General features: G+C 54.7%; 52 protein-coding genes, 1 pseudogene and 1 riboswitch (2 of these 54 cut by a window edge). Of the genes and pseudogenes, 33 read left to right on the top strand and 20 right to left on the bottom strand.

Annotation, left to right across the window (positions count from 1 at the left end; all coding sequences use genetic code 11):
- The 4 genes from thiQ to sgrR all read right to left on the bottom strand — a co-directional run.
- Window positions 1-561 carry the 5' portion of a thiamine ABC transporter ATP-binding protein ThiQ gene (thiQ, locus tag INT84_RS17600; RefSeq protein ID WP_194207835.1) on the bottom strand. It extends 150 nt beyond the left edge of the window, so only the first 561 of its 711 coding nucleotides appear in the window; the start codon lies at window positions 559-561; its stop codon lies beyond the left edge, outside the window.
- A complete protein-coding gene (gene thiP / locus INT84_RS17595) occupies window positions 545-2,155 on the bottom strand; it encodes a thiamine/thiamine pyrophosphate ABC transporter permease ThiP (protein WP_194207834.1) in 1,611 nt (536 codons plus the stop codon). Before thiP ends, thiQ begins: the two co-directional genes overlap by 17 nt.
- A complete protein-coding gene (gene thiB / locus INT84_RS17590) occupies window positions 2,131-3,114 on the bottom strand; it encodes a thiamine ABC transporter substrate binding subunit (protein WP_194207833.1) in 984 nt (327 codons plus the stop codon). The genes thiP and thiB overlap by 25 nt, the downstream gene beginning before the upstream one ends.
- 32 nt (window positions 3,115-3,146) lie before the next feature.
- Window positions 3,147-3,239, bottom strand: a riboswitch (TPP riboswitch).
- A gap of 36 nt (window positions 3,240-3,275) precedes the next feature.
- Window positions 3,276-4,931: an HTH-type transcriptional regulator SgrR gene (gene sgrR / locus INT84_RS17585; RefSeq protein ID WP_194207832.1), complete on the bottom strand. Its 1,656-nt coding sequence runs from the start codon at window positions 4,929-4,931 to the stop codon at window positions 3,276-3,278.
- An 88-nt stretch (window positions 4,932-5,019) separates the two neighbouring features.
- On the opposite strand from sgrR, the gene sgrT reads away from it, so the two are divergent.
- The 3 genes from sgrT to INT84_RS17570 all read left to right on the top strand — a co-directional run bounded on the left by sgrT (window position 5,020) and on the right by INT84_RS17570 (window position 6,893).
- Entirely contained in the window at window positions 5,020-5,202 is a 183-nt protein-coding gene (gene sgrT, locus INT84_RS17580; protein WP_194208079.1) for a glucose uptake inhibitor SgrT, read from the top strand.
- A gap of 125 nt (window positions 5,203-5,327) precedes the next feature.
- Entirely contained in the window at window positions 5,328-6,506 is a 1,179-nt protein-coding gene (locus tag INT84_RS17575) for a sugar efflux transporter (RefSeq protein WP_194207831.1), read from the top strand.
- Window positions 6,507-6,740: 234 nt separating this feature from the next.
- The gene (locus INT84_RS17570) at window positions 6,741-6,893 is read left to right on the top strand and encodes a Hok/Gef family protein (protein WP_194207830.1); all 153 of its coding nucleotides are present in this window, start codon (window positions 6,741-6,743) and stop codon (window positions 6,891-6,893) included.
- Between the two features lie 63 nt (window positions 6,894-6,956).
- On the opposite strand, the gene aroD is transcribed toward INT84_RS17570, so the two are convergent.
- Window positions 6,957-7,712 carry a type I 3-dehydroquinate dehydratase gene (gene aroD, locus INT84_RS17565; protein ID WP_194207829.1) on the bottom strand — a complete coding sequence of 252 codons (756 nt, stop codon included), beginning with the start codon at window positions 7,710-7,712 and terminating at the stop codon, window positions 6,957-6,959.
- Between the two features lie 306 nt (window positions 7,713-8,018).
- On the opposite strand from aroD, the gene INT84_RS17560 reads away from it, so the two are divergent.
- Complete coding sequence (locus INT84_RS17560; RefSeq protein ID WP_176918317.1) at window positions 8,019-8,171, top strand: Hok/Gef family protein; 153 nt, start codon at window positions 8,019-8,021, stop codon at window positions 8,169-8,171.
- Between the two features lie 62 nt (window positions 8,172-8,233).
- On the opposite strand, the gene leuD is transcribed toward INT84_RS17560, so the two are convergent.
- The 5 genes from leuD to leuL all read right to left on the bottom strand — a co-directional run bounded on the left by leuD (window position 8,234) and on the right by leuL (window position 13,093).
- Window positions 8,234-8,839: a 3-isopropylmalate dehydratase small subunit gene (leuD, locus tag INT84_RS17555; RefSeq protein WP_176918316.1), complete on the bottom strand. Its 606-nt coding sequence runs from the start codon at window positions 8,837-8,839 to the stop codon at window positions 8,234-8,236.
- 10 nt (window positions 8,840-8,849) lie between these two features.
- Window positions 8,850-10,250 carry a 3-isopropylmalate dehydratase large subunit gene (gene leuC / locus INT84_RS17550; protein WP_194207828.1) on the bottom strand — a complete coding sequence of 467 codons (1,401 nt, stop codon included), beginning with the start codon at window positions 10,248-10,250 and terminating at the stop codon, window positions 8,850-8,852.
- A gap of 2 nt (window positions 10,251-10,252) precedes the next feature.
- Window positions 10,253-11,344, bottom strand: a complete 1,092-nt coding sequence (gene leuB, locus INT84_RS17545; protein ID WP_176918314.1) for a 3-isopropylmalate dehydrogenase — start codon at window positions 11,342-11,344, stop codon at window positions 10,253-10,255.
- Window positions 11,344-12,915, bottom strand: a complete 1,572-nt coding sequence (gene leuA / locus INT84_RS17540) for a 2-isopropylmalate synthase (protein WP_194207827.1) — start codon at window positions 12,913-12,915, stop codon at window positions 11,344-11,346. The genes leuB and leuA overlap by 1 nt, the downstream gene beginning before the upstream one ends.
- A gap of 91 nt (window positions 12,916-13,006) precedes the next feature.
- On the bottom strand, window positions 13,007-13,093 hold the full coding sequence (leuL, locus tag INT84_RS24450; protein ID WP_194208078.1) for a leu operon leader peptide: 87 nt from the start codon (window positions 13,091-13,093) through the stop codon (window positions 13,007-13,009).
- 619 nt (window positions 13,094-13,712) lie between these two features.
- Between leuL and leuO the strand changes: the two genes are divergently transcribed.
- The 23 genes from leuO (at window position 13,713) to mutT (ending at window position 40,868) form a co-directional block, all read left to right on the top strand.
- Entirely contained in the window at window positions 13,713-14,657 is a 945-nt protein-coding gene (leuO, locus tag INT84_RS17530; protein WP_176918027.1) for a transcriptional regulator LeuO, read from the top strand.
- A 370-nt stretch (window positions 14,658-15,027) separates the two neighbouring features.
- Window positions 15,028-16,752 carry an acetolactate synthase 3 large subunit gene (gene ilvI, locus INT84_RS17525; RefSeq protein ID WP_194207826.1) on the top strand — a complete coding sequence of 575 codons (1,725 nt, stop codon included), beginning with the start codon at window positions 15,028-15,030 and terminating at the stop codon, window positions 16,750-16,752.
- Window positions 16,753-16,754: 2 nt separating this feature from the next.
- The gene (gene ilvN / locus INT84_RS17520) at window positions 16,755-17,246 is read left to right on the top strand and encodes an acetolactate synthase small subunit (protein ID WP_176917961.1); all 492 of its coding nucleotides are present in this window, start codon (window positions 16,755-16,757) and stop codon (window positions 17,244-17,246) included.
- 173 nt (window positions 17,247-17,419) lie between these two features.
- Window positions 17,420-18,424 (top strand): catabolite repressor/activator, encoded by a 1,005-nt coding sequence (gene cra / locus INT84_RS17515; protein WP_176917962.1) that lies wholly within the window; start codon window positions 17,420-17,422, stop codon window positions 18,422-18,424.
- A gap of 627 nt (window positions 18,425-19,051) precedes the next feature.
- On the top strand, window positions 19,052-19,510 hold the full coding sequence (gene mraZ, locus INT84_RS17510; protein ID WP_194207825.1) for a division/cell wall cluster transcriptional repressor MraZ: 459 nt from the start codon (window positions 19,052-19,054) through the stop codon (window positions 19,508-19,510).
- A 2-nt stretch (window positions 19,511-19,512) separates the two neighbouring features.
- Entirely contained in the window at window positions 19,513-20,454 is a 942-nt protein-coding gene (gene rsmH / locus INT84_RS17505; RefSeq protein ID WP_194207824.1) for a 16S rRNA (cytosine(1402)-N(4))-methyltransferase RsmH, read from the top strand.
- The gene (gene ftsL, locus INT84_RS17500) at window positions 20,451-20,816 is read left to right on the top strand and encodes a cell division protein FtsL (RefSeq protein ID WP_176917965.1); all 366 of its coding nucleotides are present in this window, start codon (window positions 20,451-20,453) and stop codon (window positions 20,814-20,816) included. Before rsmH ends, ftsL begins: the two co-directional genes overlap by 4 nt.
- A 14-nt stretch (window positions 20,817-20,830) precedes the next feature.
- On the top strand, window positions 20,831-22,597 hold the full coding sequence (locus INT84_RS17495; protein ID WP_194207823.1) for a peptidoglycan glycosyltransferase FtsI: 1,767 nt from the start codon (window positions 20,831-20,833) through the stop codon (window positions 22,595-22,597).
- The gene (murE, locus tag INT84_RS17490; RefSeq protein ID WP_194207822.1) at window positions 22,584-24,071 is read left to right on the top strand and encodes a UDP-N-acetylmuramoyl-L-alanyl-D-glutamate--2,6-diaminopimelate ligase; all 1,488 of its coding nucleotides are present in this window, start codon (window positions 22,584-22,586) and stop codon (window positions 24,069-24,071) included. The genes INT84_RS17495 and murE overlap by 14 nt, the downstream gene beginning before the upstream one ends.
- On the top strand, window positions 24,068-25,426 hold the full coding sequence (gene murF, locus INT84_RS17485) for a UDP-N-acetylmuramoyl-tripeptide--D-alanyl-D-alanine ligase (protein WP_194207821.1): 1,359 nt from the start codon (window positions 24,068-24,070) through the stop codon (window positions 25,424-25,426). Before murE ends, murF begins: the two co-directional genes overlap by 4 nt.
- Window positions 25,420-26,502: a phospho-N-acetylmuramoyl-pentapeptide-transferase gene (mraY, locus tag INT84_RS17480; protein WP_176917969.1), complete on the top strand. Its 1,083-nt coding sequence runs from the start codon at window positions 25,420-25,422 to the stop codon at window positions 26,500-26,502. Before murF ends, mraY begins: the two co-directional genes overlap by 7 nt.
- 2 nt (window positions 26,503-26,504) lie before the next feature.
- On the top strand, window positions 26,505-27,821 hold the full coding sequence (gene murD, locus INT84_RS17475) for a UDP-N-acetylmuramoyl-L-alanine--D-glutamate ligase (protein ID WP_194207820.1): 1,317 nt from the start codon (window positions 26,505-26,507) through the stop codon (window positions 27,819-27,821).
- Window positions 27,821-29,065 (top strand): cell division protein FtsW, encoded by a 1,245-nt coding sequence (gene ftsW, locus INT84_RS17470; RefSeq protein WP_176917971.1) that lies wholly within the window; start codon window positions 27,821-27,823, stop codon window positions 29,063-29,065. Before murD ends, ftsW begins: the two co-directional genes overlap by 1 nt.
- Window positions 29,062-30,129, top strand: coding sequence for an undecaprenyldiphospho-muramoylpentapeptide beta-N-acetylglucosaminyltransferase (gene murG / locus INT84_RS17465; protein WP_194207819.1), 1,068 nt, complete (start codon window positions 29,062-29,064; stop codon window positions 30,127-30,129). The genes ftsW and murG overlap by 4 nt, the downstream gene beginning before the upstream one ends.
- A gap of 53 nt (window positions 30,130-30,182) precedes the next feature.
- Window positions 30,183-31,658, top strand: a complete 1,476-nt coding sequence (murC, locus tag INT84_RS17460; protein ID WP_194207818.1) for a UDP-N-acetylmuramate--L-alanine ligase — start codon at window positions 30,183-30,185, stop codon at window positions 31,656-31,658.
- A complete protein-coding gene (locus INT84_RS17455) occupies window positions 31,651-32,571 on the top strand; it encodes a D-alanine--D-alanine ligase (protein WP_194207817.1) in 921 nt (306 codons plus the stop codon). The genes murC and INT84_RS17455 overlap by 8 nt, the downstream gene beginning before the upstream one ends.
- Before the next feature lies 1 nt (window position 32,572).
- Window positions 32,573-33,403, top strand: coding sequence for a cell division protein FtsQ (gene ftsQ / locus INT84_RS17450; protein ID WP_176917975.1), 831 nt, complete (start codon window positions 32,573-32,575; stop codon window positions 33,401-33,403).
- Window positions 33,403-34,665, top strand: a complete 1,263-nt coding sequence (ftsA, locus tag INT84_RS17445) for a cell division protein FtsA (RefSeq protein ID WP_176917976.1) — start codon at window positions 33,403-33,405, stop codon at window positions 34,663-34,665. Before ftsQ ends, ftsA begins: the two co-directional genes overlap by 1 nt.
- A 63-nt stretch (window positions 34,666-34,728) precedes the next feature.
- Entirely contained in the window at window positions 34,729-35,877 is a 1,149-nt protein-coding gene (gene ftsZ / locus INT84_RS17440; protein ID WP_176917977.1) for a cell division protein FtsZ, read from the top strand.
- A 100-nt stretch (window positions 35,878-35,977) separates the two neighbouring features.
- Window positions 35,978-36,895 (top strand): UDP-3-O-acyl-N-acetylglucosamine deacetylase, encoded by a 918-nt coding sequence (lpxC, locus tag INT84_RS17435; RefSeq protein WP_176917978.1) that lies wholly within the window; start codon window positions 35,978-35,980, stop codon window positions 36,893-36,895.
- Between the two features lie 257 nt (window positions 36,896-37,152).
- Window positions 37,153-37,653, top strand: coding sequence for a secA translation cis-regulator SecM (gene secM / locus INT84_RS17430; protein WP_194207816.1), 501 nt, complete (start codon window positions 37,153-37,155; stop codon window positions 37,651-37,653).
- 58 nt (window positions 37,654-37,711) lie between these two features.
- Window positions 37,712-40,417 (top strand): preprotein translocase subunit SecA, encoded by a 2,706-nt coding sequence (secA, locus tag INT84_RS17425; RefSeq protein WP_194207815.1) that lies wholly within the window; start codon window positions 37,712-37,714, stop codon window positions 40,415-40,417.
- Between the two features lie 58 nt (window positions 40,418-40,475).
- Complete coding sequence (gene mutT, locus INT84_RS17420; RefSeq protein ID WP_194207814.1) at window positions 40,476-40,868, top strand: 8-oxo-dGTP diphosphatase MutT; 393 nt, start codon at window positions 40,476-40,478, stop codon at window positions 40,866-40,868.
- 114 nt (window positions 40,869-40,982) lie between these two features.
- Here the strand turns inward: mutT and yacG are convergent, their stop codons facing one another.
- From yacG to coaE, 3 genes are read right to left on the bottom strand one after another with little or no spacing between them, the layout of a single operon-like run.
- Window positions 40,983-41,177, bottom strand: coding sequence for a DNA gyrase inhibitor YacG (yacG, locus tag INT84_RS17415; protein ID WP_176917982.1), 195 nt, complete (start codon window positions 41,175-41,177; stop codon window positions 40,983-40,985).
- A 9-nt stretch (window positions 41,178-41,186) separates the two neighbouring features.
- Complete coding sequence (gene zapD, locus INT84_RS17410) at window positions 41,187-41,933, bottom strand: cell division protein ZapD (protein WP_194207813.1); 747 nt, start codon at window positions 41,931-41,933, stop codon at window positions 41,187-41,189.
- Entirely contained in the window at window positions 41,933-42,553 is a 621-nt protein-coding gene (gene coaE, locus INT84_RS17405) for a dephospho-CoA kinase (protein ID WP_194207812.1), read from the bottom strand. Before coaE ends, zapD begins: the two co-directional genes overlap by 1 nt.
- A 223-nt stretch (window positions 42,554-42,776) precedes the next feature.
- On the opposite strand from coaE, the gene INT84_RS17400 reads away from it, so the two are divergent.
- Entirely contained in the window at window positions 42,777-43,820 is a 1,044-nt protein-coding gene (locus tag INT84_RS17400) for a GMP reductase (protein WP_194207811.1), read from the top strand.
- 29 nt (window positions 43,821-43,849) lie between these two features.
- Here the strand turns inward: INT84_RS17400 and hofC are convergent, their stop codons facing one another.
- From hofC to nadC, 4 genes are all read right to left on the bottom strand, one after another.
- Complete coding sequence (gene hofC, locus INT84_RS17395) at window positions 43,850-45,052, bottom strand: protein transport protein HofC (RefSeq protein ID WP_194207810.1); 1,203 nt, start codon at window positions 45,050-45,052, stop codon at window positions 43,850-43,852.
- Complete coding sequence (gene gspE, locus INT84_RS17390) at window positions 45,042-46,427, bottom strand: type II secretion system protein GspE (protein ID WP_194207809.1); 1,386 nt, start codon at window positions 46,425-46,427, stop codon at window positions 45,042-45,044. The genes hofC and gspE overlap by 11 nt, the downstream gene beginning before the upstream one ends.
- Window positions 46,428-46,439: 12 nt before the next feature.
- Window positions 46,440-46,877, bottom strand: a complete 438-nt coding sequence (gene ppdD, locus INT84_RS17385; RefSeq protein ID WP_194207808.1) for a prepilin peptidase-dependent pilin — start codon at window positions 46,875-46,877, stop codon at window positions 46,440-46,442.
- Window positions 46,878-47,162: 285 nt separating this feature from the next.
- Window positions 47,163-48,056: a carboxylating nicotinate-nucleotide diphosphorylase gene (gene nadC, locus INT84_RS17380; protein WP_194207807.1), complete on the bottom strand. Its 894-nt coding sequence runs from the start codon at window positions 48,054-48,056 to the stop codon at window positions 47,163-47,165.
- Window positions 48,057-48,143: 87 nt separating this feature from the next.
- On the opposite strand from nadC, the gene ampD reads away from it, so the two are divergent.
- Window positions 48,144-48,707: a 1,6-anhydro-N-acetylmuramyl-L-alanine amidase AmpD gene (gene ampD, locus INT84_RS17375; RefSeq protein ID WP_194207806.1), complete on the top strand. Its 564-nt coding sequence runs from the start codon at window positions 48,144-48,146 to the stop codon at window positions 48,705-48,707.
- Entirely contained in the window at window positions 48,704-49,558 is an 855-nt protein-coding gene (gene ampE, locus INT84_RS17370; RefSeq protein ID WP_194207805.1) for a beta-lactamase regulator AmpE, read from the top strand. The genes ampD and ampE overlap by 4 nt, the downstream gene beginning before the upstream one ends.
- Before the next feature lie 18 nt (window positions 49,559-49,576).
- Here the strand turns inward: ampE and INT84_RS17365 are convergent, their stop codons facing one another.
- The 3 genes from INT84_RS17365 to aroP form a co-directional block, all read right to left on the bottom strand.
- Window positions 49,577-50,527: a family 43 glycosylhydrolase gene (locus tag INT84_RS17365; protein WP_194207804.1), complete on the bottom strand. Its 951-nt coding sequence runs from the start codon at window positions 50,525-50,527 to the stop codon at window positions 49,577-49,579.
- A complete protein-coding gene (locus INT84_RS17360) occupies window positions 50,527-51,933 on the bottom strand; it encodes a glycoside-pentoside-hexuronide (GPH):cation symporter (protein WP_370529682.1) in 1,407 nt (468 codons plus the stop codon). Before INT84_RS17360 ends, INT84_RS17365 begins: the two co-directional genes overlap by 1 nt.
- Window positions 51,934-52,088: 155 nt before the next feature.
- Window positions 52,089-53,459 carry an aromatic amino acid transporter AroP gene (aroP, locus tag INT84_RS17355; protein ID WP_194207803.1) on the bottom strand — a complete coding sequence of 457 codons (1,371 nt, stop codon included), beginning with the start codon at window positions 53,457-53,459 and terminating at the stop codon, window positions 52,089-52,091.
- Between the two features lie 522 nt (window positions 53,460-53,981).
- Between aroP and tssD the strand changes: the two are divergent.
- From tssD to aceE, 3 genes and pseudogenes are all read left to right on the top strand, one after another.
- Window positions 53,982-55,123, top strand: a pseudogene (tssD, locus tag INT84_RS17350) (type VI secretion system tube protein TssD); the annotation flags it as partial.
- Between the two features lie 317 nt (window positions 55,124-55,440).
- On the top strand, window positions 55,441-56,205 hold the full coding sequence (gene pdhR / locus INT84_RS17345) for a pyruvate dehydrogenase complex transcriptional repressor PdhR (RefSeq protein ID WP_103677988.1): 765 nt from the start codon (window positions 55,441-55,443) through the stop codon (window positions 56,203-56,205).
- Between the two features lie 164 nt (window positions 56,206-56,369).
- Window positions 56,370-57,545 carry the 5' end (the start) of a pyruvate dehydrogenase (acetyl-transferring), homodimeric type gene (aceE, locus tag INT84_RS17340; RefSeq protein WP_194207802.1) on the top strand. It continues 1,488 nt past the right edge of the window, so the window shows 1,176 of its 2,664 coding nt (coding positions 1-1,176); its start codon is at window positions 56,370-56,372; its stop codon lies off the right edge, out of view.

Raw genomic sequence — 57,545 nt, 5'->3', positions numbered from 1 at the left:
CGACACCATCAATAGCGTCAGATGTTGGCGGCGACAGACATCATTGACCAGGCTGAGCATCTCCTGACGCAGCGCCGGGTCAAGCGCGGAAAACGGCTCATCCAGCAGCAGTATCGGCTGTTCACGCACCAAACAGCGCGCCAGCGCGGCCCGCTGGCGCTGCCCGCCAGAGAGTTCCGATGGCAGGCGATCCAGCAGCGATTCAATGCCCATTTGACTGGCAATCAGTTGCAGTTTCTGCCGCTGCGCGTCGTTCAGTTTCAGACCCGGATGCAGCCCGAGTCCAATGTTTTGCCGCACGGTGAGATGGCTGAAAAGATTATTTTCCTGAAACAGCATCGATACCGGACGGCGCGCGGGCGGCGTGTGGGTATGGACCTGGTTTTCAATCAGAATGGTGCCGCTTTGCGGGCTGAGAAAACCGGCGATCAGATTGAGCAGCGTACTTTTCCCCGCGCCGCTCGGCCCCAGCACCGCGACCTGCTCGCCCTGTTTAATAGAGACGGTAAAGCGCATCGGCAGATGCTGATAAAGCCAGATCACATCAGTAAGTTTCAGCATGGCGTCCCGGAAGTTTTTCGATAACGGTAAAAAGCGCAAAGCAAAGCAAGAGCAGCAGTAGAGCGGTCACCGCCCCTTCCTGGCTGCGATAAGAGCCGATTTGCTGATAAAGATAGAAGGGCAGCGTGCGGAAGTCATCATTGCCAAACAGGGCGACAACGCCAAAATCGCCAATCGACAGCACGCAGGCAAACGCCAGCGCCTGTGCCAGCGGACGCTTCAGCGCGCGCAGTTCCAGAACTTTCAGGCGGGTAAAACCCTCCATGCCCAGCGACTGACACAGCATCGTATAGCGGGCGGTGAGATCGCGCATTGGATTTTCCAGCACCTTCAGCGCATAGGGGATCGCCATCAGCGCGTTGGTAAAAATCACGATGCCATCCGCCGATTGCGGCAGTCCCACGCTGTTATTGAGCAACAAAAAGAATCCCGTCGCCAGCACAATACCCGGCATGGCGAGAATTAACATACCGGAAAGCTCCATCGCCTGACCAGCCAGCGGACGCGCCCGGGCGCGAAGTTCGCGGCTGCTCCACAGCAGCATCATGGTCAATATCACGCACAGTACGCCCGCCGCGAGGGCGATACGCAGCGAAGTCCATAGCGCCTGCCACATGGCGGGCTGTTGCAGAACCTCGGGGAGATCGCGGTTAATGCCTTCAACGATCACCGCCAGCAGCGGTGGCAGCAGAAGCAGCAGAGCACAGCCGATCAGCAGTATATCGGCGATCCGGCTGACGCGGCGGTCGTCCGGATCGCGCCAGCCCTTAAGCTGGGTATTGCCCACCGCAATCGCCTTGCTCAGGCGCTGGCTTAAGAGTACCAGACCGAGACAGCAGATCATCTGGATCAGCGCCAGCATCGCCGCGCGGCCGGGATCGTAATCAAAATTAAGCGCCTGGTAGATCGCCAGTTCAATCGTTGTCGCCTGCGGACCGCCGCCGAGCGACAGTACCGTGGCGAAGCTGGCGAAGCAGAGCATAAAAATCAGCGCGGCGACGGGCGGGATCTGCCGACGCAGCCACGGCCACTCCACAAAGCGGAAGAAATCATAGCCGCGCATCCCCAGTTGCGCCGCCAGCTGCCGCTGTTCGCCGGGGATCTGCTCCAGCACCTGAAGCAGCAGGCGCGTCGCCATCGGCAGATTAAAAAAGATATGCGCCAGCAGGATGCCTTGCAGGCCATACGGGGAAAAGGTCCACTCCAGGCCGCAGAGCTGCGCCAGCGACGCCAGCCACCCCTGACGTCCATAGACGCTCAGAATGCCGAATACGCCCACCAGTACCGGCAGGATCAACGTCATCGCGCACAGGCGCAGCAGCATCAACCTGCCCGGAAAGCGGCGGCGGTAGAGTGAACGGGCAAGAAAAATGGCCGGCCCTACCGACAGCAGCGCCGACAAAAACGCCTGCCAGAAGGAGAAGCGCACCACATGCCATAGATAGCTGTCCTCAAGCAGCGTACGCCATGCCGCCTGCGGCGCGCTGGTCCATAGTGCCAGAAATGCGGCCATCGCCACCGCTACCATAAGCGTGGCGGCGGCGAGGCCCGGTATCATCCAGCCGGGAATTAACGGCTGACGGCGCGTTGCCATTCGCTAATCCACTGCGCGCGCTGCTGCGCGACGTCATGCGAGGAAAACTGTAGCGTGGTTTTCGGTTTTGCCAGATCGGCAAACCCTGCCGGCAGCGTAACGTCAGTTACCGGATACATCCAGTTGCCGGTTGGAATGGCATTCTGGAACGCCGGGGAAACCATAAAGGCGAGGAATTTCTTCGCCAGCTCCGGCTGCTTACTGGCCGCCGTGCGGGCCGCGACTTCAACCTGGAGATAGTGACCTTCGGCAAAATCCGCCGCCGCGTACTGCGACTTTTTCTCTTCAATAATGTGGTAGGCCGGGGAGGTGGTATAACTCAGCACCAGATCGCTTTCCCCTTTTAAGAACAGCCCGTAGGCTTCGCTCCAGCCTTTCGTCACGGTAACGGTTTTTGCCGCCAGCTTCTGCCAGGCTTCTGATGTTTTATCGCCGTAGACTTTTTGCATCCACAGCAGCAGACCCAGACCCGGCGTGCTGGTGCGCGGATCTTCATAAATCACTTTCCATTTCTGGTCGCTTTCCACCAGCTCCTTCAGGCTTTTCGGCGGATTTTTCAGCTTGTTTTTGTCATAGACAAACGCGAAGTAGCCGTAGTCGAACGGCACGAAGGTATCATTGTCCCAGCCGCCCGGCACCTTAACCGCGTTGGCTGGCACGTCGCTTTTCGCAAACAGCTTAGTTTGCGTGGCGGCTTCCAGCAGGTTGTTGTCCAGCCCCAGCACCACGTCGGCTTTGCTGTTTTTGCCCTCCATACGCAGGCGGTTGAGCAGCGACACGCCATCTTCCAGCGCCACGAATTTCAGCTCGCAGCCGCAGTCGGCTTCAAAGGCTTTTTTGACCACCGGCCCCGGTCCCCAGTCGGCGGAGAACGAGTCATAGGTGTAGACGGTGAGTACCGGTTTGGCGAAGACAGGCGCGGCGACCAGCGCCAGCAACGGCAGATATTTTTTTAACACTTTGCACCTCAGTAGATGGGTGGCAAAGGATTTTGAGCGGTAGCCTCAAATCCCTTCGCCGGCATTATCCGGATCAGGTTCGACGGGTATTTTCTCAGCTTTCATCAGCACCCCGTTGAGCACGTTGACAGTGTAATAATTTTGTCAGTTTTCGGAAAGCATTATGGCTCCGGCGGCGCAAACCAGGCGGATTTAAAGTCAAACCAGCCGAGGGTATTCATCCGCAGGCCGCGCATACTGCGCTGTCCCTGAAGTACCAGCCAGTGATGGATCAGCGGCACTATATTCTGATTCACCTGGAGCTGCTGGCTCCAGGTTGCCGGGTTTAACTCGCCCCTGCGCCAGCGGCTGGCATCTTCTTCCCAGTCAATCGGAATGCAGTGGCGGATCAGCGGCACGTCATAGAGATAGGCAAACAAGGAGAAATCGAGGGGGAGGGTAAAGTTGGCGCTGTTTAACCAGACGTCGCTGAACGCCTCGCCGCGATGCCACTCTTCATACTCCAGCTCCTGAATTTCCAGCTTTACCTGATGCTCCGCCAGCAGGGCCTTCATAATGCCGCCCATCATCCGGTGTTCAACGTGATCCTGATAATACGTCAGGGTGACGGTTTCCAGACCGGCGGGTTTTTCACAGACGCGGCTCTGCGAGTGATGCCAGCGCGGCAGCAAACCATAGGCCGGGAACCAGGTGCTCTGGTAATGTTCTCCCGCGTGATAGAGCATATTTGCCGGCTGAAAGAGGTGGCTCAGCCACTGGCGCACGGCCGGATTGCTGCCGCGCGGGCTGCGGGCATCAAATAGCAGGTAATAACACCCCTCCTCAAGACGGCTTTCTACCGCTTTTTCACTCTGCGTGGTGCCCTGGAGCGTCAGGCCGCCATTAGGCTCCTCGCCGATTTCCGGGAGCACCCAGACGTTAACTTCATCAATAAGCGCCCGAAAACCAAAATAGTCGTCGAAGGCGTGGATCTTAAGCTGATTCTGGTTGTTACGCCCGACAGCATACGGGCCGGTACCGACAGGCAGGCTCGAGAAATGGCTCATCGTTTCCCATTCCCGCGGCAGGATCATTGCGGAAGTATGCCCCAGAAGCCAGGGCAGCCAGTCATCGGGCTGGGTAAGGTGAATATCTAACGTCCAGGCGGTAGGAGAATGGATGTTGACGATGTGCGAAAAGAGGGGCAGAGGATTAATTCGTTGCAGGGAGGTAATAATATCCTCCATCTCCAGCTCGCGACCGTGATGAAAATGGATCCCGGGGCGCACAAAAAAACGCCAGTGCAGCGGCGTAATTCGCTGCCAGTGGTGGGCAATATCGGCTTCCAGTTCCCCATTTTCCTCATTTACCCGGGTTAAGGCATTAAAGATCTGCCTCGCCATATGGATTTCCGAGCGGCGCAGGGCGGTACCGGGCAGCAGACTTTTCATCGGGCGGTAATAGAGCACGCGCAAAATATGCCGTCCCTGGCGAAAGCTGCGGCCTAAATGGGAGACCAGCATCTGACGTACCGTGGCTTTATCGCCCACCAGTTGCACCAGCTGATCGATCCGATCCTGCTCCAGCAAATCCTCCGCGCGCTGCTGCTGGAGCGCCAGCCCGGTGTAGAGAAACGTCAGGCGTGACCGCTTACCACGCCCGGCTTCCGCCTCCCACGTCAGCCAGCCGCGCGCCTGCATGGTGTTCAGTAGCGTACGCATATGACGACGAGAGCAGCTCAGCAATTCCGCCAGTTCGTTTAGCGTGGTCTCCTGCGACTTCCCGTCACAGCATTGCCACAGGCGGATGAATTGTTGTTGCAGACGGCCAGAAGACATAAAAGGGGAACTCCTGATGAAAACCCAGCAATTTATTTATCCCTATATTAAGCCAATAATCATCAGCGATGAAGCAAGGAGGTGGAATATGCAGAGGTCATTCACCCGTCAGTTTTACCTGCGCTATTTTATTGCAACACAGGGAGTGTCCTGGCTGGCCCGTCAGAGCGCACGGCAGCGACTGAAGTTGCTTGAAGAACTGATGCAGTGGGACGTTACAAATCCTGTCTCTGATTCTGTTCATCCTCAGGAGATAACATTGCCTGAATGATGAACGCATCGCTGACTTGCAGACATCATGTGTGACTGAGTATTGGTGTAATATCACCCGCCAGCAGATTATTTCTGCTGGCTTTTTTCGTTTTCATTTTTGCTTGTGCGCGTAAGGGATATTTCATGCTCTGGGTAATGACGATGGCACGGCGGCTTAATGGTGTGTATGCCGCATTTATGATCGTAGCGTTTATGATGGGCATCGCGGGAGCGTTACAGGCACCCACGCTGAGCCTGTTTTTGAGCCGTGAAGTCGGGGCAGAACCGTTCTGGGTTGGGCTATTTTATACCGTCAACGCCATCGCCGGGATCCTGATCAGTCTGCTGCTGGCAAAGCGTTCCGACAGCCGGGGCGACAGGCGTAAATTAATCATGTTTTGCTGCCTGATGGCGGTGGGCAACGCGCTGCTATTCGCTTTTAACCGCCACTATCTGACGCTGATCACCTGCGGTGTATTGCTCGCCTCGCTGGCGAATACTGCCATGCCGCAGCTTTTCGCGCTGGCACGGGAATATGCCGATAACTCGGCGCGCGAAGTGGTGATGTTCAGCTCGGTCATGCGTGCGCAGCTCTCGCTGGCATGGGTCATCGGCCCGCCGCTGGCCTTTATGCTGGCGCTGAATTATGGCTTTACTACCATGTTCACTGTCGCCGCCGGGATTTTTATCATCAGCCTGGCGCTGATCGCGCTAATGCTGCCTTCCGTCGCAAGGATCGAACAGCCCGCCGATGTGGCGATAACGCAGGTCAGCGGCGGGCAGAATAAGAACGTCCGCATGTTATTTATCGCCTCAACGCTGATGTGGACCTGTAACACCATGTATATTATCGATATGCCGCTGTGGATCAGTCAGGATTTGGGCCTGCCCGATAAGCTGGCGGGTATATTGATGGGCACCGCTGCCGGTCTTGAGATCCCGGCGATGATTATTGCAGGCTATTACGTTAAGCGCTTTGGCAAGCGCAAAATGATGCTCGTCGCCACCGCCGCTGGCGTGCTCTTCTATAGTGGATTGCTCTTCTTCCATAGCCGCGAGGCATTACTCTTTTTGCAGCTTTTCAACGCCGTTTTTATCGGCATCGTGGCGGGTATCGGCATGCTGTGGTTTCAGGATCTGATGCCGGGTCGGGCAGGAGCGGCAACGACGCTCTTTACGAACAGCATTTCGACCGGCGTGATCCTGGCGGGCATGATTCAGGGCGCGCTGGCGCAAAGTTTTGGTCATACGTCAGTCTACTGGGCGATTGCGGCGATCTCGCTACTCACGACAGGCATTACCAGCCGGGTGAAAGAGGGATAAAGGGCGGATATATTTTCTGGAAGGCAACTCGTAAAAACGACACGGCAGGGGTTACAGCAGGCCCCGGCAGGAATAGAGTCAGCGGCGGGTGCTTGAGGCTGTATGCCTTAGGCGCTGGCCGAATGGCATGCAGAGAAAAGCCCCACCCGACTATAAATCGAATGAGGCCACTTTCATGCCTAGACAACATGAGAATAGCCTCTTAACTGCCGGAAGGCAACGACGGAGGCCGGAATGCCGAAACGTAATCTGCTGTATGGATTAATGGTGATTTGCTTCACCGTTCTGATATTTACCTGGATGGTGCGCGACACGCTATGTGAGCTGCACCTGAAACGGGGAAATACAGAGTTCGCGGCGATTTTGGCCTGTGAAGTGAAACGTTAAGAGCTCAGGCGGGGAGCAATCCCCGCCGATTGTGATGTTAAGGCAGCCTCAACGCACCCGTTTTCACGCGAGAATCGACATCATTTCACGCAGCTTGCCGATTTCAATCTGCCCAGGCGCAGAGACCTGACCTGTCGTACCAAAGGTCATCGCAGAGCCAAAGAGGCCACCAGCTACCCGGCTGATACCGCCCATTTTACCCATCGACATGGTGATGACAGGACGCGTGGCATGCTGTTGGTTCATGGTTAATGTCGCCTCCAGCAGTCGCAGTACGTCTTCAGCACACTGCGGCATAACGGCGATTTTAGGCAGGTCGGCACCTAAATCCTGCATCCGGCACAGGCGGTGGATAATCTCTTCTTTGGCCGGGGTTTTCACAAAGTCATGGCTGCTCATAATGACTTTAACCCCTGTCGCATGCGCCGCATCAACGGCCTTCCGAATACGCGTCTCGTCATTAAACAGTTCGATATCAATAATATCGACCAGGCCGCTGCTCGCTGCCAGGTGGTTCAGGGCAAAGTAGGCCTCATCGGACAGTTCGCTTTCTCCGCCCTCTTTTTTACTGCGAAAAGTAAAGATGAGCGGTATCGGGGCTAATGTCTGATGAATAGTCTGTAGCGCCTGCATCACCTTTTCCGGGCTGGCAACATCGGTATAGTGATCGACGCGCCATTCAATAATATCGGCACTCGCCTCGGTCAGGTCCTGCGCTCGCTGCTGTAGTTCTTCCAGAGATTTGCCCACCAGGGGGACGCAAATACGCGTTTCTCCTTCGCGAAAGGTAATATTTTTAACGCTAACCGATTTATCCATTTTATTCTCTGCCATCATCAATCGCCTCTCTGATGCTGACGATAGCCGAAGTCACGTTCAAGCACAAAAACTTAAAAGCAGAAAAATTCTGGAAGGCAACTCGTGAAAACGACACGGCAGGGGTTACAGCGGGCGAGGACAGGGATAGAGTCAGCGGCGGGTGCTTGAGGCTGTATGCCTGAAGCGCTGGCTGAACGGCATGCAGAGAAAAGCCCCACCCGACTATAAATCGAATGAGGCCAGTTTCATGCCCAAACAACATGAGAATAGCCTCTTAACTGCTGTAAAGCAACGACGGAGGCCGGAATGCCGAAACGTAATCTGCTGTATGGATTAATGGTGATGTGCTTCACCATGCTGATATTCACCTGGATAGTGCGAGACACGCTATGTGAGCTGCACCTGAAACGGGGAAATACAGAGTTCACGGCGATTTTGGCCTACGAAGTTAAACGTTAAGAGCTCAGGCGGGGAGTAATCCCCGCCGATTGTGATGTTAAGGCAGCCTCAACGCACCCCTTTTACCCCATAAACGCAGGCTGCTTATTTTCATAGGCGGCAATTGCGTCATCGTGCTGGAGCGTCAGGCCGATGCTGTCCAGACCATTTAACATGCAGTGGCGACGGAATGCATCGAGAGTAAAGCCGTAGGTTTTATCTCCCGCCTTCACTACCTGCGCTTCCAGGTCAACCTCGAAGGTTATCCCCGGATTCGCCTGCACCAGCGTAAACAGTTCGTCGACCTGTTCATCACTCAGCGTGACCGGCAGCAGCTGGTTGTTGAAACTATTGCCATAAAAAATGTCGGCAAAGCTCGGGGCGATCACCACTTTAAAGCCGTAATCGGTCAGCGCCCAGGGGGCGTGCTCGCGCGACGAGCCGCAGCCGAAGTTTTCCCGCGCCAGCAGAATCGAAGCGCCTTTATATTCCGGGAAGTTCAGCACAAATTCAGGGTTGGGCTGTTGACCATTTTCGTCCAGAAAACGCCAGTCGTTAAACAGATGTGCGCCAAAACCGGTGCGGGTGACCTTCTGCAAAAACTGTTTTGGGATAATCGCGTCGGTATCGACGTTTGCGGCATCCAGCGGAACTACCAGGCCAGTATGCTGCGTAAATTTTTCTGCCATGATGTTTTCCTTATTTGATGCTGCGAATATCGGCAAAATGACCGGAAATTGCCGCGGCGGCGGCCATTGCCGGGCTGACCAGATGAGTGCGTCCGCCGCGACCCTGACGTCCTTCGAAGTTACGGTTGCTGGTAGAAGCGCAGCGCTCGCCGGGATTCAGGCGATCATTATTCATTGCCAGGCACATTGAGCAGCCCGGCAGACGCCATTCAAAACCAGCGTCGATAAAAATCTTATCCAGACCTTCCGCTTCCGCCTGTGCTTTCACCGGACCAGAACCCGGCACTACCAGCGCCTGCACGCCAGGAGCGACCTTACGACCGCGGGCGATTTCCGCCGCCGCGCGCAGATCTTCAATACGCGAGTTGGTGCAGGAGCCAATAAACACTTTATCGATCGCCACGTCAGTCAACGGAATGCCCGGCTTCAGTCCCATATAAGCCAGTGCTTTTTCGGCGCTGGCGCGTTCAACCGGATCGTTAAAGGAGGCGGGGTCGGGAATGATCTCGTTGACGGAGATCACCTGGCCGGGGTTGGTGCCCCAGGTCACCTGCGGCGCGATCTCTTCTGCCTGCAACGTAACAACGCTGTCAAAATGCGCGCCGTCATCGGTGTTCAGGGTTTTCCAGTACGCTACCGCGTCGTCAAAATCCTTACCCTTCGGCGCGTGCAGACGGCCTTTGACATAATTAAAGGTGGTCTCATCCGGCGCAACCAGGCCCGCTTTGGCCCCCATCTCAATCGCCATATTGCACAGGGTCATGCGACCTTCCATGCTCAGGGCGCGAATAGCATCGCCACAGAATTCGACAACGTGACCGGTGCCACCCGCGCTGCCAGTTTTGCCAATGATCGCCAGCACGATGTCCTTGGCGGTAATACCCGGTGCGGCGGTGCCCTGAACCTCAATTTTCATGGTTTTTGCGCGGCCCTGTTTCAGGGTCTGCGTTGCCAGAACGTGCTCCACTTCTGACGTGCCGATGCCAAAGGCCAGTGCGCCAAATGCGCCGTGAGTGGCGGTATGGGAATCGCCACAAACGATAGTCATACCTGGCAGCGTTACGCCTTGTTCCGGCCCCATCACGTGAACAATGCCCTGATAAGGATGGTTCAAATCGTACAGTTCAACGCCAAATTCGTTGCAGTTTTTGATCAGTTCCTGCATCTGAATACGGGCCATTTCGCCCGAGGCGTTGATATCTTTGGTTTGCGTCGAGACGTTGTGGTCCATCGTCGCAAAGGTTTTACCTGGCTGACGCACCGGACGACCATGAGCACGCAGGCCATCAAATGCCTGCGGCGAGGTCACTTCATGCACCAGATGACGGTCAATGTACAGCAGCGGGGTTTCGTCTGGCGCTTCATACACCACATGGGCGTCAAACAATTTTTCATACAGCGTCTTAGCCATGATCACACCCCTTCAGCCACATAGCGGGCGATGACGTCACCCATTTCATCAGTACCCACAGCCGCCGCGCCGTGGGCTAAATCCCCGGTACGGATGCCTTCTTCCAGCGCGCGATTGATCGCCGCCTCAATAGCGCTTGCCGCATCGTCGGCGTCCAGGCTGTAGCGCAGCAGCAGCGCCAGCGACAGGATCTGCGCGATAGGGTTGGCGATATTTTTCCCGGCAATGTCCGGCGCGGAGCCGCCAGCCGGTTCATACAGGCCAAAGCCTTCTTCATTCAGACTGGCGGAGGGCAGCATTCCCATCGAGCCAGTGATCATCGCGCATTCGTCAGAGAGAATGTCGCCAAACAGGTTGGAGCACAGCAGCACGTCAAACTGGGACGGATCTTTAATCAGCTGCATGGTCGCATTGTCGATGTACATGTGCGCCAGTTCAACGTCCGGATAGTCGCCGGCGATTTCATTAACGATTTCGCGCCACAGGATAGATGACTGCAATACGTTGGCTTTATCGATTGACGTGACTTTATGGCGGCGCTTGCGGGCAGACTCAAAAGCGATCCGCGCAATGCGTTCGATTTCGAAGCGGTGATAAACCTCGGTATCAAATGCTTTTTCATGCTGACCGCTGCCTTCGCGGCCTTTCGGCTGACCGAAGTAAATGCCGCCGGTCAGTTCGCGCACGCACAGAATATCAAAGCCGTTGGCGGCGATGTCTGCGCGCAGCGGACAAAACGCTTCCAGTCCCTGATACAGCTTAGCCGGGCGCAGGTTGCTGAACAGTTTGAAATGCTTACGCAGCGGCAGCAGTGCGCCGCGCTCCGGCTGCTGTGCAGGCGGTAAATGTTCCCATTGCGGGCCGCCAACGGAGCCGAATAACACCGCGTCGGCCTGCTCGCAGCCGGCGACGGTGGCCTGCGGCAGCGGGTTGCCGTGACGGTCAATCGCAATACCGCCGACATCATAGTGGCTGGTGGTAATGCGCAGGTCAAAACGGTTGCGGATCGCATCCAGTACTTTCAGGGCTTGCGCCATCACTTCCGGGCCAATGCCATCACCCGGCAAAACGGCAATATGGTAGTTCTTCGACATTACACGGTTTCCTTGTTGTTCTCTTTATTTTGCGCTTTACGCTGTAACTCTTTTTCCACTTCGGCGGCACGCCAGATATTGTTCAGGACGTGTACCATCGCTTTTGCCGACGATTCAATGATGTCGGTGGTCAGGCCGACGCCGTGGAAGCGGCGACCGTTATAGTTAGCCACGATATCCACCTGACCCAGCGCGTCTTTGCCGTGGCCTTTTGCGGTCAGGCTATATTTCACCAGTTCGATGTCATAGCCGGTAATGCGGTTAATCGCCTGATAGACAGCATCTACCGGGCCATTGCCGTTGGCCGCTTCCGCTTTGACTTCGTCACCGCAGCCTAATTTCACGGCGGCGGTGGCAATATCCGCAGAGCCGGACTGCACGCTAAAGAAGTCCAGACGGAAGTGCTCAGGCTCTTCCTGCTGTTTGTTAATGAAGGCCAGCGCTTCCAGATCGTAGTCGAACACCTGACCTTTTTTATCCGCCAGCTTCAGGAAGGCGTCGTACAGGTTATCCAGGTTGTAATCGCTTTCCTGATAGCCCATCTCATCCATCCGATGTTTAACGGCGGCACGTCCCGAGCGGGAGGTCAGGTTCAGTTGCACCTGGTTCAGGCCGATGGATTCCGGGGTCATGATTTCGTAGTTAGAACGGTTCTTCAGCACGCCGTCCTGGTGAATACCGGAGGAGTGGGCGAAGGCACCGGTGCCGACAATCGCTTTGTTTGCCGGGATCGGCATATTGCAGATTTGGCTAACCATCTGGCTGGTGCGCCAGATTTCCTGGTGATTGATGCGCGTCTGTACGTTCAGAATGTCCTGGCGAACTTTAATCGCCATGATCACTTCTTCCAGTGAGCAGTTGCCCGCGCGCTCGCCGATGCCGTTCATTGCGCCTTCAACCTGACGTGCACCGGCATGTACCGCCGCCAGCGCATTGCCGACGCCCAGACCCAGATCGTCATGGGTATGGACGGAGATGATCGCTTTATCGATATTCGGCACACGCTCGTACAGACCCTGAATAATGCCGCCAAATTCAAACGGCATGGTGTAGCCAACGGTATCGGGAATATTGATAGTCTTCGCGCCAGCGTCGATCGCCGCTTCCACGACGCGGGCCAGATCGGCAATCGGCGTGCGGCCGGCATCTTCACAGGAGAATTCGACATCGTCGGTGTAATTGCGTGCGCGCTTCACCATATACACCGCGCGTTCAATCACCTCGTCCAGGGTGCTGCGCAGCTTGGTGGCGATATGCATTGGCGAGGTGGCAATAAAAGTATGGATCCGGAATGCTTCAGCGACCTTCAGCGACTCAGCCGCCACGTCAATGTCCTTCTCCACACAACGTGCCAGCGCACAAACGCGGCTATTTTTCACCTGGCGTGCGATGGTTTGCACCGATTCAAAATCGCCAGGCGAGGAGACCGGGAAGCCCACTTCCATTACGTCAACGCCCATACGCTCAAGGGCCAGCGCAATCTGTAACTTCTCTTTCACACTCAGACTTGCCTGTAACGCCTGTTCACCGTCGCGTAAGGTGGTATCGAAAATAATGACTTGCTGGCTCATGGTTTAGGTCCTTGTTGTCTGTCCGGGGCGCTTTGCTACGAGCATAAAAAAACCCGCGCAATGGCGCGGGTTCTTATCTTACTGAAGAGGCTTAATGTTGATTGCCGCCCGCCAGTCTACCGCGCAGATGAGTTGCGTTTAGTAGTAGTAGACCGGTGAAGCGAGTAGTGAAAATCATTTAAGCCATGCTCCAGATGAATACGATATACCTTTAGTGGTACTGGATAGCCAGGACGATGTCAACCCTTATGGCCGAAAATGGACATCATTCCGCGTTATCGCTAATGCATTCTTTAGCTAATTGTGCTGGAAAAAGGGTGTCCTGAGAGATAACCAGGCTGCCGCTGGCCGCCAATAAAATCGCAGATGCAACATTGATAACAATATTTGCAATTTGATAATTTTTGATATTTTTTTATTTTCTTGATTTTGCTGTGATTTGCTAATGCTGATGGGTTTTTTTAACGAATCAGGGACTTTTTTGATAATGTAATGTGAAATAAAAGTATGAAAATATCGAACACGTAAGTATAACTTAAAATGTAATTAACCAGATGGCTGATTGTGTATTGATGGTATTTATGATTAAACTATATTCATCAAGTAATGGTTATGCTTTGGATAAATATTTAGCGTTTCTGGCCTGATTTTTATCTCCATTTCCATCATGCAAACCTTTATATATTCCTAAAAATCAATATTTCTCTTTTGCTAATTCTATATGCATGGTAAATCATATTAACAGGATTTATCGCTGCGTAATGGCAAAGGGAACTAGTGTGACAGTGGAGTTAAATATGCAGGCTGAAAAAATGGAACATCCTCAAACCCGCGAAGAGATTAAGCCACAGCTTCGTATGGTCGATCTCAACCTTCTCACTGTATTTGATGCAGTTATGCAGGAGCAAAATATCACGCGGGCTGCACATACATTGGGTATGTCCCAGCCGGCGGTCAGTAATGCGGTGGCGCGCCTTAAAGTGATGTTTAATGATGAGCTTTTTGTGCGTTACGGGCGTGGTATTCAGCCAACCGCAAGAGCTTTCCAGCTTTTTGGGTCCGTGCGTCAGGCACTGCAACTGGTGCAAAATGAGCTGCCTGGCTCCGGTTTTGAACCTGTTAGCAGTGAGCGAGTTTTCAATCTTTGCGTTTGTAGCCCGCTCGATAACTATCTGACATCAATCATTTACAATAAAGTTGAAGAGATCGCACCAAACATTCATTTAGTCTTTAAATCTTCACTGAATCAAAATACCGAGCATCAGCTGCGTTATCAGGAAACGGAATTTGTTATCGGTTATGAAGATTTCCGCCGTCCGGAGTTTTCCTGCGTCCCCTTATTTAAAGATGAAATGGTGCTGGTGGCCAGTAAAGCGCATCCGCGTTTGAAAGGACCGCTGCTGGAAAGCGATATTTATCGTGAAGAACATGCGGTGGTTGCCCTGGACCGTTTTGCCTCTTTTAGTGCGCCGTGGTATGACACGCCGGAAAAACAGTCCTCTATTGCGTATCAGGGAATGGCGTTAATTAGCGTGCTGAACGTTATTTCTAAAACGGACCTCGTTTGTATTGCCCCGCGCTGGCTGGCAGAAGAGTTTGCCGGCAAGCTGGAGCTGCAAATACAGCCGCTGCCTCTGAAACTGAACAGCCGCACCTGCTACCTCTCATGGCATGAAGCCGCAGGCCGCGATAAAGGCCATCAGTGGATGGAAGAGCTGTTAATTTCCGTCTGCCGCCGTTAATCCCCACGCCTGAAATAAACCGGACGCACATGTCCGGTTTATTCTTTTTATCGTAGTTTTTTTAGAATATTACTCTGTTAGCACATGTTGCACTGCGCTGACCGAAGGCAAAAAATGGAGGATTTCCTGTATTTTTGTTGATCCGCCGAGTAAAGCACATTCCCTTTTCTCATTATCCGAGCTTTACACCGTTTTTCCCCTGATTCGTGTTATTTCCTCTTTTCATACCTCATATTGCCACCTGCTAATTCATTGCCTGCCTCATATCAAGCGGTTATGTTAGAGAAACGTAAAAGTACTGAGTGAGCACTGGCGTTCTCAGGGAAATGAATTCCGCCATTGATTAAAAACAAAAGCCTGGAGGCAAACCATGGAGATGTTGTCAGGAGCCGAGATGGTCGTCCGATCGCTTATCGATCAGGGCGTAAAGCAGGTATTCGGCTATCCCGGAGGCGCGGTCCTCGATATCTATGATGCCCTGCATACGGTGGGGGGTATCGATCATGTTCTGGTACGCCACGAACAGGCGGCGGTGCATATGGCTGACGGCCTGGCCCGCGCGACCGGAGAGGTGGGGGTTGTGCTGGTGACTTCAGGTCCTGGCGCGACCAATGCGATTACCGGCATTGCCACCGCCTACATGGACTCCATTCCGCTGGTGATCCTCTCCGGACAGGTAGCCTCGTCGCTGATTGGCTACGATGCTTTCCAGGAGTGTGACATGGTGGGGATCTCCCGCCCGGTGGTGAAGCACAGCTTTCTGGTCAAGCACACGGAAGATATTCCGGGCGTGCTGAAAAAAGCGTTCTGGCTGGCGGCAAGCGGTCGTCCCGGCCCGGTAGTGGTTGACCTGCCGAAAGATATCCTGAATGTCGCCAATAAACTGCCTTATGTCTGGCCGGAGTCGGTCAGCATGCGCTCCTACAACCCCACGACGTCCGGACATAAAGGGCAGATCAAGCGCGCGCTGCAAACCCTGATCGCCGCGAAAAAACCGGTGGTCTACGTGGGTGGCGGGGCGATCAATGCCGAATGCCATGATCAGCTGCGCATGTTGATTGAGAAACTCAATCTGCCGGTGGTCTCTTCGCTGATGGGGCTGGGCGCGTTTCCTGCCACGCATCGTCAGGCGCTGGGCATGCTGGGCATGCACGGCACCTACGAAGCCAATATGACAATGCATCATTCGGACGTGATTTTCGCCGTCGGGGTTCGCTTCGATGACCGGACGACCAATAATCTGGCGAAATACTGCCCTGACGCTACCGTGTTGCATATTGATATCGATCCGACCTCTATTTCAAAAACCGTGGCGGCCGATGTGCCCATTGTCGGCGATGCCCGCCGGGTGCTGGAACAGATGCTCGAACTGCTGGATCAGGAGAACGCCGCTCAGCCGCTGGATGAAATCCGCGACTGGTGGCAGCACATTGAGCAGTGGCGCGCCCGTCAGTGCCTGAAATACGACACGCAGAGCGAGAACATTAAACCGCAGGCGGTGATCGAGACAATCTGGCGTCTGACAAAAGGGGAAGCGTATGTCACCTCCGATGTCGGTCAGCACCAGATGTTCGCCGCGCTCTATTATCCATTCGATAAACCGCGCCGCTGGATCAACTCCGGCGGCCTCGGCACCATGGGCTTTGGCCTGCCAGCGGCGCTCGGCGTGAAAATGGCGCTGCCGGATGAAACGGTGGTCTGCGTGACCGGCGACGGCAGCATCCAGATGAACATTCAGGAGCTTTCAACCGCGCTGCAATACGATCTGCCGGTGCTGGTGCTCAACCTCAACAACCGTTACCTCGGCATGGTGAAGCAGTGGCAGGACATGATCTATTCGGGTCGCCACTCGCACTCTTATATGCAGTCGCTGCCGGATTTCGTCCGCCTGGCAGAAGCCTATGGACACGTCGGTATTCAGATTAACCATCCGCATGAGCTGGAAGCGAAGCTTGCGGAGGCGCTGGAACAGGTGCGCAATCAACGGCTGGTGTTCGTCGACGTGACCGTTGATGGCAGTGAGCACGTTTACCCGATGCAGATCCGCGGCGGGGGAATGGACGAGATGTGGCTGAGCAAAACGGAGAGGACCTGATTATGCGCCGGATATTATCGGTTTTACTGGAAAATGAGTCTGGCGCACTGTCGCGCGTAATTGGTCTCTTTTCGCAGCGCGGCTATAACATTGAAAGCTTAACCGTGGCTCCCACAGACGATCCCACCCTTTCGCGCATGACCATCCAGACCGTTGGCGATGAAAAGGTCATTGAGCAGATCGAGAAACAGCTGCACAAGCTGGTGGACGTGCTGCGCGTCAATGAACTGGGGCAGGGGCCGCACGTAGAGCGGGAAATTATGCTGGTGAAAGTGCAGGCCAGCGGCTACGGTCGTGAAGAGGTCAAACGCAATACGGAAATCTTCCGTGGGCAGATCATTGACGTTACGCCCTCGATCTACACGGTTCAACTGGCCGGAACCAGTGATAAACTGGACGCCTTTCTGGCGACGTTGCGCGATGTCGCCAGAATTGTCGAAGTGGCGCGCTCCGGGATTGTCGGGTTGTCTCGCGGCGATAAAATCATGCGTTAATGTAAAAAAATGACCTGTCAAGAAGCCCGACATGCGCTGGTCGGGCTTTTTTTTGCGAAAACCGGGACGAGCGCATAGAAAAGCGGTTGCCCATGTGATTATTCTGCGCATAGCATGTTAAGGAATTTAACCTTAAAAAGGTTATGGAGTATCTTTTCTCTTAAGGGGCAATTGTGAAACTGGATGAAATCGCCCGGCTTGCCGGCGTCTCACGAACTACCGCCAGCTATGTGATCAACGGTAAAGCGAAACAGTACCGGGTTAGCGACAAAACCGTCGAAAAAGTCATGGCCGTTGTTCGCGAGCACAACTACCACCCAAATGCGGTGGCGGCAGGGCTACGCGCAGGACGCACGCGCTCCATTGGTCTGGTGATCCCGGATCTGGAAAATACCAGCTACACTCGCATCGCTAATTACCTTGAACGTCAGGCCCGCCAGCGCGGCTACCAGTTATTGATTGCCTGCTCGGAAGATCAGCCCGATAACGAAATGCGCTGTATCGAACATCTGTTGCAGCGTCAGGTTGACGCTATTATTGTTTCCACCTCTTTACCGCCCGAACATCCGTTCTATCAGCGCTGGGCGAACGATACTTTCCCGATTGTCGCCCTCGATCGCGCGCTGGATCGCGAACATTTCACCAGCGTGGTGGGTGCCGATCAGGATGATGCGGAAATGCTGGCTGCGGAACTTCGCACCTTTCCGGCTGAGAACGTGCTGTATTTAGGCGCACTGCCAGAGCTTTCCGTCAGCTTCCTGCGGGAACAGGGCTTCCGTACCGCCTGGAAGGACGATCCGCGCGAAGTGCATTATTTATATGCTAATAGCTATGAGCGGGAAGCGGCGGCGCAGCTTTTTGAAAAATGGCTGGAAACGCACCCGATGCCGCAGGCGTTGTTCACGACCTCTTTCGCGCTCCTGCAAGGCGTGATGGATGTGACCCTGCGACGCGACGGAAAATTGCCGTCCGATCTGGCGATTGCGACCTTCGGCGATAACGAACTGCTCGATTTTCTGCAATGCCCCGTGCTGGCCGTGGCCCAGCGACATCGCGATGTCGCGGAACGGGTGCTGGAAATCGTGCTGGCAAGCCTTGATGAGCCGCGTAAACCGAAGCCGGGGTTGAGCCGCATCCGCCGTAACCTCTACCGCCGTGGCGTCTTAAGTCGACACTAAGCCTGTGAAGGTCCGGCGGTGAATGCCGTCGGGCCGTATGAAGGGGCATTTCTTGCTCATGCCCTGCGACATTTAAACCCCATTATGGCTTTTCGGATAAATCCTTATTTTTGCTCCCGCTTTTTATTCAATTTTTAATCGGGCCATTAAATGCGCCGGATTCTCTCTTTATAGGTAAAATTCTATTTCGATTGTATTAATTTGTTACATTGCTCATCGGCGGCAATGCCCCCGAACCCGCCTTAACCCATCAACCGTATGAATAGTGCGCAGCAGAAGCCAGCCCGGTAGCCTGAATTACCAGGATGTGCTGTTAACAAAAGCAAGAATGTCCTAAAATGCCGCTCGCGTCGCAAACTGACACTTTATATTTTCGCCTGATAAGATCGAACTCTTCCACTCCGAAAGGAAAGATGTCGCTTTTTTCTTACAAATATTCATAGCGTTAATTTGCCTCACGTATTGCTCGATATTTAATCAAAGCCATTATTAACTGCCAGGATGGCGTTTTTTACTCGCCCTGGGGTTTTTGCTGGCTTGACAAGCTTTTCCTCCGCTCCGTAAACTCCCTCTGGTGGGAATTTGTGGGAATTTGTGGGATAAAGTGGTGATAAGGGGTGAGCGGGCATGTTCCGTGGAGCGGCACTGGTCAATCTTGACAGCAAAGGGCGGTTATCCGTACCTACCCGGTATCGGGATACGCTGATTGAAAGCGCCTCCGGTCAAATGGTATGCACCATTGACCTGCATCATCCTTGTCTGCTGCTTTACCCGTTGCCCGAGTGGGAAATTATCGAGCGTAAATTGTCTCGCTTGTCGGGCATGAATCCCCTTGAGCGCCGCGTGCAGCGTTTGCTTTTGGGACATGCCAGCGAATGTCAGATGGACAACGCTGGCCGTTTATTGATAGCGCCGGTTTTACGGCAACACGCCGGACTGACTAAAGAAGTGATGCTGGTTGGACAGTTCAACAAGTTTGAATTGTGGGACGAAACGGCCTGGTATCAACGTGTCAGGGAAGATATCGACGCTGAGCAATCCGCGATCGGAGAGTTATCGGAGCGATTGCAGGACTTATCCTTATAAAAATGATGGAAAATTTTAAACATACAACGGTACTGCTGGACGAGGCCGTTAACGGCCTGAACATTCGTCCGGAGGGTATCTATATTGATGGTACCTTTGGGCGCGGCGGGCACTCACGTCTGATCCTCGGCCAGCTTGGGCCGGAGGGACGCCTGCTGGCGATCGATCGCGATCCCGAGGCGATTGCCGTGGCGCAAGCCATCAACGATCCGCGCTTTTCCATTATTCATGGCCCTTTCTCTGCACTGGCAGACTATGTGCAAGAACGCGATCTTATTGGCAAGATCGACGGTATCCTGCTCGATCTTGGCGTCTCATCACCGCAGCTTGATGATGCTGAGCGCGGCTTCTCATTTATGCGTGACGGTCCGCTGGACATGCGCATGGATCCTACCCGCGGACAATCTGCTGCCGAGTGGCTATTAAAAGCGGAAGAAGCCGACATCACCTGGGTACTGAAAACCTTTGGCGAAGAACGCTTTGCCAAACGTATCGCCCGCGCCATCGTCGAGCGTAACCGCGTGGAGCCCATGACCCGCACTAAAGAGCTGGCGGAGGTTGTTGCCGCCGCGACGCCGGTGAAAGACAAATTCAAACATCCCGCGACCCGTACCTTCCAGGCGGTGCGCATTTGGGTGAACAGCGAACTGGAAGAAATTGAGCAGGCGCTGAAAAGCTCAATTGACGTGCTGGCCCCGGGCGGACGTCTTTCCATCATCAGTTTTCACTCGCTGGAAGACCGTATTGTAAAACGCTTTATGCGTGAGCAAAGCCGTGGGCCACAGGTTCCGGCGGGGTTGCCGATGACCGAAGCACAGCTCAGCAAGCTGGGCGGCCGACAGTTACGGGCGTTAGGTAAGTTAATGCCGGGCGAAGACGAAGTGGCAGAGAATCCACGCGCCCGTAGTTCAGTGCTGCGTATCGCAGAAAGGACGAATGCATGATCGCCAGAGTGACAGAAGCCTTAGGCAAAGTGAAGGGATCGTTAGCAGGCAACGAGCGCCATGCCTTGCCTGGCGTGATCGGCAACGATCTCCTGCGCTTCGGCAAACTGCCACTCTGTCTGTTTGTTTGCATCATTATCACGGCGGTTACGGTGGTCACCACGGCACACCATACGCGCTTACTCACCGCGCAGCGCGAGCAGCTGGTTGTAGAGCGGGATGCGCTGGACATCGAATGGCGTAACCTGATCCTTGAAGAAAATGCGCTCGGCGATCACAGCCGGGTTGAGCGGATCGCAACGGATAAGCTGCAAATGCAGCATGTTGATCCTTCGCAAGAAAATATCGTGGTACAGAAATAGGACGAGTGTAACGCATGAAAGCAGCGGCTAAGACGCTTAAGTTAAAACGCCAGGACGAACCAGCCAACTTTATCAGTTGGCGTTTTGCGTTGTTGTGCGGCTGCATTCTGGTGGCGCTGGGCTTTCTGCTCGGACGCGTCGCCTGGTTACAGATTATCGCGCCGGATATGCTGGTGCGTCAGGGCGATTTGCGCTCGTTGCGCGTGCAGGAAGTCTCTACTTCACGCGGCATGATCACCGATCGTTCCGGTCGACCGCTGGCGGTCAGCGTGCCGGTAAAAGCGATCTGGGCCGATCCTAAAGAGCTGCATGACGCGGGCGGCATCACCCTTGATGGCCGCTGGAAAGCGCTGTCGGATGCGCTGAAAATGCCGCTCGATCAGCTTTCTGCCCGGGTGAATGCCAATCCGAAGGGTCGCTTTATCTATCTGGCGCGTCAGGTGAACCCGGACCTGGGCGATTACATCAAAAAACTCAAATTGCCGGGTATTCATCTGCGGGAAGAGTCGCGTCGATATTATCCATCCGGCGAAGTGACCGCTCACCTCATTGGTTTTACCAACATTGACGGCCAGGGTATCGAAGGCGTTGAAAACAGCTTTGATAAATGGCTTACCGGCCAGCCGGGCGAGCGTATTGTGCGTAAAGACCGCTACGGACGCGTTATTGAAGATATCTCCTCAACTGACAGCCAGGCCGCACATAACCTGGCGCTGAGCATTGATGAACGTTTGCAGGCGCTGGTTTATCGTGAGCTGAACAATGCCGTGGCCTTCAACAAAGCGGAATCAGGCAGCGCGGTGCTGGTGGATGTGAACACTGGCGAAGTGTTGGCCATGGCCAATAGTCCCTCTTACAACCCAAACAACCTGAGCGGAACGGCGAAAGAGGTGATGCGTAACCGCACCATCACCGACGTCTTCGAGCCAGGCTCCACCGTGAAGCCGATGGTGGTCATGACCGCGCTACAGCGCGGCGTGGTGCGTGAAAACAGCGTCCTGAATACCGTTCCCTATCGCGTCAATGGTCATGAAATTAAAGACGTGGCGCGCTATAGCGAACTTACCCTTACCGGGGTATTACAGAAGTCGAGTAACGTCGGTGTTTCTAAGCTGGCGTTAGCGATGCCGTCCTCAGCGTTAGTAGATACTTACTCACGTTTTGGGCTGGGAAAAGCGACCAATTTGGGGTTGGTCGGAGAACGCAGTGGCTTATATCCTCAAAAACAACGGTGGTCTGACATAGAGAGGGCCACCTTCTCTTTCGGCTACGGGCTAATGGTAACGCCGTTACAGTTAGCGCGAGTCTACGCAACGATTGGCAGTTACGGCGTGTATCGTCCGCTGTCGATCACCAAAGTTGACCCGCCGGTTCCCGGCGAGCGTATTTTCCCGGAGTCTATCGTGCGCACCGTTGTGCACATGATGGAGAGCGTGGCGCTGCCCGGCGGCGGTGGGGTCAAGGCGGCCATCAAAGGCTACCGTATCGCGATCAAAACCGGTACGGCGAAAAAAGTCGGGCCGGATGGTCGTTATATCAACAAATACATTGCTTACACCGCGGGCGTCGCGCCAGCCAGCCAGCCGCGTTTTGCGCTGGTGGTGGTCATTAATGACCCGCAGGCAGGTAAATATTACGGCGGTGCCGTTTCCGCGCCGGTGTTTGGTGCCATCATGGGCGGCGTATTGCGCACCATGAACATCGAACCGGATGCGCTGGCAACGGGCGAAAAAAGTGAATTTGTAACTAATCAAGGCGAGGGTACAGGTGGCAGATCGTAATTTGCGCGACCTTCTTGCTCCGTGGGTAGCTGGGCTGCCTGCGCGGGCGCTGCGTGAGATGACGCTCGACAGCCGCACGGCGGCGTCGGGCGATCTTTTTGTCGCGGTATTGGGTCATCAGGCGGACGGGCGTCGATATATCCCGCAGGCGATAGCGCAAGGTGTGGCTGCCATTATTGCTGAAGCAAAAGATGAGGCAACCGACGGTGAGATCCGTGAAATGCACGGTGTACCGGTTATCTATCTCAGCCAGCTTAACGAACGTCTCTCTGCGCTGGCAGGGCGTTTTTACCATCAGCCATCTGAACAACTGCGTCTGGTCGGCGTCACCGGCACGAACGGCAAAACCACCACCACGCAACTGCTGGCGCAGTGGAGTCAGCTACTGGGCGAAACCAGCGCGGTAATGGGGACGGTCGGCAACGGTTTGTTGGGTAAGGTGAGCCCGACTGAAAACACTACCGGTTCAGCGGTTGACGTTCAGCAGGTGCTGGCCGGTCTGGTCGAGCAGGGGGCAACCTTTGCCGGAATGGAAGTGTCTTCTCACGGGCTGGTGCAGCACCGTGTGGCAGCGCTTAAATTTGCCGCCTCGGTCTTTACTAATTTAAGCCGCGATCATCTTGATTATCACGGCGATATGGATCACTACGAAGCGGCGAAATGGCTGCTGTATTCGACCCACCATTTCGGTCAGGCCATCGTAAATGCCGATGACGAAACAGGACGCCGCTGGCTGGCGAAACTGCCAGATGCGGTTGCGGTAGCGATGGGCGATCATATCAACCCGAACTGTCATGGCCGCTGGCTGAAAGCGGTGGATGTGGACTACCACGACAGTGGCGCAACTATCCGCTTCGACTCAAGCTGGGGCGAGGGTGAAATTGCAAGCCGCCTGATGGGCGAATTTAACGTCAGCAATCTGCTGCTGGCGCTGGCCACGCTGCTGGCGCTGGGCTACCCGCTGAGCGATCTGCTGAACACCGCCGGGCGCTTACAGCCCGTCTGCGGACGAATGGAAGTGTTCAGCGCGCCGGGTAAACCGACGGTGGTGGTTGACTACGCACATACCCCGGACGCGCTGGAAAAAGCGCTGGCGGCGGCGCGTCTGCACTGTACCGGTAAGCTGTGGTGTGTATTTGGCTGCGGCGGCGATCGCGATAAAGGCAAACGGCCGCTGATGGGCGCGATTGCCGAACAGTTTGCCGATATTCCGGTGGTCACAGACGATAATCCGCGTACCGAAGAGCCGCGCGCGATCATCAACGATATTCTGGCCGGGATGCTTGACGCAGGCCGGGCGAAAGTCATGGAAGGCCGCGCTGAAGCGGTAACTCACGCCATCATGCAGGCTAAAGAGAATGACGTCGTGCTGCTGGCCGGGAAAGGTCACGAAGATTATCAAATCGTTGGCGCTCGCCGTCTGGACTATTCCGATCGTGTCACCGCAGCGCGCCTGCTGGGAGCCATCGCATGATTAGCGTAACGCTGAGCCAGCTTGCCTCCGTTCTGAAGGGCACGTTACAGGGCCGCGATGTCACGATTGATGCCGTCACTACCGATACCCGTAAGATCGCGCCAGGCTCTCTGTTTGTCGCGCTGAAAGGCGAGCGTTTTGACGCGCACGATTTTGCGGATAAAGCCAAAGCGAGTGGGGCAGGGGCGTTGCTGGTCAGTCGCCAGCTGGAGATCGACCTGCCGCAGTTGATCGTTAACGATACCCGCCGGGCCTTTGGTGAATTAGCGGCCTGGGTACGTCAGCAGGTGCCAACACGCGTTGTCGCGCTGACTGGCTCCTCCGGTAAAACCTCGGTTAAAGAGATGACCGCCTCTATTCTCAGCGAGTGCGGCAATACGCTGTATACCGCCGGAAATCTTAACAATGACATCGGCGTGCCGATGACGCTGCTGCGCCTGACACCGGAGCACCAGTACGCGGTCATTGAACTGGGTGCCAATCACCAGGGCGAAATCGCCTGGACCGTAGGGCTGACACAGCCGGAAGCGGCGCTGGTCAACAACCTGGCCGCCGCGCACCTGGAAGGTTTCGGGTCGCTGGCGGGCGTGGCAAAAGCGAAAGGCGAAATTTACAGCGGTCTGCCGGTTGACGGTATCGCCATCATGAATGCCGATAATAATGACTGGCTGAACTGGCAAACCATCATCGGCGATCGCAAAGTCTGGCGCTTCTCGCCTAATGCGGCCAACAGCGATTTTACCGCCACGAATATCCATGTGACCTCGCACGGCACTGCATTTACCCTGCAAACCCCCACCGGCAGTATTGACGTGCTATTGCCGCTGCCTGGACATCACAACATTGCCAACGCGCTGGCCGCAACGGCGCTCTCAATGGCGGTCGGTGCGGATTTACCCGCGGTCAAAAAAGGGCTGGCAACGTTACAGGCCGTGCCGGGCCGTCTGTTCCCGGTGCAACTGGCCGAAAATCAGCTCCTGCTGGATGACACCTACAATGCGAACGTCGGTTCGATGACCGCCGCCGTGCAGGTGCTGGCCGAAATGCCCGGCTACCGCGTGATGGTGGTCGGCGATATGGCCGAACTGGGCGATGAAAGCGAAGCCTGTCACGTACAGGTGGGTGAAGCGGCGAAAGCGGCCGGAATCGATCGGGTCATTAGCGTCGGGAAGCAAAGCCAGGCTATCAGCCAGGCCAGCGGCGTCGGCGAGCATTTCACCGACAAGCGCGCGCTGATCGCGCGCCTGAAAGAACTGATCGCAGAACAGCAGATTATTACCCTTTTAGTGAAGGGTTCACGTAGCGCCGCCATGGAAGAGGTGGTCCTTGCACTACAGGAGAATGGGACATGTTAGTTTGGCTGGCCGAGCATTTGGTCAAATATTATTCCGGCTTTAACGTCTTTTCCTATCTGACGTTTCGCGCCATTGTCAGCCTGCTGACCGCGCTGTTCATCTCATTGTGGATGGGCCCGCGCATGATCGCCCGCCTGCAACAGCTCTCTTTTGGTCAGGTTGTCCGTAACGACGGTCCGGAATCCCACTTCAGCAAACGCGGCACGCCGACGATGGGCGGGATCATGATCCTCACCTCCATCGTGATTTCCGTGCTGCTGTGGGCCTATCCGTCTAACCCTTACGTCTGGTGCGTCCTGGTGGTGCTGGTGGGTTACGGCATTATCGGCTTTGTCGATGATTACCGCAAAGTGGTGCGTAAAGATACTAAGGGCCTGATTGCTCGCTGGAAATATTTCTGGATGTCGGTAATCGCGCTGGGCGTGGCGTTCGCGCTCTACCTGGTGGGTAATGACACGCCAGCCACGCAGCTGGTGGTGCCATTCTTTAAAGATGTCATGCCGCAGTTGGGCATTCTCTATATTCTGCTGGCCTATTTCGTCATCGTCGGTACCGGCAACGCCGTTAACCTGACCGATGGTCTGGATGGGCTGGCGATTATGCCGACCGTTTTTGTTGCCGGTGGCTTTGCGCTGGTCGCCTGGGCGACGGGGAACATGAACTTCGCTAACTACCTGCATATTCCCTATCTGCGGCACGCGGGTGAGCTGGTCATCGTCTGTACCGCCATTGTCGGCGCGGGATTAGGTTTCCTGTGGTTTAACACCTATCCGGCCCAGGTGTTTATGGGCGATGTCGGCTCGCTGGCGCTGGGTGGCGCGCTGGGGATTATCGCCGTACTGCTGCGTCAGGAATTTTTGCTGGTCATTATGGGCGGCGTTTTCGTGGTGGAAACCCTGTCGGTGATCCTACAGGTTGGCTCGTTCAAACTGCGCGGCCAGCGCATTTTCCGTATGGCACCTATCCACCACCACTATGAACTGAAAGGCTGGCCGGAACCGCGTGTGATTGTGCGCTTCTGGATTATTTCGCTGATGCTGGTGCTGATTGGCCTGGCAACGCTGAAGGTACGTTAATCATGGCAGATTACCAGGATAAAAAAGTGGTCATCATCGGTCTGGGGCTGACCGGACTGTCGTGCGTGGACTTCTTCATGGCGCGTGGCGTGACGCCGCGCGTGATGGACACCCGCGCCGCGCCGTCCGGGCTGGATAAGCTACCGGAGGGCGTTGAAAGCCATGTGGGCAGCCTGAATGACGACTGGCTGCTGGCCGCCGATCTGATTGTTGCCAGCCCTGGTATTGCGCTCGCGCATCCTTCGCTCAGCGCGGCCGCTGAGGCGGGTGTTGAGATTGTCGGTGACATTGAGCTGTTTTGCCGTGAAGCGCAGGCTCCGGTTATTGCGATCACCGGCTCGAACGGTAAAAGCACCGTCACGACGCTGGTCGGCGAAATGGCAAAAGCGGCAGGCGTGAATGTTGGCGTCGGCGGCAATATTGGTCTGCCCGCGCTGATGCTGCTGGATCCGGCGCGTGAACTCTATGTGCTGGAACTGTCCAGTTTCCAGCTGGAGACCACGGCCAGTCTTAAGGCGGCAGCGGCGACGATCCTCAACGTCACGGAAGATCATATGGATCGCTATCCGTTTGGCCTACAACAGTATCGTGCGGCGAAGCTTAAGGTTTATGAAAACGCCACCGTCTGCGTGGTAAATGCTGATGATGCGCTGACCATGCCGGTGCGTGGTGCCGATGCGCGCTGCGTCAGCTTTGGTGTCGATGTGGGCGATTACCATCTTAACCGCCAGCAGGGCGAAACCTGGCTGCGCGCAAAAGGTGAGAAGGTGCTGAATGTGGCCGAAATGCAACTCACCGGACAGCATAACTATACCAACGCGCTGGCGGCGCTGGCGCTGGCGGATGCGGTGAATCTGCCGCGCGCCAGCAGTCTGAAAGCGCTGACCACCTTTAGCGGTCTGGCGCATCGTTTTCAGACCGCGCTGGTGCATAACGGTGTGCGCTGGATCAACGACTCGAAAGCCACCAACGTCGGCAGCACGGAAGCCGCGCTTAACGGCTTACAGGTCGACGGCACGCTGCACCTGCTGCTGGGCGGCGACGGAAAATCCGCAGACTTTTCATCCCTGAAGCGCTATCTCGGCGGCGACAATATCCGCCTGTGGTGCTTTGGCCGCGACGGCGCGGAGCTGGCGGAATTACGTCCGGAAATCGCTGAGCAGACAGAAACGATGGAAGAGGCGATGCGCCTGATTGCCACGCGTGTCCAGCCCGGCGACATGGTGCTGCTGTCGCCCGCCTGTGCCAGTCTGGATCAGTTTAAGAATTTTGAGCAACGGGGCGAACTCTTTACCCGTCTGGCGAAGGAGCTTGGTTGATGCGTTTATCCCTCCCACGCCCGAGAATGCCGCGCCTGCCCGGATTTAGCGTCCTGGCATGGCTATTCACGGCGATGAAAGGCTGGGTAATGGCGTCGCGTCAGAAAGATGCGGACAGCCTGATTATGTACGACCGCACGCTGGTCTGGCTGACATTCGGCCTCGCGGCGATCGGTTTTATTATGGTGACGTCGGCGTCAATGCCCATCGGGCAACGGCTGACGAACGATCCTTTCTTTTTTGCTAAACGCGATGGTGCCTATCTGGTGATGGCATTTTTGCTGGCGCTGGTCACGCTACGTCTGCCGATGGAATTCTGGCAGCGCTACAGCACGGCGATGCTGCTGGGATCGATCATTCTGTTGATGATCGTACTGGTGGTAGGGAGTTCCGTAAAAGGGGCATCGCGCTGGATCGATCTTGGTCTGCTGCGCGTACAGCCTGCGGAACTGACCAAGCTGTCGCTGTTTTGCTATATCGCCAACTATCTGGTGCGCAAAGGGGATGAGGTCCGCAATAACTTACGCGGCTTCTTGAAACCGATGGGCGTCATCTTTGTGCTGGCGATCCTGCTGCTGGCGCAGCCGGACCTCGGTACGGTGGTGGTGCTGTTCGTCACCACGCTGGCAATGCTGTTTCTGGCCGGGGCGAAGTTATGGCAGTTCATCGCCATCATCGGCATGGGGATTTCGGCGGTAGTGCTGCTGATCCTGGCAGAGCCGTATCGTATCCGCCGCGTGACGGCATTCTGGGATCCGTGGGCAGACCCGTTTGGCAGCGGCTATCAGTTAACCCAATCGTTGATGGCATTTGGTCGCGGCGAGCTATGGGGGCAGGGGCTCGGCAACTCGGTGCAAAAGCTGGAATACCTGCCGGAAGCCCACACCGACTTTATTTTCGCCATTATTGGCGAGGAACTGGGTTATATCGGTGTGGCGCTGGCGCTGTTGATGGTATTCTTCGTCGCTTTTCGCGCCATGTCGATTGGCCGCAAGGCGCTGGAGCTCAATCAACGCTTTTCCGGCTTTCTGGCCTGTTCAATCGGCGTCTGGTTTAGCTTTCAGGCACTGGTCAACGTCGGCGCGGCAGCCGGCATGCTGCCGACCAAAGGGTTGACGTTGCCCTTAATCAGTTACGGCGGGTCGAGTCTGTTAATTATGTCGACAGCCATCATGATGTTATTGCGCATAGATTATGAAACGCGTCTGGAAAAAGCCCAGGCGTTTACACGAGGTCAACGATGAGCGGTCAGAGTAAGCGGTTGATGGTGATGGCAGGCGGTACCGGTGGACACGTGTTCCCGGGGCTGGCGGTCGCCCATCATCTGATGGAGCAGGGCTGGCAGGTGCGCTGGCTGGGAACCGCCGATCGTATGGAAGCAGACCTGGTACCAAAAAATGGTATTGAGATTGATTTTATTCAGATCTCGGGGCTGCGCGGTAAAGGTATTAAAGCGCAATTGCTGGCTCCGCTGCGCATTTATCACGCCTGGCGTCAGGCGCGGGCGATTATGAAACGTTTTCAGCCGAACGTGGTGCTGGGGATGGGCGGTTATGTCTCCGGACCGGGCGGGCTGGCGGCATGGTCGCTGGGTATCCCGGTGGTACTGCATGAACAAAACGGCATTGCGGGCCTGACCAATAAATGGCTGGCGAAAATCGCTAAAAAAGTGATGCAGGCGTTCCCTGGCGCATTCCCCCATGCGGATGTCGTCGGCAATCCGGTCAGAACTGATGTGCTGGCGCTACCGCTGCCGCAGACGCGGCTGGCCGGACGTGAAGGCCCGGTGCGGCTGCTGGTTATCGGCGGATCGCAGGGCGCACGGGTGTTAAATCAGACGCTGCCGGAAGTGGCGGCGAAACTGGGTGAAAAAGTCACTATCTGGCACCAGAGCGGAAAAGGCGGGCAGCAAACCGTGGAGCAGGCGTATGCCGCAGCGGGCCAGCCGCAGCATAAAGTGACTGAGTTTATTGATGACATGGCCGCCGCTTACGCCTGGGCGGACGTGGTGGTATGCCGCTCCGGCGCATTGACGGTGAGTGAAATCGCTGCCGCTGGTTTACCAGCGCTATTCGTCCCATTTCAGCATAAAGATCGCCAGCAGTACTGGAATGCGCTGCCGCTGGAAAAAGCGGGCGCGGCAAAAATTCTTGAGCAGCCACAATTCACCGTGGAAGCCATCGTTGCAACGCTGGCAGGTTGGGACAGGGAAACCCTGTTAAAAATGGCAGAACGCGCGCGCGCGGCCTCCATTCCTGATGCGACGGAACGTGTCGCAAATGAAGTGAGCCTGGCAGCCCGGGCTTAACTGTGGTGGTGCCGTTTGCACCGCATGAATATTTGAAGTTATGGCGTTAAAGAATGAATACACAACAACTGGCTAAACTGCGTTCAATTGTGCCCGAGATGCGTCGCGTCCGGCACATTCACTTTGTCGGCATCGGTGGTGCTGGCATGGGTGGTATTGCCGAAGTTCTGGCCAATGAAGGCTACCAGATTAGCGGCTCTGACCTGGCACCAAACCCGGTCACGCAGCAGTTGGCGTCGCTTGGGGCGACAATCTATTTCAACCATCGCCCGGAAAATGTGCTTGATGCGAGCGTGGTGGTGGTCTCTACCGCCATTTCTGCCGATAACCCGGAAATCGTTGCCGCGCATGAAGCGCGTATCCCGGTGATCCGCCGTGCGGAAATGCTGGCCGAACTAATGCGTTTTCGCCACGGCATCGCCATTGCCGGTACGCACGGTAAAACGACGACCACAGCAATGGTCGCCAGTATTTATGCTGAAGCCGGCCTGGACCCAACGTTTGTGAACGGTGGCCTGGTAAAAGCCGCAGGTGTACATGCTCGTCTGGGCCACAGCCGTTATCTGATCGCCGAAGCCGATGAGAGCGACGCGTCGTTCCTGCATTTGCAGCCGATGGTTTCTATCGTGACTAACATCGAAGCTGACCATATGGATACTTACCAGGGCGACTTCGAAAATCTGAAGCAGACGTTTATTAACTTCCTGCACAACCTGCCGTTCTATGGCCGTGCGGTAATGTGCGTCGACGATCCGGTGATCCGCGAATTGCTGCCGCGCGTAGGTCGCCAGACGACGACCTACGGCTTTAGTGACGATGCTGACGTGCGCATTGAGAATTACGAACAAAACGGTCCGCAGGGCCACTTCACCTTGCTACGCCAGGACAAACCTGAGCTGCACGTGACCCTGAACGCACCAGGCCGTCATAACGCCCTGAATGCGGCGGCGGCGGTAGCGGTAGCCACAGAAGAAGGCATTGAAGACGAGGCGATCCTGCGCGCGCTGGAAAATTTCCAGGGCACCGGACGCCGCTTTGATTTCCTTGGTGAATATCCGCTGGAAGAGGTCAACGGCAAGCAGGGCACCGCCATGCTCATTGATGACTACGGCCATCATCCGACTGAGGTCGACGCGACGATCAAAGCCGCACGGGCAGGTTGGCCGGACAAAAATCTGGTCATGCTGTTCCAGCCGCACCGTTTCACGCGTACCCGCGATCTTTACGATGATTTCGCCAGGGTATTGACACAGGTCGACACGCTGTTGATGCTGGAGGTCTATCCGGCCGGAGAAGCCCCGATTCCTGGCGCGGACAGCCGCTCTCTATGTCGTACTATCCGTGGACGTGGCAAGGTCGATCCGATTCTGGTTTCCGATCCGGCGCAGATCGCCGAGATGTTAGCGCCGGTACTCACCGGCAACGATCTGATTCTGGTTCAGGGCGCGGGAAACATAGGCAAAATCGCGCGTAAATTATCGGAAATCAAACTGAAGCCGCAAACCCAGGAGGAAGAGCGCCATGGCTGATAAGATAGCAGTCCTGCTCGGCGGTACCTCCGCAGAGCGTGACGTTTCACTCAATTCCGGCGCTGCGGTGCTGGCAGGGTTACGCGAAGCTGGCGTTGATGCCTGGCCCGTTGACCCGCGTGAAACGGACATCACCCATCTCAAAGATATGGGGTTTCAGAAAGTATTTATAGCCTTGCACGGACGTGGGGGTGAGGATGGAACTTTACAGGGACTACTGGAACTTTCAGATCTGCCCTATACCGGTAGTGGCGTAATGGCGTCTGCTATCTCCATGGATAAACTGCGTAGCAAACTGCTCTGGCAGGGTGCCGGTTTACCTGTGGCTCCCTGGGTGGCATTAACGCGGAAAACGTTTACTGACGGGCTTTCTTCAGACGTGCAACAGCGCATTGCTGACCTTGGTCTTCCGCTGATTGTTAAGCCCAGCCGGGAAGGCTCCAGCGTCGGCATGTCAAAGGTAACAGAAGCTGACACTTTACATGCTGCGTTAACGCTGGCTTTTCAGCATGATGAAGAAGTTTTAATCGAAAAATGGCTCAGCGGGCCAGAATTTACCGTCGCGATGCTCGGTGAAGAAATTTTACCGTCAATTCGTATTCAACCTGCTGGAACCTTCTATGATTATGAGGCGAAGTATCTCTCTGATGAGACAAAGTATTTTTGCCCAAGCGGTCTGGAAGCAGAGCGTGAGACACAATTACAGTCTCTGGTAGTGAATGCATGGAATGTTCTCGGCTGTCGCGGCTGGGGAAGAATCGACGTTATGCTGGACAGCGATGGCCAGTTTTATCTGCTGGAAGCGAATACCTCTCCGGGTATGACCAACCACAGCCTGGTGCCGATGGCGGCGCGTCAGGCCGGGATGAGCTTCTCGCAGTTGGTAGTAAGAATTTTGGACCTGGCGGGTTGATATGTCGCAGGCTGCGCTGAACACGCGAAACCGCGAAGAGGAAGTGGCTTCTTCTTCCCGGCGAAATAATGGAACGCGTCTGGCGGGAATTATTTTCCTGCTGGCGGTGTTATGTACCGTGTTAATGAGCGGCTGGATGATATTGGGCTGGATGGATGACGCGCAGCGTTTACCGCTCTCGAAACTGGTGGTAACCGGCGATCGTCACTACACCCGTAATGATGATATTCGGCAATCTATTCTGGCACTTGGCGCACCGGGCACGTTTATGACTCAGGATGTCAATATTATCCAGAGCCAAATTGAACGTCTTCCGTGGATTAAACAGGCGAGCGTCAGAAAGCAATGGCCGGACGAATTAAAGATTCATCTGGTTGAATATGTGCCGATAGCACGATGGAATGATCAGCATATGGTCGATGCTGATGGTAACTCTTTCAGCGTACCTTCAGATCGCACCAGCAACGTAAATTTGCCGATGTTGTCAGGTCCTGAAGGAAGCGAAAACGAAGTACTGCAAGGCTATCGCGATATGGGTAAGGTGCTGGCAAAGGACAAGTTCACGTTAAAAATGGCGGCGATGACCGCGCGCCGCTCCTGGCAATTAACCCTTGATAATGATATCAGGCTTAATTTGGGACGCGGTGATACGATGAAACGTCTGGAGCGCTTTATAGAACTGTATCCAGTTTTACAACAGCAAGCGCAGACCGAAGGCAAACGGATTAGCTACGTTGATTTGCGCTATGACTCGGGTGCGGCAGTCGGTTGGGTACCGGCACCGGCTGAGGAACCTAATCAACAACAGAATCAGGCACAGGCAGAGCAATAATGATCAAGGCGACGGACAGAAAACTGGTAGTTGGACTGGAGATTGGCACCGCAAAGGTAGCTGCTTTAGTAGGGGAGGTTCTGCCCGACGGTATGGTCAATATCATTGGCGTGGGCAGTTGCCCGTCGCGTGGTATGGATAAAGGTGGGGTAAACGACCTCGAATCGGTAGTAAAATGCGTACAACGCGCTATCGATCAGGCTGAATTAATGGCTGACTGCCAAATATCCTCGGTTTATCTGGCGCTTTCAGGTAAACATATTAGTTGTCAGAATGAAATTGGCATGGTGCCCATTTCAGAAGAAGAAGTGACGCAGGAAGACGTGGAAAACGTCGTGCATACGGCGAAATCGGTTCGCGTGCGAGATGAACACCGCGTACTGCATGTTATTCCTCAGGAATATGCCATTGATTACCAGGAAGGTATTAAGAACCCTGTGGGTTTATCCGGCGTGCGCATGCAGGCAAAAGTGCACTTGATCACCTGTCACAACGACATGGCGAAAAATATTGTCAAAGCCGTGGAACGTTGTGGTTTAAAAGTTGACCAACTGATTTTTGCCGGGCTGGCGTCCAGTTATTCCGTATTAACTGAAGACGAACGTGAGCTGGGTGTCTGTGTGGTTGACATCGGTGGTGGTACAATGGACATCGCCGTCTATACAGGCGGAGCGCTGCGTCACACGAAAGTGATCCCTTATGCGGGGAATGTGGTGACCAGCGATATCGCTTATGCCTTCGGTACGCCACCGAGCGATGCCGAAGCCATTAAAGTTCGTCACGGCTGTGCGTTTGGCTCCATCGTCGGTAAAGACGAGAGCGTGGAAGTCCCAAGCGTAGGTGGACGCCCGCCGCGTAGCCTGCAACGCCAGACGTTAGCAGAGGTTATCGAACCGCGTTATACCGAACTGCTAAACCTGGTGAATGAAGAGATTTTGCAATTGCAGGAAATGCTGCGTGAAAAAGGGGTGAAACACCATCTGGCAGCAGGCATTGTATTAACCGGTGGCGCGGCGCAAATTGAAGGCCTGGCGGCCTGTGCGCAACGCGTATTTCACACGCAGGTGCGGATTGGCGCACCGCTGAATATTACCGGCTTAACGGATTATGCCCAGGAGCCGTACTATTCCACGGCGGTGGGACTGCTGCACTACGGGAAAGAATCCCATTTAAGCGGTGAAGCGGAAGTTGAAAAACGGGTGACGGCATCCGTCAGCTCGTGGATTAAACGGCTGAATAGTTGGCTACGAAAAGAGTTTTGATTTTTTTAAGAGAACGCAGAAAATTAGCGATCTCAGGCGACAGGCACAACGGAGAGAGAAATTATGTTTGAACCTATGGAACTGACCAACGACGCGGTGATTAAAGTCATCGGCGTCGGTGGCGGCGGCGGCAATGCCGTTGAACACATGGTGCGTGAGCGCATCGAAGGTGTTGAATTCTTCGCGGTTAATACCGACGCTCAGGCGCTGCGTAAAACGGCGGTTGGCCAGACGATTCAGATCGGTGGTGGCATCACCAAAGGTCTGGGCGCTGGGGCTAACCCGGAAGTGGGGCGCAACGCAGCTGACGAAGATCGTGAAGCCTTGCGTGCAGCGCTTGACGGGGCAGACATGGTCTTTATCGCCGCCGGTATGGGTGGTGGTACAGGTACCGGTGCTGCGCCTGTGGTAGCAGAAGTGGCAAAAGATCTGGGTATCCTGACGGTCGCTGTTGTGACCAAGCCTTTCAACTTCGAAGGCAAGAAGCGCATGGCATTTGCCGAGCAGGGGATTACCGAGCTGTCCAAGCACGTTGACTCATTGATCACCATCCCGAACGACAAGCTGCTCAAAGTGCTGGGTCGCGGTATTTCGCTTCTCGATGCGTTTGGTGCGGCAAATGACGTACTGAAAGGGGCGGTGCAGGGTATCGCCGAACTGATCACCCGTCCTGGCCTGATGAACGTCGACTTTGCGGACGTGCGTACGGTGATGTCCGAAATGGGCTATGCGATGATGGGTTCCGGCGTTGCCAGCGGTGAAGACCGTGCGGAAGAAGCGGCTGAAATGGCTATCTCTTCTCCGCTGCTGGAAGATATCGATCTGTCCGGCGCGCGTGGCGTTCTGGTCAACATTACGGCGGGCTTCGACCTGCGTCTGGATGAGTTTGAAACCGTTGGTAACACCATTCGTGCGTTTGCTTCAGACAATGCGACCGTGGTTATCGGTACGTCTCTGGATCCGGACATGAACGACGAACTGCGCGTTACTGTGGTTGCGACCGGTATTGGCATGGACAAACGTCCTGAAATTACCCTGGTGACTAACAAACAGACGCAACAGCCGGTACTGGATCGCTATCAGCAGCACGGTATGGCACCGCTGACGCAGGAGCAGAAGCCTGCGGCGAAGGTGGTTAACGACAATACGTCTCAGGCAAAAGAGCCGGATTATTTGGATATTCCTGCCTTTTTGCGTAAGCAGGCCGACTAAGAATTGGCTGGAAGTTGGGCATCTTAGCTCTTTGTGCTAAACTGCTCGCCCGAATGTATAGTACACTTCGGTTGGATAGGTAATTTGGCGAGATAATACGATGATCAAACAAAGGACATTAAAACGTATCGTTCAGGCGACTGGCGTCGGTTTACATACCGGCAAGAAAGTCACGCTGACGCTGCGCCCTGCGCCGGCAAATACCGGGGTCATCTATCGTCGCACCGACTTGAATCCACCGGTAGATTTTCCGGCCGATGCCAAATCTGTGCGTGATACCATGCTCTGTACTTGCCTGGTCAATGAGCATGACGTGCGGATTTCAACGGTAGAGCACCTGAACGCCGCCCTGGCGGGCCTGGGTATCGACAACATTGTTATTGAAGTCGATGCGCCTGAAGTGCCGATTATGGATGGCAGTGCTGCGCCGTTCGTTTACCTGCTGTTAGACGCAGGCATCGACGAACTTAACTGCGCGAAGAAATTCGTTCGCATTAAAGAGACCGTTCGCGTCGAAGATGGCGATAAATGGGCTGAATTCAAACCGTTTAATGGTTTTTCGCTGGACTTTACCATCGACTTTAACCATCCGGCGATTGATTCCAGCAACCAGCGCTACGCGATGAACTTCTCTGCGGACGCCTTTATGCGTCAGATTAGCCGTGCACGTACTTTCGGTTTTATGCGCGATATCGAATATTTACAGTCCCGCGGCTTGTGCCTGGGCGGTAGCTTCGATTGTGCCATCGTTGTTGACGATTATCGTGTATTGAACGATGACGGCCTGCGTTTTGAAGACGAATTCGTACGTCACAAAATGCTGGATGCTATCGGCGACTTGTTCATGTGTGGCCACAATATTATTGGCGCGTTTACTGCCTATAAATCGGGTCATGCGCTGAACAACAAACTGCTACAGGCGGTCCTGGCAAAACAGGAAGCCTGGGAATATGTCACCTTCGAAGACGACGCCGAACTGCCGCTGGCATTCAAAGCGCCTTCCCTGGTTCTGGCATAACGCCCTAAAATTCGACTGGTTAACCTGGCACCCTCTCCGTCCAGGGAAACCAGTCGTTTTTCATTTCTGTTCTCCGCCATATTCCCTTTACTCGCCTTTCTGCTTTATCCGCCGTCTGATTGCCGTTTTCTTAATCTGTTTATCTCTTTTCCAGGCTTTATTACTACTGCCGGGTCAAAGCATTAATGGTAATATCATTACAGGATATAAATTGCAGAGCGTCAGGCTCTTGTAGATTTGACAGAGTGGTGAATTGAGTGAGTGGGTTGCTGACGCGCTGGCGACAGTTAGGCAGACGGTATTTCTGGCCGCATCTCCTGTTGGGGATGGTCGCGGCTGGTTTTGGCCTGCCCGCTCTCTGTAATACCGAGCCTGCCGTCCCGGCAAAAGCTGCGGCCAGCAGTCACGATCGTCCTTCAGGCGTTAACTTTACTCATCTGGCGCTGCTCGAGGCGAACCGTCGCCCCTCTTTCACCGTGGACTACTGGCATCAACACGCCATCCGCACGGTGATCCGCCACCTTTCCTTTGCCATGGCTCCGCAGGTATTGCCGGTAGCCGAGGAACCGCTAACGCTTGAAGCGGACCACATTGCGTTGCTGAATACCCTTAGCGCAATGCTGACGCAGGAGAGCAAACCGCCGGTCATTGTCCGCCAGGTTGCCATTGCATTCTTCGTACCCAAATCCGCTTTTAGCGTCTCTGCCTGGATAAGCCAGGCGCAGGGCATCCGCGCCGGACCTCAACGCCTTAGCTGAATCATTCTTCCTTCAACTAATTTTTGACTCCGCACAGCGGGGCGTTTGAGATTTTATTATGCTAATCAAATTATTAACTAAAGTTTTCGGTAGTCGTAACGATCGTACCCTGCGCCGTATGCGCAAAGCGGTCAACCTGATTAACAGTATGGAACCGGCAATGGAAAAGCTCTCTGATGAAGAGCTGAAAGCCAAAACCGCAGAGTTCCGCGCGCGCCTGGCAAAAGGCGACACCGTTGAAAGCCTGATCCCGGAAGCCTTTGCCGTGGTGCGTGAAGCGAGTAAGCGCGTTTTTGGCATGCGTCACTTCGACGTCCAGTTGCTCGGTGGTATGGTGCTGAACGAGCGCTGTATCGCGGAAATGCGTACCGGTGAAGGTAAAACCCTGACCGCTACGCTGCCTGCTTACCTTAATGCGCTGTCAGGCAAAGGCGTTCACGTGGTTACCGTCAACGACTATCTGGCACAGCGTGACGCCGAAAATAACCGCCCGCTGTTTGAATTCCTCGGCATGACCGTCGGCATCAACATGTCTGGCCTGCCTGCACCGGCAAAGCGTGAAGCTTACGCAGCCGATATCACCTACGGGACCAACAACGAATACGGTTTTGACTATCTGCGCGATAACATGGCGTTTAGTCCGGAAGAACGCGTCCAGCGTAAACTGCACTACGCGCTGGTGGATGAGGTGGACTCCATCCTGATCGATGAAGCGCGTACACCGCTGATTATCTCCGGTCCGGCGGAAGACAGTTCAGAAATGTACAAGCAGATGAACAAAATCATCCCGCATCTGATCCGTCAGGAAAAAGAAGACTCCGATACCTTCCAGGGCGAAGGCCATTTCTCTGTAGACGAGAAAGCGCGTCAGGTTAACTTAACCGAACGCGGCCTGGTGCTGATCGAAGAATTGCTGGTCAAAGAAGGCATCATGGAAGAGGGCGAATCGCTTTACTCGCCGGGCAACATCATGATGATGCACCACGTGACCGCCGCACTGCGCGCCCACGCCCTGTTTACCCGCGACGTTGACTACATCGTTAAAGATGGCGAAGTCATCATCGTCGACGAACATACCGGTCGTACCATGCAGGGTCGCCGCTGGTCAGATGGTCTGCATCAGGCCGTTGAAGCCAAAGAAGGCGTGGAAATTCAGAATGAAAACCAGACGCTGGCGTCCATTACCTTCCAGAACTACTTCCGTTTGTATGAAAAACTGGCCGGTATGACCGGTACGGCGGATACTGAAGCGTTCGAATTCAGTTCCATCTATAAACTGGATACCGTGGTTGTGCCCACTAACCGTCCAATGATCCGTAAGGATATGGCGGATCTGGTGTATATGACCGAAGCGGAAAAAATCCAGGCGATCATTGAAGATATCAAAGAACGCACGGCAAATGGTCAGCCGGTGCTGGTCGGTACTATCTCAATTGAAAAATCAGAAGTGGTGTCGAATGAACTGGTGAAAGCCGGTATCAAACATAACGTTCTGAACGCCAAATTCCACGCCAGCGAAGCAGATATCGTCGCCCAGGCGGGTTATCCGGCTGCGGTGACCATTGCTACCAACATGGCTGGTCGTGGTACGGATATCGTGCTCGGGGGTAGCTGGCAGGCGGAAGTTGCTGCGCTGGAAGAGCCGACCCCGGAACAGATTGCCCAAATTAAAGCCGACTGGCAGGTTCGTCACGACGCGGTACTGGCCTCCGGCGGCCTGCATATTATTGGTACTGAACGCCATGAATCGCGTCGTATCGATAACCAGCTGCGTGGCCGTTCCGGTCGTCAGGGGGATGCGGGTTCTTCCCGTTTCTACCTGTCGATGGAAGATGCGCTGATGCGTATTTTCGCCTCCGATCGTGTGGCGGGGATGATGCGTAAACTGGGGATGAAACCGGGCGAAGCCATTGAGCATCCGTGGGTCACTAAAGCCATTGCCAACGCTCAGCGTAAAGTCGAAAGCCGTAACTTTGATATTCGTAAACAGCTGCTTGAATATGATGATGTGGCCAACGATCAGCGCCGTGCCATCTACACCCAGCGTAACGAACTGCTGGACGTGTCGGACGTAAGCGAAACCATCAATAGCATCCGTGAAGACGTGTTCAAAGCGACCATCGATAACCATATTCCACCACAGTCACTGGAAGAGATGTGGGATATCCCTGGTCTGCAAGAGCGTCTGAAGAACGATTTCGATCTCGACCTGCCTATTACTGAGTGGCTGGATAAAGAGCCGGAACTGCATGAAGAGACGCTGCGTGAGCGTATCCTTGCCAGCGCGATCGAGGTTTATCAGCGTAAAGAAGAGATCGTGGGTGCTGAAATGATGCGCCATTTCGAAAAAGGCGTCATGCTGCAAACCCTCGACTCGCTGTGGAAAGAGCATCTGGCAGCAATGGACTATCTGCGTCAGGGTATCCATTTGCGTGGCTATGCGCAGAAAGATCCGAAGCAGGAATACAAACGCGAATCCTTCTCTATGTTTGCTGCGATGCTGGAATCTCTGAAATATGAAGTGATCAGCACCCTGAGCAAAGTACAGGTGCGCGAGCCGGAAGAAGTGGAAGAGATGGAACAGCAGCGCCGCGAAGAAGCCGAACGTCTGGCGCAGATGCAGCAGCTCAGCCATCAGGACGATCACACCGCAGCGGCTGAAGCCATTGCGGAACAGACCGGCGAACGCAAAGTTGGCCGTAACGATCCGTGCCCGTGCGGTTCCGGTAAAAAATACAAACAGTGCCATGGCCGCCTGAGTTAAGGGCCGGGCTAACCACGGAAGGCGCAGGCGACTGCGCCTTTTTTATGGACGTAATAACATGAAAAAACTGCAAATTGCCGTGGGGATTATTCGTAATCCACAGCATGAGATTTTCATCACCCAGCGTGCTGCTGATGCGCATATGGCGAATAAGCTGGAGTTTCCCGGTGGAAAAATTGAGGCCGACGAAACGCCGGAGCAGGCGCTGACTCGTGAGTTGCAGGAAGAGGTGGGGATCACGCCGCATAACGCCACGTTATTCGATAAGCTGGAATATGAATTTCCGGACCGCCATATCACGCTTTGGTTCTGGCTGGTGGACCGCTGGGAAGGGGAGCCGTGGGGTAAAGAAGGACAGCCGGGGCGCTGGATTGCGGTAAACGAATTAAAGGCGGACGATTTCCCGCCGGCGAATGCACCGGTTATCGCAAAGCTGGTGAACGCCGTTTAAGATTAAGACGCCGGGTGTCGAATAATGCCCGGTGGCGCTTCGCTTACGCGGGCCTACAGACAACGCCAGCCCACATGCCGGGTAAGGCGCAGCCGCCACCCGGCAGGATTATATTTACTGTTTCTCTTCGCTCCAGTCATCGCTATCAGACAGATCGCCCGCGCTGGGAATACGCTTCTCCTCGGCAGCCCACTCGCCAAGGTCGATCAACTGGCAGCGTTTGCTGCAAAAAGGACGAAACGGGCTCTCCTGGCCCCAGATAACCGCTTTGCCGCAGGTTGGGCAATTAACCACGGTGGCTTCAGACATATATTCTCCTTAACAGCAAGCCAGTTCAAAATCGAAACGGTCAGGGATCTGACCATTTTCGCTATCCAGTGGCAAAAAACGGATCGCAAAGCGGCTTTTATGCCCGGAAATTTGCGGATAAAGCTGTCCCTCCAGCGGCAATTGCAGGCGCAGCAGATCGGCATCTTCACCGTTATCCTGATAAAAACCATGCAGGCTGGTTTGCTTGCGGAACGGCGCTGAATTGCGGATCAGATCCATAATTAACGTCAGCGCCTGCTGAAGCGGTTGCAGGCTGATAAGCCATTGTTCAGTCTGTGCATCGCGCTGTTCTTGCGGCAGATGAAGCCAGATATGCAGCGTGGGCAAATCGAAACTGCAACAGCCGCCGGGGATACTCAGACGCTGGCGTACCAGCCCAATCAGGCGATCTTCGCGTAATAGCTGACCCATTCGTGGCGCGGACATCAGCGTACTGCCACAGGCCTTCAGTTGCTGACGCAACGCGTCAATACGATTTACATCTACGCCGGGCACGTCGGCCCATGCCTGTAATTTTTTCTGCTGACGTTCCAGCTCTTTCAACAGTTCCGTACGGACTTCACCGCGTTCGAGTACGTCCAGTAAGTCTCCGACGTTACGAAAAAAATGCAACGCACCCGCATGGTCGGTGACCGGCAGCGCGGCGGACATCTGCTCAATTAAAAATTCAATGCGCAGCCAGGTGCGCATTTTTTCGTTTAGCGGGTGTTCAAAAAGAATGTGCGTATGATGCATTACGATTTTTCCTGTGAAACAGCCTGCGCCGCGAATTTCAAATACTGCGCATGCAGGCGGGCAACGTCCGATGCTATCGCATCAGGCGCGCCGTTGTTATCAATGACGTCATCCGCCACGGCCAGACGCTGTTCGCGCGTTGCCTGAGCAGAGAGAATTTGTTTGGCATGTTCACGCGTCACGCCGTCACGCTGCATCGTTCTTTGCAGCTGGGTTTCACGCGAGACATCCACCACGAGAACGCGATCGGCTTTCTCATAAAGCCTGTTTTCTACCAGCAGCGGCACTACCCACAGCACCCAGGGGGAGGTGGCCTGGCGGAATTGTCGCTGGGTTTCCTGCTGGATCAATGGATGCAGTAGCGCGTTAAGCCACGATTTATCGTCGGGATGGGCAAAAATACGCTCGCGCAGAAGACGGCGATTAAGCCCTCCGTCAGCCGTAAGGATCGACGGACCGAAACGTTCAGTAATGGTATTGAGCGCCTGAGTGCCGGGCTCCACGACCTGACGGGCAATGACATCGGCATCAATCACGTTAACACCCAGCAGGGCGAAGGCGTCCGCAACCGTACTTTTACCGCTGCCAATACCGCCAGTTAACGCTACCGTATACCTCATAAAAGCCAGTCCCGGAATAATTTGATATTCAAAATCAGAAGGTTAAAAAAGGAGAATTCATAGCGAGAGATGATAATTATCTTCCCACCGTTCACCAGGTAAATTTATAGGATTGTAGCGTAAAAAAAGAGAAAATCGCAGTCTTGCGGTAACACTATTAGTGCGTATGATAACGTCACTGGAGTTGCGCTTTTTCTATTGCCCTTAACCCCAGGAACCCTACATGCGTATCGAAGAAGATCTGAAGTTAGGTTTTAAAGACGTTCTTATCCGCCCAAAACGTTCTACCCTCAAAAGCCGTTCCGAAGTTGAACTGGAGCGCGAAATCACCTTTAAGCATTCCGGTCAGAGCTGGTCAGGCGTGCCGATTATCGCAGCGAATATGGATACCGTGGGCACCTTTGGCATGGCAAAAGCGCTGTCCTCATTTGGTATTCTGACGGCGGTACATAAGCACTACACGCCGGAAGACTGGAAAGGGTTTATTCAGAGCGTGTCTGACGATGTGCTGAAACACGTTATGGTCTCTACCGGCACCTCCGATGCAGATTTTGAGAAAACCATTCAGATCCTTAATCTGCACCCCGCGCTGAGCTTTATTTGTATTGATGTGGCGAATGGTTATTCCGAGCATTTTGTGCAGTTCGTCACCAAAGCGCGTGAAGCCTGGCCGAACAAAACTATCTGCGCGGGCAACGTCGTCACCGGTGAAATGTGCGAAGAGCTCATTCTCTCCGGCGCGGACATCGTTAAAGTTGGTATCGGCCCCGGCTCCGTTTGCACGACTCGTGTGAAAACGGGCGTCGGCTATCCGCAGCTTTCTGCGGTGATCGAATGCGCGGACGCGGCCCACGGTCTCGGCGGGCAGATCGTCAGCGACGGCGGTTGCACCATGCCGGGTGACGTAGCGAAAGCCTTCGGCGGCGGTGCTGATTTTGTCATGCTGGGCGGGATGCTGGCCGGACACGAAGAGAGCGGCGGCACCGTAGTCGAAGAGGACGGTGAGAAATTTATGCTGTTCTACGGCATGAGCTCCGAGTCCGCGATGAACCGTCACGTCGGCGGCGTTGCCGGTTATCGTGCGGCAGAAGGGAAAACCGTGAAGCTGCCTCTGCGCGGCCCGGTGGAGAATACCGCGCGCGATATTCTCGGCGGTCTGCGTTCAGCCTGTACCTACGTTGGGGCTTCCCGTCTGAAGGAGCTAACCAAGCGCACGACCTTTATTCGCGTGCAGGAACAGGAAAACCGCGTTTTCAACAGCCTGTAATGCATCTGCGCTGGCGTAAGCCAGCGCAATTACCCCATCCCACTCATGGCATCTCCCAGATGAAAAATGGGCAGATACATCGCCACCACCAGCGTCCCGATAATCACCCCGGTGACAATCAGGAGCATCGGTTCCAGCAACGACGCCAGATTATCCGCCACCGTTTGTGTTTTCTCGCTGTGATGACGTGCGAGATCTTCCAGCATCGTATCCAGCGCACCCGAGGCTTCGCCGGTTCTGATCAACTGAAGGCATAGCGGGCTAAATTCGCCGCTCCTTTCCATGGCCTGCCAGACGGGCGAACCCTGAGTAATATCCTGATGTACCTGACGCAGGACGCGCTGCCAGTAAGGACAGTCCAGCGTCTCACTGGCGCTGTGCAAACCTTGCAAAAAAGCGATCCCGGCGCTTTGAGTCAGCGCCAGCACGCTGAAAATATGGCTAAGCTTTTGTCCGCGGATAAGGCCACCGGCGATTGGACATGCCAGCAGCCATTTCTGCCTGAGTATCAGCCAGCCCGTATGATGTCGTAGCCTGTTCAGGATCCCGAGCGCCAGTACCGGGGCGGCAAAAAGTAACATTCCCCATTGTTGAATAACCTGTGCAAACGCCATTACACCGCGCGTCAACGCAGGCAGCGGTGTATTAAACGTCTGATAGATTGCCGCAAATTCCGGTAACACCCAGCATACCATCGCCATGACTACCGCCAGCGCGAGCGTCAGAATGATAATGGGATAACGTAGCGCCTTGCGGACCTTTGCCGCCAGACGCTGCTGAGCCTCCTGCTGTTCCGCCAGATGAAAGCAACACTGCTCAAGTTTACCGGTCAGCTCACCGGTGCGGATCATCGCCAGCCATAGCGGAGGAAAAGCCTGCGGCCACTGTTTGAGGGCGAGGGAAAACGCAATACCCTTTTCCAGCTCCTGACCGACATTTTGCAGCAGCGCCTGCCATTGTTTACCCGGTTGCTGCTGCGCCAGTAGCATTAATCCCTCTGGCAGCGTGAGCCCGGCATGAAGCAGCGTCGCCAGTTGTCGAATAACGCTGCAACTATGCTCGCGACGCCAGAGAGAGGAGCGTACTACGCAGCGTTTCAGCCCCATCGGCGTGATATGTTGCTGCTGAAACGTCATCAGCGCCGCCGTGCGGTTGGTGTCCCATATGACGCCCTGCTGCATTTCGCCCTCCGGAGTCAGCCCACGCCACTGCCAGAGTTGTTTAACCTTCATGCGGTGTTCCCAGTACGCGCAGTAACTCTTCTACCGTCGTCAGCCCCTGTTCCACCGCCAGACAGCCATTTTCGAATAGCGTGGTCATCCCATCGCGATGCGCCTGCGATTGAATGTCTATCGCACTGTGTTCGCTGGCGATCGCCTGACGCAGCTTGCCCTCAACAGGCAACAGTTCAAACAAGGCTATTCGGCCATAAAATCCGTGATAGCAACGGTCGCAGCCGGTAGCCCGCCAGCGGGGCAGGGGGCGTCGCCAGAGAGAGGAGGGCACGGCGCTATGCTCGCCAATTTGCGTGCGGCAGTGCGGACACAGTTTGCGCACCAGTCGCTGAGCCACCACTAATAACAGCGAGGAAGAGAGCATCCAGCGTGCGACGCCCATTTGTTGCAAACGGACCAGCGCCTCGGTCGTGGAGTTGGTGTGTAATGTTGAAAGCACAAGATGTCCGGTTTGCGCGGCTTTAATCGCAATTTCAGCAGTGTCGCCATCGCGGATCTCTCCCACCATAATGATGTCCGGATCCTGACGCAGAAGGGCGCGGAGAACCTTTTGAAACGTCAGCCCGGCACGCGGGTTGATCGGCGTCTGGTTGATGCCCTCAAGCGGGATCTCTACCGGATCTTCGACGCTACAAATATTCACCTCAGGCGTATTGAGCGACTGAAGCGCGCTATAAAGCGTGACGGTTTTACCGCTACCGGTGGGGCCGGTGACCAGCAGCAGACCCTGCGGCATTTTCAGCGCGTCGCTGAACGCTTTCTCCTGAAGGGCTGTCATACCCAGTTGCCGGATATCCAGCGCCTGCTCTACCTGATGGAGCAGGCGAATTACCACTTTTTCAGCGTATTTACCCGGTAGAGTGGCAATACGAAAGGAAACCGATTTTCCCGTCAGTTCAACCGTAAACTGTCCGTCCTGCGGCATGCGGCGTTCAGCAATATCGAGATTACCCAGTACTTTTAACCGTGCGATGATGCTGGCGACAAGCCCAGGTGGAATAGTCGTCAGTTGATGCAGCACGCCGTCCACCCGCAAGCGGATCCGCATACGATCGGCCAGAGGTTCAAAGTGAATGTCCGAAGCCCGCTGTAAAAGCGCCTGTTCCAGGGCCTGATTAAGTAACTCCACGGCCGTGCCGCTTCCTTCACTCACGGCAGGCAGGTGGCTTTGTGTGGACAGGTGCAGGTGCTGATCCATTTTTTCCTGTGACCAGCATTCAATATCAATCCGTTTTTGTGTGGCAAAGCGCAAGGATTCCAGTAGCTGACTACCGGGATCGCCGACAACGGCAATATTGAGCGTGTCGTCGTCGCTATCCAATAACACTGCGCCATAACGTTTACATAACGCGATGAGCTGTTCCCGTTTCATCTTTGTGTCTCCTTACTGTATATCGAAGCGGAAAACGTCTTCGCAGGCTTGCTGGAGCGCGCTGTCCTGCTGGATATTGCACACCCGTTGCCAGCCCGTTATACCACTGGCATTGTCCCAGCCGGGCGTCATCACCACGCTAAGACCGTTGAGACTCTCCTGCCCGGCGAGGGTGACGATGCCCTGCGCCACGCTCATCTCTGAAACGTAACGGGTCGTGGTCGGTGAGGGAATGCCATTTTTACCACCATCACAGTCGGTTAACCCGCCATGATCCAGCGCGCAAAGCTCAATTGCGGTGCGGTAGGGTATGAAGGTTTGTAGCATGTCGGTTAGCGCGGCTTTGCGCAGGTAGTTTTGATAGGCGGGAATGCCGATAGCGCTGAGGATGGCGATGATGCCAATCACCACCATCAGTTCAATAAGCGTAAATCCTTGCTGTCTGTTCATCGTGTGCTCCTCGGTAAATGCGAGCACTCTGGCAGGGGAAACGCGAGCGGGCGAGTGAGAAAAAACCAGACCTGAAGATGCTTTCAGGACTTTTTAACTGCGTTGCACAGGCGTTACATCGCGCTGCGAGGCGATACGAAAAACGGAACCGAAGTTACTGACATTAAGGGTTAACAGGGGAAACGTCGGGATTGGGTTCCCGGAGGGAGGCCCAACCCGACGGTCGCCCCGATGACTACGGGCTATTTGACATCACTCTCAACCGCTATTCAAAATGAGGAAAAATCAGCGGAAACGCATCGACAAATCCAGCGCACGAATATGCTTGGTCAGCGCGCCAACGGAAATGAAATCCACGCCGGTTTCAGCAAATTCACGCAGCGTTTCGTGGGTAACATTGCCGGAAACTTCAAGCTGCGCCTGCCCACGCGTCCGTTTCACCGCTTCACGCATCAGCTCAGTGGTAAAGTTATCCAGCATAATGATGTCAGCGCCGGCTTTCAGCGCGTCGTCCAGCTCATCAAGATTTTCAACCTCGACTTCAACCGGGACATCCGGATGCAGCCAGAACGCTTTTTCCACCGCCTGACGTACTGAACCGGAGGCGATAATATGGTTTTCTTTGATCAGAAAAGCATCTGAGAGGCCGAGACGATGGTTGGCACCGCCGCCGCACAATACCGCGTATTTCAGCGCGGTACGCAGGCCGGGCAAGGTTTTGCGTGTGTCGAGCAACTGCGTTTTGGTTCCCGCCAACAGATCGGCATAGCGGCGGACTTCACTGGCCACGCCGGACAGCGTCTGGACAAAATTCAGCGCCGTCCGCTCACCGGTTAACAGCACGCGTGATGGGCCATCCAGTTCAAATAACGGCTGATTAGGGACGACGCTATCACCATCTTCAACATGCCAGCTCACCTGAACGTCATCACCTGCAAGCTGAATAAACACCTCTTCAACCCAGCGTTTGCCACAAAATACGCCGTGTTCGCGGGTGATCACCACCGCATGAGCGCGGCTCTCTTCCGGCAATAACTGCGCGGTAATATCGTTATTCGCATCGACCTCGCCACCTAAATCTTCACGCAGCGCCTGCGCGACCGTGGCAGGAATATCCAGGGTAATACGTTGCAGAAGAGCGTCACGTCGATGGTCAGGGTTATAACGGCGTGCGGGCATGATAAAACTCCAAATTGGTAACCAGGCTTGAGGTTGAAACATGCTACTCTGAAGCGCATATTCGCACCACTAATAAGGAGATTCTGTATGTATTTACACGAGGGCTGGCTGGCAGAGGCGCGACGGGTTCCGTCCCCGCATTTCGATTGCCGCCCGGATGACGAGTCTCCTTCTTTATTGGTGGTGCACAATATCAGCCTTCCTCCTGGCGAATTCGGCGGCCCGTGGATCGATGCCCTGTTTACCGGCACCCTCGACCCGCACGCACATCCTTTTTTTGCTGAAATTGTTCATCTGCGCGTTTCTGCCCATTGTCTGATTCGCCGCGACGGTGAAATCGTGCAGTATGTTCCTTTCAATAAACGGGCCTGGCACGCGGGCGTTTCCTGCTATCAAGGGCGCGAAAAGTGTAATGACTTTTCCATTGGTATTGAACTGGAGGGGACGGACACGCAGCCGTATACCGATGCACAATATCAACAGCTGGCCGCTATTACCCGCACGTTGATTAAGCTCTACCCGGCAATCGCCGACAATATGACCGGACACTGCGATATTGCCCCCGGACGTAAAACCGATCCCGGCTCCGCATTTGACTGGGCAAAATTTCGGGCCCTGGTCACTGCCTCGTCAGAAAAGGAGATGCCATGACGCTTTTTACCATTTTGCTGGTGCTGATTGCCGAGCGCTTGTTTAAGCTGGGGGAACACTGGCAGCTCGATCATCGGCTGGAAGTGCTGTTCCGACGCGTCCACCGTTTTTCCATGGCGCGAACCCTGCTGATGACTATCGCCATCATGCTGGTGACGTTTCTGCTGCTGCGCGCGCTGTACGGCCTGTTTTTTAACGTGCCGCTGCTGGTGGCGTGGATCCTGCTCGGGCTTCTCTGCATTGGCGCAGGCAAAGCGCGCCTGCACTATCATGCCTATCTGAAAGCCGCGGCCCGCAATGACAGCCACGCACGCGACGCCATGGCCAGCGAGCTAACGCTGATCCACGGCGTGCCGCCCGGCTGCGACGAACGGGAGTATCTGCGCGAACTGCAAAACGCGCTGCTGTGGATCAACTTTCGCTACTATCTGGCCCCGCTGTTCTGGTTTATCGTGGGCGGCGTGTGGGGGCCGGTGACGCTGGTGGGCTACGCGTTTCTGCGCGCCTGGCAATCGTGGCTGGCGCGTTACCAGACGCCTCATCATCGCCTGCATTCAGGAATCGATTTTATTCTGCATATTCTGGACTGGGTCCCGGTGCGGCTGGTCGGCGTGATTTACGCGCTGATCGGACACGGGGAAAAAGCGCTGCCCGCGTGGTTTGCCTCGCTGGGCGATCGTCACACTGCGCAGTATCAGGTGCTGACGCGGCTGGCGCAGTTCTCGCTGGCCCGCGAGCCGCATGTTGATCGGGTTGAGACGCCGAAAGCGGCGGTTTCAATGGCGAAGAAGACCTCGTTCGTGCTGGTCGTCATTGTGGCGTTACTGACGATTTACGGCACGCTAATCTGATTAACGTGCCGTAGCCGCTTACTCCGTATCCGCAGGCGGGATGCCGAAATCCGGCATCCCGTTTTCCTGCCAGTGAATCAGTTTCAGGCGAGTATGGCGATTGGGATCGTACAGTGGGTCGCCCTCAATCTCCGTGTAATTACGCGCATGATAAACCAGCACGTCATCGCCCTCCGGCGTGCGGGTAAAGCTGTTATGCCCCGGCCCGTACTGGCGATTTTCATAGCTGGTTCTGAATACCGGCTGCGGCGATTTATGCCAGTTCTCCGGCCTGGTCATATCGGCGTTCAGGTCAATCCACAGCAGCCCCATGCAGTAGTTCTCATCCGTGGCGCTGGCGGAGTAGCTGACAAAGAGCTTATCGCCGTGCACCAGTACCGCTGGCCCTTCGTTGACCAGAAATCCCCGGCATTCCCACTCATATTCCGGCTTACTGAGCATCACCGGCTCGCCTTTAATCGTCCAGGGATTTTCCAGTTCTGCCAGGTAGATATTGGAGTTGCCCGCGATCTCCGGCGCTTTTTGCGCCCACAGATACCACTGTTTGCCCTGATGGTGAAAGGTGGTGGCGTCCAGGCAGAAAGTGTCAAACGGCGTTTTGACCTGGCCGCGCTCAATCCATTTGCCGCTGAGCGGGTCACTATCCTCGCAGGTCAGCGCGTACATCCGGTGCTGGAACATCCCGAGTGAATCCAGCGCCTGAGTGTGGGCAGCCGCGAAATAGATCACCCACATGCCGTTGATGTTGTGCAGTTCCGGTGCCCAGATAAGTTCGCACATCGGTCCGGTGGCAGGTTTGCGCCAGACGACCACAGGCTCGGCGCAGCGCAGCCCATCAATGCTGCTGGCACGGCGGATCTCCAGCCGATCGTATTCCGGCACCGAGGCAATAAAGTAATAGCTGCCGTCATGGTGCAGAATAAACGGATCGGCACGCTGTGTAATAAAGGGATTAGGCCAATTTTCCATCAGGCATTCCTTGTTTTTTCAGTCGTTGGCAGTTCCTGATACTCGTTTAGCTCGCGATAGTTAACGCGGCGTTTTTCCAGATCGGTCTGGATCTGCTGCATAAATTCGCGGTTCACTTTCAGCAACCGAACGACACCGGCGGTGATCAAGTAGCCGATACCGGGGATAACGGTAAATAGCAGGACAATGCCGTTAATCGCCGTTGCGCTTTGCGCCTTCGCGCCCGCATCATAACCGTACCAGGAGAGCAGAAAACCCACCATCGCTCCGGCAATCGCCAGGCCCAGCTTCAGGAAAAACAGGTTGCCGGAGAAACTAATACCGGTAATGCGCTTGCCGGTTTTCCACTCGCCATAGTCGTCCACGTCCGCCATCAGTGACCAGTGCAGCGGGGAGGGGATCTGGTGCAGAACATTGAGCAGGAAATAGAGAACAACGATGGTGACCGTGGCGTGCGGATCAAAGAAGTAAAAAGCGCAGGAGAAGATGGCCAGCGCGATGTTGGTCCAGAAGAAGACTTTCAGCTTGCACCAGCGGTCGGTGAGCACTTTCGCCAGCATACTGCCGATCATCATCCCGACCACGCCGAGGCTGATGAACAGGGTAGCAAAATGCGTGCTCTGGCCCATCACCCACGTCACGTAGTACATGGTGGCGGCCATACGGATAAAGCCGGGGCAGACGTTGCACAGCGTCAGCAGTAAAATGCGCACCCACTGATCGTTCTTCCACACGTCTTTCAGATCTTTTTTCAGTTCGTCATTGGTGGGTACCGCCGGACGTACGCGCTCGCGGACCGTGGCAAAGCAGAACAGAAACATGCACATACCGATGAACGCCAGCACGGTCATCGCCATCTGGTAGCCTTTCGCTTTGTTTGCGCCGCCAAACCAGTCGGCCATCGGCAGCAAGGTCAGCGACAGCAGCAGCGTGGCAATGCCGACCATCACAAAGCGATAAGACTGACAGGCGACACGCTCTTTCGGATCGTTGGTGATCACGCTGCCCAGTGAGCAGTAAGGGATATTGATGGCGGTGTAGGTAATCGACAGCAGGAAGTAGGTCACAAACGCATAGATAACCTTGCTGCTGTAGCTCCATTCGGGGGTGGTAAACATCAACACGCTGAACAGCGCGTAGGGGAAGGCCACCCACAGCAGCCAGGGCCGGAAACGCCCATATTTACTGCGCGTCCGGTCGGCCAGTGCGCCCATAATCGGATCGGTGACCGCGTCGATTACCCGGATGGAGAGCAGTAATACGCCGACCAGCGCTGGCGCAAGACCGAAGATGTCCGTATAAAAGTAATTAACAAACAACATGATGGCACCAAAGATGATGTTACATCCGGCGTCACCCATTCCGTAGCCAATTTTCTCTTTTACTGACAGTTTACTCGTGTTCATTGCCAGATCTCTCCCTTGTTAGATGAAGAGAATTATTTGCTGGCTATCGAATAAATGCGTTGCAGGATAGAGGCGCTGATATGGACAAAATCGCTGTTGAGAAGAAAGTGTGAGGAAGATAACACCCCCCACCCGGCAGGGTGAGGGGGAAGAGATTAATGTACTTTAACGGTTCTGGCGCTTTTCTGTTTAAACATATAGCCAATACCGAGCACTATCAGCCATACCGGGATCAGGTAGACGGAAATCGCCATCCCGTCGGTCATCAGCATAATCACCAGCACTGCGGCCATAAACAGCAGGCAAATCCAGTTACCTACCGGATAGAACAGCGCCGGGAAGCGTGGGGTAATGCCCTGCTGATGCTTAGCACGACGGAACTTAATATGCGCCAGACTGATCATCGCCCAGTTAATCACCAGTGCCGAGACCACCAGTGCCATCAGCAGACCAAAGGCCGATTCCGGTGCCAGATAGTTAATCAATACGCACAGCGCGGTCACCAGCGCCGAGACCAGAATGGTGTTTACCGGCACGCCGCGCTTATCCACGCGCATCAGCATTTTAGGCGCGTTGCCCTGCTGAGCGAGGCCAAACAGCATGCGGCTGTTGCAGTAGACGCAGCTGTTATATACCGACAGCGCCGCCGTCAGGACAACCACGTTGAGTGCGTTTGCCACGAAGGTATCGCCCAGTTCATGAAAAATCAGCACGAACGGGCTGGTATCTGCGGTGACGCGGGTCCACGGCAGCAGAGAAAGCAGCACGGCCAGCGAGCCTACGTAGAAGATCAGAATGCGGTAGATCACCTGATTGGTTGCCTTCGGAATGCTCTGCTCCGGGTTATCCGCTTCCGCCGCGGTGATGCCGACCAGTTCCAGCCCACCGAAGGAGAACATAATGATCGCCATCATCATCACCAGCCCGTTAATCCCGTGCGGCAGAAACCCGCCTTGCTCCCACAGGTTACGAACGGTCGCCTGCGGACCGCCGTTGCCGCTGAACAGTAGCCAGCCGCCGAACAGGATCATCGCGACTACCGCGATGACTTTAATAATGGCAAACCAGAACTCCATCTCGCCAAACACTTTCACGTTGGTCAGGTTAACCGCGTTGATGACAACGAAGAACACTGCCGCCGAGGCCCACGTCGGGATTTCCGGCCACCAGAACTGAATGTATTTTCCGACCGCCGTCAGTTCCGCCATCGCCACCAGCACGTAAAGGACCCAGTAGTTCCAGCCGGAAGCGAAGCCAGCAAAGCCGCCCCAGTATTTATAGGCAAAGTGGCTGAACGAACCGGCGACCGGCTCCTCAACGACCATTTCACCCAACTGACGCATGATCAGAAAGGCAATAAAACCGGCGACGGCGTAGCCCAGAATAATACCGGGGCCGGCGGACTGGATAACGGATGCGCTGCCCAGGAACAGCCCCGTACCGATGGCTCCTCCTAACGCAATGAGCTGAATATGGCGGTTTTTTAGTCCGCGCTTCAGCTGGTCGCCATGCTGTTGACCTTCCATCTTGAAACCTCGTGAGTGATGTGGTTGACGCTATTGTAAGTATGTAATTCCGTTTTTTGTATTATTTTGTTTACAGGAGTTGTATCTGAATTGTGCTTATGTTGCTTTCAACTGACACACAATAATGGTATGTGCCGAGGAATGCACCTGCTTTATGCAAGGGCACCGAACAGTTGGGTAAAAAGAAAGCATTTGTAAACCGTTCATCCCACACTCACAGACGAATTATTATCCGTTAAAGCTGGCTAACTTGCTGTTTTAGCTGGCTATATGCTTTGTTTTTTACCTGCTGAATAATGTTCTTAGGCATAGCCACGACAAACTAACAAAATGTAAATGTCAGAACAGATGGAGGTTAATAATGAGGTAGGGTTGTAGCGTAGATATTTAAATAAAATATTCTTAACTGGATAATAATGTTAATTAATAAAAATAGTTTTATTATAAAGCGTTTCTAATTGAATAAGGGATAAGTTTGCCGTTTAATAGAAATAAGGTAAGGATAACCAGAAATAAAATTAAATGAGCGATCTTGTTTATCTGAGAATAATCGGCGAGAAACAGGGTAATATTTCTTCAAGGTCTGGGACATATGAATCGGTTGGCAACCGCTGGCAGGTCGGCCATGAAGATGAAATTTTTGCTTTTGCATTAACCAGTGCACTTACCAGTACCGGTAAAGGGATTAATCTCCAGGGGCTTACGTTTTGCAAGCTCACCGATAAAAGCTCACCGCTGCTCTGCAACGCCATAAACCAGAATGAGCGGTTATTCTTTGAAATTGATTTTTATCGGATCAATAAAACCGGACGCTGGGAACGCTATTATTATATTCAGCTCAGGAATGCTTCATTAACCGCTATTCATGTAAACGTTTCGCATAATAACCTCGATACCGAATATATCACTGTCACCTATGACTATATATTATGTAAACATCTGATAGCCAATACGGAATTTGACTTGCTGGCATTTCCTGCTGGCTACAATAGCGTATTTATCCCCCTGAAAGCCCACCTGCCAGCAATCTTAAACCTGAACCGCTACCGGTTGTTAACCTTCCTCCCTCTCTGCCAGCGGTTACCCCGGTCTACGCCAAATCCTGCCTGAAGGAGAAAGGGTGTACGGATGCCGGAAGGGCAGAAGAACCCGCTGAAAACTTTGGGCAGGTAGCCATTTTTGCTCAGCCAGTGGTTGATGATTGCTGCGGCTATCGGCATCCACATGACACAGAAGACGCGACTTTTCCTCTGGTATTAGGCGGGCCTGCTGCTACTCAGGTCTGGGGCGAATGGTCGCTTAGTGGCGTATTAGGTGTGGCAAGATACGTACCGTATATCGGCACACTGGCATCTGCCCTGTACTCTCCCTCTGCGGGCGAAGGAAGCGACCGTGTCCCCGGACGTGATGAGTTCTGGTATGAAGAGGAACTACGCCAGAAAGCGCTGGCGGGCAGCACCGCCACTACCCGGGTACGTTTTTTCTGGGGAAACGACATTCACGGCAAGCCGCAGGTGTATGGCGTGCACACGGGGGAAGGTACGCCGTATGAAAACGTCCGCGTGGCGAACATGCTGTGGAACGAGGACACGCAGCGTTACGAATTTACCCCCGCGCACGGTGTTGACGGCCCCCTAATCACCTGGACGCCGGAAAACCCGGAATAGGGTAATGTACCCGGGCATACCGGTAACGACAGACCCCCGCTGGGTCAGCCCACCATAGCCTCTTCACTCATCCATCTGTCCTCCGCTTACCTCCTGCTTTATGTTAAATCTACCTCTTCCTGAGTAAACACAACATTTGTGCAAAGTTACATTTCTGAAACGTTATTTCTGTAAGGTTGTTAAAATGTGGCGTGTTTCATGATGTGAGTCAAAACCTGTATAGACATAAGGTGAATACTTTGTTACTTTAGCGTCAAGAATATGAAATTGGTAAGACCAATTGACTTCGGGCAAAAGGCGTAAGACAGGGAACTATGGCCTACAGCAAAATCCGCCAACCTAAGCTATCCGACGTGATAGAGCAGCAGCTGGAGTTTCTCATCCTTGAGGGGACGCTTCGCCCCGGTGAAAAACTTCCGCCAGAACGCGAACTGGCAAAACAGTTCGACGTTTCCCGTCCCTCCCTGCGTGAGGCGATTCAACGTCTCGAAGGAAAGGGCCTGCTACTGCGTCGTCAGGGCGGTGGAACCTTTGTGCAGAGCCGACTGTGGCAGAGTTTCAGCGATCCGCTGGTAGAACTTCTGTCCGACCATCCTGAATCCCAGTTCGACCTGCTGGAAACCCGTCACGCGCTGGAAGGCATCGCTGCATATTACGCGGCGCTTCGCAGCAATGATGAAGATCGCGCGCGAATGAGCGAGCTGCATCAGGCCATCGAACGGGCACAGCAATCGGGGGATCTTGACGCCGAATCCGACGCTGTCGTCCAGTATCAAATTGCCGTCACTGAAGCGGCACACAACGTGGTTTTGCTTCATCTGCTACGCTGCATGGAGCCCATGCTGTCACAGAACGTGCGCCAGAACTTTGAGTTGCTGTACGCGCGCCGGGAAATGCTCCCGCTGGTCAGCAACCATCGTACTACCGTTTTTGAAGCCATTATGGCCGGTGAGCCGGAACGCGCGCGCGAAGCATCGCATCGCCATCTGGCCTTTATCGAAGAGATTTTGCTCGACCGCAGTCGTGAACAGAGCCGTCGTGAACGGTCCATGCGCCGTCTTGAGCAACGCAAGAATTAGTGATTTTTCTGGCAGAACCTGTGCCGGAAGATGTTGTACCAACAGCGCCACTTCTTAGAGCGCGGCAACTAAACGCAGAACCTGTCTTATTGCGCTTTCCGGCGAAAACGCAATGGGACAGGTTCCAGACAAATCAACGAATTAGATAGATAAGGAATACCCCCATGTCAGAACGTCTCCAAAATGACGTGGATCCGATCGAAACTCGCGACTGGCAACAGGCGATCGAATCGGTCATCCGTGAAGAAGGTGTTGAGCGCGCTCAGTATCTGATTGATCAGCTGCTTTCTGAGGCCCGCAAAGGCGGCGTGAAAGTGGCGGCAGGTGCAGGGGCCAGCAACTATATAAACACTATTGCCGTTGAAGACGAACCGGAATACCCGGGCAATCTGGATCTGGAACGTCGTATCCGTTCTGCTATCCGCTGGAACGCGATCATGACCGTTCTGCGCGCGTCCAAAAAAGATCTGGAACTGGGCGGCCACATGGCATCTTTCCAGTCTTCCGCGACCATTTACGAAGTGTGCTTTAACCACTTCTTCCGCGCACGCAGCGAAAAAGACGGCGGCGACCTGGTGTACTTCCAGGGCCACATCTCTCCGGGCGTGTATGCACGTGCGTTCCTGGAAGGTCGTCTGACTGAAGAGCAGATGAACAACTTCCGTCAGGAAGTTCACGGCAAAGGTCTGTCTTCTTATCCGCACCCGAAACTGATGCCGGAATTCTGGCAGTTCCCGACCGTATCTATGGGTCTGGGCCCAATCGGGGCGATCTATCAGGCTAAATTCCTGAAATATCTGGAACACCGTGGTCTGAAAGACACCTCTGAGCAAACCGTTTACGCCTTCCTCGGCGACGGCGAAATGGATGAGCCAGAATCTAAAGGTGCGATCACCATCGCCACCCGTGAGAAGCTGGACAACCTGTGCTTCATCATCAACTGTAACCTGCAACGTCTTGACGGCCCGGTCACCGGTAACGGCAAGATCATCAACGAACTGGAAGGCATCTTCGCAGGCGCTGGCTGGAACGTGATCAAAGTGATGTGGGGCGGTCGTTGGGATGAACTGCTGCGTAACGACACCAGCGGTAAACTGATGCAGTTGATGGAAGAGACCGTTGACGGCGACTATCAGACCTTCAAATCCAAAGACGGTGCCTACGTTCGCGAACACTTCTTCGGTAAATACCCGGAAACTGCCGCACTGGTTGCTGACTGGACTGACGAGCAGATCTGGGCCCTGAACCGTGGTGGTCACGATCCGAAGAAAGTCTACGCTGCACTGAAAAAAGCGCAGGAAACCAAAGGCAAAGCGACTGTCATCCTGGCCCATACCATC

The sequence above is a fragment of the Superficieibacter sp. 1612_C1 genome (assembly GCF_015234305.1).
Lineage (GTDB): Bacteria > Pseudomonadota > Gammaproteobacteria > Enterobacterales > Enterobacteriaceae > Superficieibacter.
Note: the sequence above shows the minus strand (reverse complement) of the source record. Positions and strands in the feature narration are given on the sequence as shown.

What these genes read in the sequence shown, in the direction of transcription:
- thiP (WP_194207834.1), bottom strand. Translation starts at nt 2,155, where the DNA reads ATGGCAACGCGCCGTCAGCCGTTAATTCCCGGCTGGATGATACCGGGC.
- sgrR (WP_194207832.1), bottom strand. Translation starts at nt 4,931, where the DNA reads ATGTCTTCTGGCCGTCTGCAACAACAATTCATCCGCCTGTGGCAATGC.
- sgrT (WP_194208079.1), top strand. Translation starts at nt 5,020, where the DNA reads ATGCAGAGGTCATTCACCCGTCAGTTTTACCTGCGCTATTTTATTGCA.
- INT84_RS17575 (WP_194207831.1), top strand. Translation starts at nt 5,328, where the DNA reads ATGCTCTGGGTAATGACGATGGCACGGCGGCTTAATGGTGTGTATGCC.
- INT84_RS17570 (WP_194207830.1), top strand. Translation starts at nt 6,741, where the DNA reads ATGCCGAAACGTAATCTGCTGTATGGATTAATGGTGATTTGCTTCACC.
- aroD (WP_194207829.1), bottom strand. Translation starts at nt 7,712, where the DNA reads ATGGATAAATCGGTTAGCGTTAAAAATATTACCTTTCGCGAAGGAGAA.
- INT84_RS17560 (WP_176918317.1), top strand. Translation starts at nt 8,019, where the DNA reads ATGCCGAAACGTAATCTGCTGTATGGATTAATGGTGATGTGCTTCACC.
- leuD (WP_176918316.1), bottom strand. Translation starts at nt 8,839, where the DNA reads ATGGCAGAAAAATTTACGCAGCATACTGGCCTGGTAGTTCCGCTGGAT.
- leuC (WP_194207828.1), bottom strand. Translation starts at nt 10,250, where the DNA reads ATGGCTAAGACGCTGTATGAAAAATTGTTTGACGCCCATGTGGTGTAT.
- leuB (WP_176918314.1), bottom strand. Translation starts at nt 11,344, where the DNA reads ATGTCGAAGAACTACCATATTGCCGTTTTGCCGGGTGATGGCATTGGC.
- leuA (WP_194207827.1), bottom strand. Translation starts at nt 12,915, where the DNA reads ATGAGCCAGCAAGTCATTATTTTCGATACCACCTTACGCGACGGTGAA.
- leuL (WP_194208078.1), bottom strand. Translation starts at nt 13,093, where the DNA reads ATGATTTTCACTACTCGCTTCACCGGTCTACTACTACTAAACGCAACT.
- leuO (WP_176918027.1), top strand. Translation starts at nt 13,713, where the DNA reads ATGCAGGCTGAAAAAATGGAACATCCTCAAACCCGCGAAGAGATTAAG.
- ilvI (WP_194207826.1), top strand. Translation starts at nt 15,028, where the DNA reads ATGGAGATGTTGTCAGGAGCCGAGATGGTCGTCCGATCGCTTATCGAT.
- ilvN (WP_176917961.1), top strand. Translation starts at nt 16,755, where the DNA reads ATGCGCCGGATATTATCGGTTTTACTGGAAAATGAGTCTGGCGCACTG.
- mraZ (WP_194207825.1), top strand. Translation starts at nt 19,052, where the DNA reads ATGTTCCGTGGAGCGGCACTGGTCAATCTTGACAGCAAAGGGCGGTTA.
- rsmH (WP_194207824.1), top strand. Translation starts at nt 19,513, where the DNA reads ATGATGGAAAATTTTAAACATACAACGGTACTGCTGGACGAGGCCGTT.
- ftsL (WP_176917965.1), top strand. Translation starts at nt 20,451, where the DNA reads ATGATCGCCAGAGTGACAGAAGCCTTAGGCAAAGTGAAGGGATCGTTA.
- INT84_RS17495 (WP_194207823.1), top strand. Translation starts at nt 20,831, where the DNA reads ATGAAAGCAGCGGCTAAGACGCTTAAGTTAAAACGCCAGGACGAACCA.
- murF (WP_194207821.1), top strand. Translation starts at nt 24,068, where the DNA reads ATGATTAGCGTAACGCTGAGCCAGCTTGCCTCCGTTCTGAAGGGCACG.
- mraY (WP_176917969.1), top strand. Translation starts at nt 25,420, where the DNA reads ATGTTAGTTTGGCTGGCCGAGCATTTGGTCAAATATTATTCCGGCTTT.
- murD (WP_194207820.1), top strand. Translation starts at nt 26,505, where the DNA reads ATGGCAGATTACCAGGATAAAAAAGTGGTCATCATCGGTCTGGGGCTG.
- ftsW (WP_176917971.1), top strand. Translation starts at nt 27,821, where the DNA reads ATGCGTTTATCCCTCCCACGCCCGAGAATGCCGCGCCTGCCCGGATTT.
- murG (WP_194207819.1), top strand. Translation starts at nt 29,062, where the DNA reads ATGAGCGGTCAGAGTAAGCGGTTGATGGTGATGGCAGGCGGTACCGGT.
- murC (WP_194207818.1), top strand. Translation starts at nt 30,183, where the DNA reads ATGAATACACAACAACTGGCTAAACTGCGTTCAATTGTGCCCGAGATG.
- INT84_RS17455 (WP_194207817.1), top strand. Translation starts at nt 31,651, where the DNA reads ATGGCTGATAAGATAGCAGTCCTGCTCGGCGGTACCTCCGCAGAGCGT.
- ftsQ (WP_176917975.1), top strand. Translation starts at nt 32,573, where the DNA reads ATGTCGCAGGCTGCGCTGAACACGCGAAACCGCGAAGAGGAAGTGGCT.
- ftsA (WP_176917976.1), top strand. Translation starts at nt 33,403, where the DNA reads ATGATCAAGGCGACGGACAGAAAACTGGTAGTTGGACTGGAGATTGGC.
- ftsZ (WP_176917977.1), top strand. Translation starts at nt 34,729, where the DNA reads ATGTTTGAACCTATGGAACTGACCAACGACGCGGTGATTAAAGTCATC.
- lpxC (WP_176917978.1), top strand. Translation starts at nt 35,978, where the DNA reads ATGATCAAACAAAGGACATTAAAACGTATCGTTCAGGCGACTGGCGTC.
- secA (WP_194207815.1), top strand. Translation starts at nt 37,712, where the DNA reads ATGCTAATCAAATTATTAACTAAAGTTTTCGGTAGTCGTAACGATCGT.
- mutT (WP_194207814.1), top strand. Translation starts at nt 40,476, where the DNA reads ATGAAAAAACTGCAAATTGCCGTGGGGATTATTCGTAATCCACAGCAT.
- yacG (WP_176917982.1), bottom strand. Translation starts at nt 41,177, where the DNA reads ATGTCTGAAGCCACCGTGGTTAATTGCCCAACCTGCGGCAAAGCGGTT.
- zapD (WP_194207813.1), bottom strand. Translation starts at nt 41,933, where the DNA reads ATGCATCATACGCACATTCTTTTTGAACACCCGCTAAACGAAAAAATG.
- coaE (WP_194207812.1), bottom strand. Translation starts at nt 42,553, where the DNA reads ATGAGGTATACGGTAGCGTTAACTGGCGGTATTGGCAGCGGTAAAAGT.
- INT84_RS17400 (WP_194207811.1), top strand. Translation starts at nt 42,777, where the DNA reads ATGCGTATCGAAGAAGATCTGAAGTTAGGTTTTAAAGACGTTCTTATC.
- hofC (WP_194207810.1), bottom strand. Translation starts at nt 45,052, where the DNA reads ATGAAGGTTAAACAACTCTGGCAGTGGCGTGGGCTGACTCCGGAGGGC.
- gspE (WP_194207809.1), bottom strand. Translation starts at nt 46,427, where the DNA reads ATGAAACGGGAACAGCTCATCGCGTTATGTAAACGTTATGGCGCAGTG.
- ppdD (WP_194207808.1), bottom strand. Translation starts at nt 46,877, where the DNA reads ATGAACAGACAGCAAGGATTTACGCTTATTGAACTGATGGTGGTGATT.
- nadC (WP_194207807.1), bottom strand. Translation starts at nt 48,056, where the DNA reads ATGCCCGCACGCCGTTATAACCCTGACCATCGACGTGACGCTCTTCTG.
- ampD (WP_194207806.1), top strand. Translation starts at nt 48,144, where the DNA reads ATGTATTTACACGAGGGCTGGCTGGCAGAGGCGCGACGGGTTCCGTCC.
- ampE (WP_194207805.1), top strand. Translation starts at nt 48,704, where the DNA reads ATGACGCTTTTTACCATTTTGCTGGTGCTGATTGCCGAGCGCTTGTTT.
- INT84_RS17365 (WP_194207804.1), bottom strand. Translation starts at nt 50,527, where the DNA reads ATGGAAAATTGGCCTAATCCCTTTATTACACAGCGTGCCGATCCGTTT.
- INT84_RS17360 (WP_370529682.1), bottom strand. Translation starts at nt 51,933, where the DNA reads ATGAACACGAGTAAACTGTCAGTAAAAGAGAAAATTGGCTACGGAATG.
- aroP (WP_194207803.1), bottom strand. Translation starts at nt 53,459, where the DNA reads ATGGAAGGTCAACAGCATGGCGACCAGCTGAAGCGCGGACTAAAAAAC.
- pdhR (WP_103677988.1), top strand. Translation starts at nt 55,441, where the DNA reads ATGGCCTACAGCAAAATCCGCCAACCTAAGCTATCCGACGTGATAGAG.